This window comes from Kitasatospora sp. SolWspMP-SS2h (assembly GCF_003259315.1).
Classification (GTDB): Bacteria; Actinomycetota; Actinomycetes; order Streptomycetales; family Streptomycetaceae; genus Kitasatospora; species Kitasatospora fiedleri.
In genome coordinates, this window is record NZ_QLLT01000032.1 from 1 (window position 1) to 57,671 (window position 57,671).

Sequence of the window (57,671 nt, forward strand, 5' to 3'; positions counted from 1 at the left end):
CCCGGCGGACGGAACGACCGGCACCGGAAAAAGCGCCATCCGCCGCCGCCCCACGCCGTGAAATCCAGGACCGCCGGAGAACACCGCAGAACACCGCACACGGGCGCAGCACCACCCGGCCCGGCGGCAAGTCAACGAAATCCAGGAGCGGCGCGGACAGTGGAATCCGGGGCCGGTCCCCGAAACCCCCCACAACGCCGCACGGGACGGCACGGGGCCGGGCAGGGCGGCCAGCGGGACGGCACGGGACGGCACGGGACGGCACGGGACGGCACGGGACGGCACGGGGCCGGGAGGGAGCAGGCCCGGCGGGGCGGGACGCCGGGCAGGGCGGGACGCCGGGCAGGGCGGCCAGCGGGACGGGGCGGCCAGCGGGACGGGGCGCAGCCGGGCACCACCACCACCTGGTCCCCCAGCTCCTCCAACTCCTCCACCACCTGGTCCTCCAGCTCCTGCTCCTGGTCCTCCCGGTCGAGCGGGCGGCCTACGGCCGCGCGGGGGTGCCGGCCTGACGGCCGCACCGGCGGGCGTGCGGGGGGCCGGGGCCTGACGACCCCGCAGCGGGACGGCGGGCGTGCCGTGGCGGCGGGCGGCGGTCGACGGCAGGCGGCGGGGCGGTCGACGGCAGGCGGCGAGGGGGCCGGGGGGCGCGGGGCCTGACGGCCCGGCAGCGGGACGGTGGCCGGCCGGTACGGGCCAATGGTGGGCGGTACCGGCCCGGGACGGCAGACGGGGCCGTGGCAGCGGGCAGCGGCGGGCGGCAGCGGCCCCGGGGACGGCGGCCAGGAGCAGCTGCCCGACACCGCACCCGGCACACCGTCAACGCGGCGGCAGCTCGGCGGCGGCGGCCCCGGGCGGGAACGGCCGGCGGCCCGGGGCGGGGATGGCAGGCGGCCCGCCGGGCCAGGGGGCAGGAGAGACAGACCTTTGACAGGCGGCCTTGACCGATTGACAAGCGATCTTGACCGGTGTCAGGGCAAGTCGCCGCCCCAGCCTTCTGGATTCGTGGCCGGGGTCCGGCCGATGTCTACCGCTGCACGGTCTTCGGCTGCTCAGCGCGATTTCGGTGCCGCGGCCCGAACCGTTCGATCAAGGCCAGAAGCAGATCGACCGCGCCGCCCACCACGAGCGCCGCCAGCACCAACCGCTGCCAAAGAGGCGCGTCTCCCAGCAGCGCCCACACCGCGCCCGCCACCACGACGACAGCACGCCACCACAACGCCCGCTTCCACCAGCCGAACACCACACCCCCAAGCCCGCAAGAACCCTGACGACCGCGCACTCTACGCACCGGTCAAGATCGCCTGTCAATCGGTCAGGGTCGCCTGTCAGAGGACAGCAGGAGAACCAGATGGAACCAGATGGAGACAGATGACACGCGCAACACTCCCACCTGTGCAAACAGGCCTCCCATGACACACATGACACAGATAGACCGGGGCGAAACGGACACCCGTCCATGGCCGCCCGGCCACCTGTGTACGGCCGCCCGGCACGACAACGCACCCCGGCAGGGCCAGGAGCAGCAGACGGCGGGCGGCGGTCGACGACAGGCGGCGGCCAGGCGCAGCGGGCCCGGTACGGCGGGCGGCGGTCGGCAACCCGGCCACCCGACGACAGCCCGGCCCCGGACGGCAGGCGGGCGGCGCCGGTCGGCGACGGGGTGCGGTCGGCGGGCAGCAGCGGGCGGCGGGCGGCGAGGCGCGGGGCCGTGTCCCAGCCCTGTCCCAGCCCCACACGCGAAACACTCCCACCAGGGAAAACAGCCTGAGACCGTCCCAGCAAAACGGACATAACCGGCGTGCTGAGACACCGGTGGGACACGCCTGGCACAAGCCGGTACGAGCCGAATCAACTCCGAGACGACCACTGCCGCAGGAGAGCGCCGTCGTGGATGATGTCGGCATGACGAACCGTATCAGCGCCCTGGTCTCCATATCAGGCGCCGTCGCCAGCGTGTTCCTGCTCCTCGCGGCGATCAGGCAGTACCGATCCGGAGGATCGGCGCTCTGGCTCGCGGCCGGTGTCACGATCCTTCTCTGCGCCCTGTTCGCCGTCGTCCGGGACGTGAAACGACTCCGGGCAGAACCGACCACCTGACGGGACCACAGCAGCCGAAGGAAGGACCGCGGCGGGGTGCGGAGCCGTGCCCCAACCCCGCCCCAGCCCGCAGCCGAAAACACCACCACCAGGGGATACGGCCTGAGACCGTCCCAGCAAAACGGACATACCCGGCGTGCTGAGACACCCGTGGGACACCCCTGGGACAAGCCCTGCCCCGGCCCGGGCCGGGACAGGGACGGCAGCGGACGACAGCCGGCACCACCGCCAGCACGACGGCCAGGCGCAGCCGCACCCAACCCGGCCGAACGGCGGAAAGGCGGCGGCGGGCCGGAGCCGGACGGCGGCGGACGGCGGCGGACGGGGCGGGACGACGACCAGGCGCAGCCGCACCGGGCCGGGAACGGCGGCCAGCGCACGGCCCGGGACCGATGGTGGCCGGGCCGGCCCCGGCGGCGGAAAGCATCCCCCGCTGGCACCACCCCGCACGGCCCAGAGCCGGGGACGATGACCACCCGCACGGGCACCGGCAGCGACCCGAGCACGCACCCGCGTCACCGCACCAATCCCCGGCAAACCCGACCCGCGGACGCTACGACCACCCCGGCTTGTCGCGGGATGGCGGTCCGGCTGTTGCAGAGGCGAGGGCGTCGGCGATGGTGGCGTGGACGGTGAAGGCACCGGTGCGGCCGGTCAGGTCCAGCAGGCGCAGTACCGGGGCGCTGGGTGCGATCAGTGCGAGTGCGGCGTGGTGGTGCTGGGCTTCTTCCTGGGCGCGGGTGAGGAGGTTGAGACCGCAGCAGGCGAAGAAGGTGACGTCCGCCAGCATCAGGGCGAGCCGGTCGTAGGGGTGCCGGGCGGCGCGGGCGAGGGCGGCGCGCGCCGCGGGTTCGGTGTCCATGTCCACTTCGCCGGCGAGGTGGAGCAGCGCGGTGGTGCCCAGGCGGGCGGCATGAACGGTGAACGGCGCTGCGCCCGCGGAGGCGGGGCGGGGGGTTATGTCCGTAGGGAAGGTGTGCGGGCAGGCGGCAATCGGCTGGGCGGGCATGGGAGGTCTCCTCATCCCGCCGGAACCCGCACGCCCGAAGACGGAGGATCCACGCCGTGACGGCCGTGCCCGGGAGGGATTCCCAGAAGCGGAGGCTGCGAACGGCGGGCCGACAGCCCCGATCCGGCGGAAAGCGGCTGACACCCCCGACCCTACGCCCTGGCGTCCACCGGCATCCTCGACAACCCGGCCGGCCGAAGCCACCGGCCAACCGGTCAAAGCCACCTGCCAGAAGACAGCCGTGGCGGACACACATGGAGACAGATGCCGCGCGAAACACTCCCACCAGGGAAAACACGCCTCCCATGACACACATGACACAGATAGACCAGGGCGAAACGGACACCCGTCCACGGCCACCCGGCAACCTGTGCACGGCCACCCGACACGACAACACACCCCGGCAGGGCCAGGAACAGCAGACGGCAGCGGGCAGCGGCGGGCAGCGGCCAGGCGCAGCGGGCCCGGCTGCGGCGGGCGGCGGGCGACAGCCGGCGGGCGGCGGGTGACCTTGACCGCCTAGTTCAGGACGCCGAGGTCCCCGCAGCGGCATCATCGGCCGGTCGGCCGGCCTGTCGGTTCTGCGGAAGCGAGGCGCGAAGTCGGCCGATCGCCCGGAGGATCTCCTGGCAGTGTCCGGCCGACTTCATCCAGCTCGGCAACCGTTCCACCAGGCTCATCGAGCGGGGTGCTACAGCACGCTCGCGCAGCTTGGCGGCGATGCAGTTCTCCAGCAGGTCGAGATGGGCGGGGTTGTACGCCCAGAGCTGCCGTCCGCCGCGGCACTCGGTGGCCAGCCAGAGGGGCAGCCGGAAGTAGGGGTCGAGGGGGCCGCCGAGCACCTGGCCGGCCCGGACCTCGTCCTTGGTGTGTCCGCAGCTGCACCGCAGCCGTCGGCGGGCGTACTTCCGGCGGTCGGCCCAACAGTCCTCCTCCTGCTCCTGCCCCAGCTGCGCGAGGACGAGGGCGCAGCCCCCGCACGCCGGGCAGCGAACGAGTACCTCGCCGGTGAACTCGTGCACCGTGAAACCCGGGTCGGTGAAACGGCCCCCCATCACGTCCTCCACGTCGCCGGTTGGCTTGCGCCGCGATCATCTCACCCTGGCGACAGGGCGCGGCGGGCAGGCACCAGTGACCAGAGCGGGCAGTCAAGATCGCTTGTCAATCGGTTAAGGTCACCTGTCAAAGGTCAGGCCGACGGTCGGCGGGGCCGTGTCCCAGCCCCGTCCCAGCCCCGCACGCGAAACACTCCCACTAGGAAAAACGACCTGAGACCGTCCCAGCAAAACGGACATACCCGGCGTACTGAGACACCCCTGGGACAACGGTGGGACAACCCACGCCCGGCCGGGCCGGCACCGGACGGCGGCGGACCGGGCAGCGGCGGGACGGCAGCCGGACGCGGCCGGACGACGGCGACGTCCTGGCGGGAGGCCGGCGGGGAGGCGGCCGGACGCGGCCGGACGCGGCCGAGCGAGACGGGGCGGCGGGCCGGACGGAGCCGGCCCGAGGCACCGGGGCACCGGGGCACCGGGGCGCGGGGGCACCGGGACGGGCGGACGCGGCCGAGCGGGACAGCGGCCCGGACAGGACGGCGGACCGGATGCCGACACAGCGACGCCCTGGCGGCCGACGACAGGCGGCAGGCGGGGCGGCAGGGAGCAGCCCGGCCACCACCGGAATACCCCGGCGAACCCGACCCGCGAATTCACGACCCCACCGAAACAGCCCCAACCGGCGGCAATCCCGACCGAATCGGCAAGGAAAGGCCAGGCGGAAACCGGCGGCATTCCCGACAGGCCGTCGATTCACCGCAGCACCCCGAAACAGCCCCAACCCCCGGAGCCCCCGCCCGACCCGGCGCGGCGGCCACATCCCGTGACCGGAACCCGCACACCCCGGACTGCCACCCCAGCGCCCGACACCACCCCGCCACCCACCCGAAATGGTCCACTGAACACCGCTACCAGCCCCCGAAACCCCACCAGGTCACACACACGGCGGCGGGCCAGGCCGAGCCGGGACAGGCCGGCCCGCACCGGGACGGGCAGGACCGGGGCCGCCGGACGGGGCCGGACGGGGCCGGCCGCGGGCGGTGGGCGGCGGGCGGCGGGCGGACCAGCCGGCTGGACCGGCAGCACTCAGGCCCAGCAGCGGGCGCGGACGGCGGCGGGCGGCGGGCGGACCGGACGGGGCCGTCACCGGTCATTTCCAGGCGATCTCGGGAGACGCCCCGAGGAGCTCAGCAGTCACACGGAGTAGTCACACCGCATAAGCTGGACCAGAACCCCAGTGCCCGACACCAGGTGTTCACGACTTCGGGAGGTATCTGAGCCGTCCCGGGAGATCGGAACGGCCTGCCTTCCCGGACGCGTCCGGCGAAGGTGATCCTCAGGCGTTCTGCTGTCGGGCGAAGGGCCCGCACAGGGCTGCCCATTGCAGGAGCAGGATGGTCTTGCCGTCGGTGATGCGTCCGTCGCGGGTCATGGCGAGGGCCTCGGCAAAGGGAAGTTCGAGGACTTCGATGTCCTCGCCCTCTTCCTCGAGTCCTCCACCCGTGCCGGTCCGGTCGGCCGGAGTGTAGGGGGCGGCGAAGAAGTGGAGGCGCTCGGTGACGGAGCCCGGGCTCATGTAGGCGTCGAGCACGTGGGTGAGGGGGCCGAGTCCGATGCCGAGTTCTTCGGCGCTCTCGCGGCGGATCGCGGTGTGCGGGTCCTGCGCGTCGAGCAGCCCGGCCGCCGCCTCGATGAGCATGCCGTCGGGGTGGCCGTTCACGTAGGCCGGGTAGCGGAACTGGCGGGTGAGCAGGACGCGGCCGCGTTCGGTGTCGTAGGGCAGGACGACGGCGCCGTTGCCGCGGTCGTAGGTCTCGCGCTGCTGGGTTTCCCACCGTCCGTCGCGGCGCCGGTAGACGAAAGTGGTGCGGCGCAGGACGTGCCAGCCCTGGGAGGTGAGTTCGACGTCGCGTATCCGGACGTCGGGGTTGCGGTCGAGGTCGCGTCCGGCGAGGTGGAGACCGGTGCGTCCGCGGTGATCGGGGGTGTCGACGCCCGGGCCGCTCGTCACGCGGTCTCCTGTGGGGTGCGACGCGGGAGCTCGGTGACGTCGTGGTAGACGGGCAGGCCGCGGCGGCGGGCGGTGGCGACGTCCTGGTCGGCGCCGGCGGATTCGCCCGGCAGGCACAGCACCGCGTCGCAATGGGCGAGCAGCCGGTCGGCGGTCGGGTAGAGCACCTGGTCGGCGAGGGGGTCGGTGGGACCCGCGTCGGCGGAGCGAAGGACGGGCAGGGCGATCCACTCGCCGATCACCGGGAGGTGTCCGGCTGCGAAGATGGGCCAGGCCGCGGATTCCAGGCGGGTGAGGTTGGCGGCCATGGCCTGCGGGTCGCCGTCAGTGCCGGAACGGTAGGGGCCTGCGATGAGGATGAGCAGTGGCTTGGCGGTCATGGCGACTAAGATACATGCAAAAACGTGCAATAACAGGAAGGAACGTGAATGCTGGCTGCTGAACGACGTGAGCACCTGCTCGATCTGCTCGCCCGCACGGGAAAGGTCGTGGCCAAGGACGTCGCCGCCGAACTGGGTATTTCCGAGGACAGCGTGCGGCGCGACCTTCGCGATCTCGCCGCCGAGGGATTGTGCCAACGCGTGTACGGCGGCGCGCTGCCCGCCTCTCCCGCCGTGGTGGACTACGACGCCCGGCAGGCAGTGGCCCCGGGCGGCAAGCGGAAGGTCGCCTCGTTGGCCGCCGCACTGGTACAGCCGGGCAGCTCGGTGATCCTCGACGGCGGCACCACCGCCCTCGCCGTGGCGCGGGCTCTCCCGAAGGACCTCACCTGCACGGTGATCACCCACAGCCCGACGATCGCCACGGCACTGATCGACCACCCGCGGGCGGAGCTATTCCTCCTCGGAGGGCGCGTCTTCAAGCACTCGGCGGTCACCTGCGGCGCGGCCGCGGTCGAGGCCGCGCAGAACGTCTCCGCCGACCTGTGCCTGCTCGGCGTCACCGGCGTCCACCCCGAGGCCGGACTGACCACGGGCGACGCCGAGGAGGCGGCAATGAAGCGCGCCCTGTCAGCGCGGGCCGCGGACACCTACATCCTCGCCTCCAGCGAGAAGATCGGAACAGCCTCGCCCTACCGCGTCCTGCCATGGGAGAAGACCACCGGGCTGATCACCGACGCCGATCCCCACGGCACGGTGATCGAGCAGCTGAGGACACTCGGCGTAAAGGTCCTCACAGCCTGACGAGAGCCGGCTGAGTCAGTTCCTGCTGATGTGAGGACGATTCGGGCGTGACGAGTTCCATGAACGAGGTTCTGACGAGGTCGTACGCTGCCGCCCAGCGACTCGGCGACCGGCTTCTCCAGTGCGATGCGACCTCCGCGCACGGGCTCCCTGACGGTATCCGGGCCTACGCCCTCCTCGACGGCATCGGGGACACCCCGGACGTCCGCGCCTGGACACGGGCGGCCGCCCGGCGGCTGGCCCGTGCGGCCGCCGTGCACGCGGACGCGGAGACCGGCCCGCGTACCGAGCGGGCGCGCTACGCCGCCGACCCCGCCCGTGCCGACCGCGATCACACCCTGCCCGAAGCCGCGGCCGTCGTCGCGGTCCACGCCCCCGGTGGCCTGCTGTCCGTCGCCTGGTCCGGTGGCGCCCGCGCCTACCTCCTCCTCGACGGGCGCCTGCGTCTGCTCACCGAAGACCACAACGCCCGGCGCGCCTACGGCAGAGACCGGAACCTGATCACCGCCTGCCTCAGGGGAAGTGACGACGATCAGGAGACCGAGCAGCTCTGGGGCCATCCGGCCGTCGAGGCCCTACGCGGCCCGGCCCGGCCCGCGTGTCCGCTCCTCGCATCCGACGGCGCCTACGAACCCCTTGAGGACGCCGGCCACGACCTCGCCGACCACCTGACCGGCGAACCCCACAACGCCGCTGAACGCCTGGTCGGGAACGCCATCCGGCACGCGCACGCGCTCCCCACCGCCTACGCGGACAACGCCACCGTCCTCATCACACGACTCTGAACCCCCCAACCACCCGGCAGCAGGGCGACTTCGCGACCGCTTCGGGCGCGGCGGGTTCTACCGGAGGCCAAGCACACCGCCGTCCGGCACCCCGCCACCGGCCGGTGGACCAAGCCCAGCGACTGGATCGACGTCTTCGTCTTCGAGATCGAGGGCAACCTGCTGCTGCTCGGCTACACCCCCGCACCCCACACGCCTCAGGACGGCCAGCACGAACCGCCCAGGCAGCCGCGCCGACCCGAACCCGGCCGACCCGGGCGACGAGGGCCTGCATCGAACAGGGCCGGGATCAGAGGTCGCCGGCGAGCCGGGCCGAGACGGTGAGGAGGAACAGCCGCCCGGCCTCGGCCGCGGGCCGAAAGTCGAAGACGCCGGTGAACGGACCGGTCACCAGCAGCAGGGTGCGGTGGTCGCGCAGGCGGCGGCGCCAGTGGCGGTCCGCGCCGACCTCGCCGTCGAACCAGACCGTCGCGCCGGGGCGGTGGAGGGTCAGGCGGTAGTCGTCCAGGACCGCCGACCAGCCCGGTCGCGGTCCGGCGGCCAGGCCGAGTCCGGTGGTGCGGTCCGCCCAGCCGTCCCCGGCGAAAACCGGGCGGTCGGGGGCGGCGGGCAGGACCAGGGCCGCACGCCCGTCGGGCATCAACTCCGGCCAGGGCCGCCCGCGCAGGCCGCTGCCGCTGATCATCTCCACACCCGTGCAGTTCCCCCCGCCCGAACCGCTCACCCCACCGCCCCAGGGACAACACCACCAGACAGGAAACAGCACCGGGAAGGACGGCAACCTCCAAGCCGGCCGCCCGACTGTCAGGGTCGTCCTGACAGGCGGGTAGCGGACGGGGTCCGTGTCCGGCGGGGTTCACCAACCCGGCCCGTGCTGCCGCTCTCCCGACCTCGCCGGACCGGGGAGGAGTTGGGAAGGCATGGACTCCCTCCCCGCCCCCGGTCCGGTCACCCTCGTCCAGCACCCCGACGAGGAACAGCGCCAGGCCCTGCGCCTCGACCACCAGGACACCCCGTACGAGACGGACGAGCGCGAGCAGCGGGCGCTGGCGCGGGCCGCCGAAGCCGGACGGGCGGCCGCCCGCTGGGTGCGGGAACTGGCCGGGCGCCAGGGCGAGCACACGCACGCCCAGGCGCTGCTGAACGCCGCCGAGGCGGTGGAGGCCGCCAGCGGGACGGCGATCGTGCCAGGTGGCCAAGGCGTGCCGGGCGAGGAGGGCGGGGCGCCGGGCACCGACCACCGGCAGGCACTGCTACCCGGCGTGCTGCTCGGCCCCGTCCACCACACCCAGGACGTCGAGACACTACCCGCCCTGACCGGCACCGAACGCCTGGACCTGGTCGCGGCATGCACGCTCGCCGCCGCCATGCCCTCCACCACCCTCGGCTACTACCCACTCGAACTCGAAGCCCTGACGGGCGCTCTGGAGGCCGCTGTGCGCTCCGGACGGGGGATCCTGACCGGCCACCGGGTCCGGCAGCGCTAAAGGGCCCGCCGGAGGCTCCGGGGTGCCCTTCGCGTCGGTCGGCGACCGGGTCGGCCGGTGGCACTCACCCATCACTCACTCGCCCCGTGGACGGACGCCCGTAGCTGCTCACGGCCGTGAGGGCATGCTTTCCGGGGCCGAGTGAGTGGCGGGTGAGTAGCCGTCACCAGCGCCCGGCCGCCGGGCGGGGAGGAGGCCGGAGATGTGGCCACCAGGCAGGAGCCCGCGCTACCGCCAGTGCGGCGAGCCGGTGCGATCGGCGGCGGGGCAGCGGTGTGCCGCCGCACCCGCAAACCCACCGCCGACCCCGAGACGGGGGCAGCACCCGCCACGGCGCCGAACTGCTCTTGTATGTCCTTACCGAGCGCGAGCCGAAGCCCTCGGGCGTGGATGGCCCACCAGCAAAGCTGGTGGGCCATCCACGCCCGAGCCCAAATTTACTTACATGAGATTCCCGCTCCGCTTGTCACGCCCGACTTCGATCACTCCTCGCACCATTGCCGCGATACCGACAATTACGATAAATACGGAAATCCATACGCAGAGCTTCGGATAGTGCGCTACGGCAAACCAGACGAAGATCATAGACCCCATGATGATCGAACTCGCCGACCATTTAATTCGAGTAGTTCCCCGTATTTTTTTATTCATCTTTTCGCCTTTCTTGCCACAGCGAAGTGAGCTTTCCTGCGACGCCTCCCAAAACCCCCCAGACTGCGCATGACTCCAAGCCCCCCTTCACGGATCCCGAACTCAGATACTCACTCATAAAACCAGCGGAGCACCCGCCGACGGCACCTGCAGCAACCGGATTACCGGTGAGGGCGAAGACTGCTACAGCAGATACCGCGCCGACAGTTGCAGAGGCCAGGTTCGCGGCCAAGTCGAATGTGCCGTTAGGCTCGGCGTGGTTGACAGGGTCGCCCGCGGCGTAGGCGTAGGTGCTGGTCTCGCGACCGGAGAGGTCGGGTTGGGTGAAGCGGCCCAGGGCGGGGTCGCAGGAGCGGGCGCCCAGCTTGTAGAGGCCGGTGGGGTCGAGGTAGGCGCCGGTGTAGCGCCAGGGCCGGGCTACGCTCTCGGTGGTGGTGCGGGCGGTGCCGTAGGGGGTGTAGGTGTAGAGGTCCGACGATTCTTCCGCCGTCCACAGAAGCAGCCGCACATCGTCCGCGGCTACTTCCATGGCCCGTACGCCCGCTACATCACCGAGGTGCCAGGAATTTAGCGTTTCGGGTCAATACATCACCTAATCAAGTTCAGAAGCAGTGATTCGAGGATAATGCGCCGCGAGGGGGTCGGCTGCAGCCAACCCCCTCACTTCTTCCAGAAATGGACCAAATATAAGGATTTCACCTTTTTTGAAGTCCATTGAGAAGATTTTTAGCGCTGATTCTGCTTGCGCTCTTTACGGCGGAGGAAGAAATCGTTAGCCGCTGAAGATCGAGACCATTTGGAGAGAATCATCAACGCAACCGCCCCCACAATGGCAAGAATAATCCAGATGGTAGACATGGAGATCCTTTCATATAAGGGCGCCGATGATGTCGCCCAAATCCTTGAGCGCACTGACTGTATTAATTGCGTCGCCAGCGCCTTCATCCATGTAGTCACCGACCAGGTCGGTGGCCACATCTGATGCGCAGCCGATTCCGAAAGAAACTGCCGCACCGATACCAGTTTCGGTGACCCCGGTCGCAAGGCCTATGCCAGCTGCCATGCCGCCGCCCTTAACACAGCTAAGAGCGTAACTACCTGCCGAGGAAAGGCCGTTGGGGTCGGTGTGGTTGACGGGGTCGCCTGCGGTGTAGGCGTAGGGGTTGGTCTCGCGGCCGGAGGGGTCGGGTTGGGTGAAGCGGCCCAGGGCGGGGTCGTAGGAGCGGGCGCCCATCTTGTAGAGGCCGGTGGGGTCGAGGTAGGCGCCGGTGTAGCGCCAGGGCTGGGCGACGGTCTCGGTGGTGGTGCGGGCGGTGCCGTAGGGGGTGTAGGTGCAGGCGCCGACCTGCCCGAGATTCAGATCGCGCTCTGGTCCGGGATGCACAATTAGGTGCTGGTTGGAGCGCTACTGAACCTTCACCCACTGGAGGCAGCCCACAGAACCGGCAGTGCGCGAGGCGCCTAAATTAAACTAGGAGCCTCGCGCACTCTCGACCCGCGCCCGATCTTTAAAGATTTACGTCAAATCATTTTCTCCGATCCGATATGGAATGCGCACCCCATGATGCGAAGAGAACCACTGCGGCGACCGCGACTGTGCATAGAATCGCCTCCCATGCGGCGATGTTTGCCTGCCAGATGAAAATCATTACCATCATAATCGCCAGCATGGCAAGAAGCCAGAGAGCGAACCTTGCTGCGCCGTTTTTTACCATGCGATGGATTCCTTCCTTATCGCAGCCACACCACGGGCCAACGGGCGGCCGACTGCTCAGAAACCAGGAACGAAGGGCGCCAGCAAGCCCGCGCCCACTCCCGCTTCGAGATATCCTTCAGGGTCGAGTCCGAGCATTGCGGCTGTACCACCCGCTGCAGCGCCTCCCCACAGGCCAGCGGTAACGCTGCCGGCCAGAGCGCATCCGATTCCCGCAGTTCCGGCACATGCGGGAGCGATGATGGCCGCTGCACCGGCGACTGCGAGCACACCCGCGACACCGACGACCACGTCCTTCCACGCGAACAAGCCGTTGGGGTCGGTGTGGTTGACGGGGTCGCCCGCGGTGTAGGCGTAGGTGTTGGTCTCGCGGCCCGACGGGTCGGGTTGGGTGAAGCGGCCCAAGGCAGGGTCGTAGGAGCGGGCGCCCAGCTTGTAGATAACTGTGGGATCGAGAGGAATTCCAGCTTGACAAGGGGGAACCATAGCAAACTCCACCGCAGCGCGAAATCGACGATAAAGAGCACTGGCCGGCCGGATACTGTCGACATCCATGGTGAGAACAAATACTAAATGCAACAGCGCTTGCGTGGCGGATTATCTAAGCCCACCACGCAAGCGCCATCCCATGCACTTTAAACCATAATGCCAAAAACCAGACTCGCCATGAGCAAGACGGCCGCAGTCAATGCAGCCACTCTATACACCTTCCCAGCGTCTCTGCGTTCTGAATTCTTTATGGAAAGAATGAAAAATATTGCCATAGCCGCCCCGCACCCAATGATGAGCGCATAGGCCAGAGTCTGCATCTTATTTCCCTCCTAGCAATTTTCAGAGAACAGGCATGCCGCGCCCTCGACTGCCAAAGCGATACCGATCGCTCCACCGATGCCCGCCGAGACGCCGATGACGACCGGTGAAGTTGCGACAAGTCCTACGATTCCAGCTACCGCACCGACGGTTCCCAAGGCGAAGTTCACATATTCCAGCGGGGAATTTTCCAGGCCGTTGGGGTCGGTGTGGTTGACGGGGTCGCCCGCGGTGTAGGCGTAGGCGTTGGTCTCGCGGCCGGAGGGGTCGGGTTGGGTGAAGCGGCCCAGGGCGGGGTCGTAGTAGCGGGCGCCCAGCTTGTAGAGGCCGGTGGGGTCGAGGTAGGCGCCGGTGTAGCGCCAGGGCTGGGCGACGCTCTCGGTGGTGGTGCGGGCGGTGCCGTAGGGGGTGTAGGTGTAGGCGTCGACCTGCTGACCGGCGGAGTTGACCACGGTGGTCACCGAGCCCTGGGCGTCGGTGAGGTAGTGGTAGGTGGCGCCGGAGCGGGTCATACCGGTGAGGGTGCCCGAGGGTTCGCGGATCATGCCGGTGAGGGTGGTGCCGGACTGGATCGCCGCGACGCCCAGGGCGGTGTTGGCGAAGTCGGTGGTGCCCAGGCGGGTGCGCTCGCCGCTGTCGGTGCCGGCGTAGGCGGCGTCCAGGTGGGTGCCGCCGGTGGTGATCCCGGCCAACTGCGTGAACTCGGACCAGGTTTCGGCGCTGCGGGCACCGGCCGGGGAGGCCGCGCCGGTCTCGTTGCCGGCGCCGTCGTAGGACCAGCCCGCGGTGGAGCCGTTCGCGGTGGTGAGTTCGCTGGCGGCGTTGTAGCCGTAGGTGGCGGTCTGGCCGGTGCAGGTGCTGGCGGAGGTGGCGGTGGTGTTGGTGGTGGTGAGGTTGCCGGCGTTGTCGTAGCAGTAGAGCCAGCCGGCGGTGCGGGTGCCGGAGGTGTTGGTCTCCACCGCGCGGGTGAGGCGGCCCAGGGTGGTGTAGGCGTAGGTGGTCTTGTTGCCCGCGTTGTCGGTGCGGGTGGCGGTCTTGGTGCCGTCGCTGCCGCCCGCGCCGGTGGTGTAGGTGTAGGCGAGCTTGGAGAGGACCGTGCCGGTGCCGCTGGTGGCGGTGATCGAGGTGGGGCGGCCGTCGTTGTCGAACGTGGTGTCCTGCTTCGCGCCGCCGGGGAACGTCGTGTTCTTGCGGTGGTTGTTGCTGTCGTAGTCGTAGGTGGTCTTCGCGCCGCCGGGTTCGGTGAGCGAGGTGAGGCGGTTGGCGTCGTCGTAGCCGTAGGTGATCGTGCCCGACGGGTCGCTGTACTCGTCGACGTTCCCGGCCGCGTCGTAGCACAGCGCCGACTCGTCGCCGGTGGTCAGCTTGCGCCACGTCTCACGGCCCAGCGGGTCGTACTTGAAGTTCGAGATGCCCGCCGCGTCGTGGCGCTGCGTCAGGTTTCCGTCCGTGTCGTAGTCCAGCTCGACACGGGAGTTGGGGGTGTCGACGACGGTGGGCCGGTCGTGCTTGTCGTACTCGTAGGTGGTCTTCAGGCCGCGCCCGTCGGTCACCGAGGCCGGGCGGCCGGCGCTGTCGTAGGTGATCGTGGTCTTGCCCAGCGGGGCGGGCGGGGTGACAGTGGTCAGGTTGCCCTGGGTGTCGTAGGCAAAGGTGGTGGTATTGCCGCCCTGGTCGGTGGCCGAGCAGCGCTGCCCCTGGAAGCCGCCGCAGGTCGGGGTGGCGGGGTTGTAGGTGTAGTCGAGGTGGGCGGCACTGCCACCGGTGGTGGTGTCCTTGGCCTGGGTGAGGTTGCCGGAGTCGTCGTAGCTGTAGGTGGTCTGGTTGCCCTGGGGGTCGGTGAGGGTGGCGGGCAGCTGGGCGCCGCCGCGGGCCGCGTAGCCGCCCAGCAGGGCGGTGGCCCCCAGCGGGAGTTTGGCGGAGGTGGGGTTGTTGCCGCTCCAGCCGAAGGTCGTGGTGTTGCCCGGGGTCGTGCCCACGCCGAGGGCGTCGGTGGCGGTGGCCTGGTTGTGCGAGGCGTCCCAGGTGGTGGAGCGCGAGTGGTGCAGTGCGTCCTCGACCGAGGTGCTCTGCCCGCTGCCGTCGTGGGTGTAGATGGTGTTGTGGCCGGCCGGGTCGGTGACCGTCGTCGTGCCCGCACTCCCGTTGGAGGCCGAGTACGCGTACAGGGTCGTCAGGCCGGTACTGCCACCGGCGGTGGTGATGCGGGTGACGGAGGTGACCCGGTTTCCGCTGTCGTAGGTGAAGGCAGTCGCCCGGCCCTCGGGGGTGGTGGCCTTCACCACCCGGTGGCTGGAGTCGTAGGCGTAGACGGTCGGGTGGTTCTCGGTATCGGTGACGGTCAGCACCTGCGCGCTGTCCGGGCCGCTGAACGCGTAGGAGACGGTGCGGCCGGTGCTGTCGGTGGCCTTCCACGTGTTGGTGCCCGTGGCGGTGAGGTCGATCCAGCGGCCCGAGCGGGCGTCGGTGGCCCTGAACCCGGTGATGGAGCCGTTGGTGTCGGTGTGCTGGGCGACGTTGACCGCGTCGCCGTTGCGGTCGGTGATCGACGCCAGGCTGCCGGAGGCGTTGTAGGTCTCCTTCGTGCCGTCCTTGCGGTGCAGCAGCGTCCAGGTGCCGCCCGCGTTGTGGGTCAGCGAGACGTCGTAGCCGGTGGCCACCTGGTAGGTGCCGTCGGCGTTCGCGCCGAAGGTGACGGCCTCCCCCGACTGCCCGTAGGCGACCACGCTGGTGGCGGACGACACCAGGTAGCGGTCGAAACCGGCGAACCAACCGTGGCCCAGCGGCCCGGACGGGCTCGCGGTCGAGTTGAAGCTGCGAGTCAACTGCAGGCGCTGGCCCACCGCCGCCAGGTCCAGGTCTGTGGCGGCCAGCAGTAGGTTCCCGGTCGCCAGGTTCACCTTCGCCACCAGCGCGTCGTGCAGGCGCACCGACGTGTAGGTGTTCCACGGGATCTCGCCCTGCCCCGAGCCCGCCACCGCCTGCGAGGACAGGGCGCCCTGCGGCGAGGCGGAGCGCTGCGCCGACGCCGGAGCGCCGACGGGGTTCGAGGGCTGCGAAGCCGGCGCGGTGGTCACCCCCACCGGGACCGCCGGAACGGCCAGCGCCGCACCCGAACCCCACCCCGACGGCGCCGCCGGCGCCGCCGGCGCCGCCCAGGAAACCCCCGGCACCAACGCCCCGGCCACCGCCAGCACCACTGCCACCGCACTGGAACGAGCATGCCGAAGCGACGTGCTCCGGGCACGTGAAGAACGCATCTTCCCCCCAAGGAAGACATCCACCGACCCCGACGGCCGGCGAGCCGCACGAACGTTCCCACACACACCGACCCGGAAAGAGGCCCCCGTCTACCCACGAACTTCCCTACCAGGCACCCGAAACCGGCCAACTCCCACCGACGCCCGAAACACCACCAACCACCCACCGCCGTACCGCGATCCGATCATGACCGGCACATGCCACAGGCATGACCGGTGGTGATCCGCCGCACCCCACCCGGCGCACTTCCCCGCGCCACCCCATGCGCCCCACCTACAACGTCCGGAACACACCCACCCACATCAGGCCGCGAAACCCCCGAACCCGACAAACAGGCCCCGTCCCCACCAACATCCCAGAACGCCACCACAAGAACACAACACCACCACCGAAACGGCCAGGAGCCTGCGTTCGCGATCGCGCCCTCGACACCGCCGGCTGCGACCGGCCCGGGCCCGCGCAGCCGGCGGCAGGGAGCGGTGGGAGCGGGCCCGGGCCCGCGAAGCACCCGTACCACCTCCTGCGGCAGCACCCCGCCCGGCAGGAGGGACACGAAGAGACCGAGGAAGCGACAGCACGGCACCGGCACCGGCACTGCGCCAGAACGTGACGCCCCGGCCGCCAGGCAAGGCCACCCGCCGGGGAACTACCGGGCAGCACCGTCGAAGACGCGGACGCCGCCGTCCACCGCCCTCACGGTGACCGGCCCGAACACGACAGCCATGTAGGAGGAGGCGCCCACCGGCGCCCTGTAGTACCCACCGACCCCGATCAGCCCGATCGCCAGGGCCGCGAACACGGAGGCCGTGCGCTCATCGGCGTCGATCCTCGGCCGGGCGAGCCCGGGATGCCCGTTGGCCTGCGCCCAGTCGCAGAAGCTGCGCGAGTCACGACTCACACCAGACAGCAGACTACGGTTCGCCCAAGCCCACAGCCACGTACCGGCCCGCGGAGCGAAGGTCCCCAGAACCTGCGCCGGTGCCGTGGCGGTGCAGCCGGGCGCACTCCAGGCGATGACGCCGCTCTCCTGGTCCAGGTCCCAGCGCCTGGCCGCGCCCAGCCCCCAGGAGGCGTGAACCCGATCCATCCGATCGATCAGGCCCTGGCCCCGGAGCGAAAGCACACCCAGATCAGCCCGCGCCCCCGCCCGGCCCGCACCACCCGCCCCAACTCCCCCTTCAGGCACATCCACACCGCGCAGTCTGTCAGACGCACGCGAACAAACACAGTGACCCCACACCCCGGACCTACCCGACACGCCCGGAGAAAGGAGACGGCCCCGGCACAGGGCACGACCTGGCGGGGACCGGTGGCCACAGGCCGTCGCCCGCGAGCAGGAGCGCCCACGGCGAACGAGCACCGCCCGGGTGGCACCGGCCCGGGTGCAGGAAATCGTGGAGGAGCCGGGGGCGTCCTGACCCGTACCGCTGCCGCCACGCGCAACAGAGCGCGAATCATCCCCGGGCGGGCGCCGGTGACCAGGGCGCCGAGCCGGCGCGGGCCGCCGCCCTGGTGCACGAGCTGGTGGCCGGCGGGGAGTTCACGACGGCCGAGGTCCTGGACGCCGCACTCGACGCGGCCCTCGGCGCCGCACTGCTGGCGCCGACCGGCGCGAGCACGGCGTCCGACCCAGGCCTGATGGCCGAGCAGCGCCCGGCAGCCGTCCCGCACCCGGCCCCCGCGGTGACCTTGGCGGCAGCCGCCCTCGACTGAGCGCATGGCGCGCCGCGGGAACCGTCCCTCTCCTCGTCTGGACGCCTGCACCGACGGGCTGGGGCGCCCCGAGCCGCGAGGCGCCCCAGCGGGTGACCCTCCCCCCGAGGCCCAACCACGACGAAGGGATACCGGGCCGGACCATAAAACTGCCCGGGGCCACCACACCCCCACCCAACGACCACACCCCGCCGGCGGCACGAAAACCACCACAACCCGGCGTCAAGGAAGTAGCGGGCAGCCCGGCAAGCAACACCGGCCACCCGCACACATCCAGCCCCACACCCCCCACCATCAGGTCACCCGCCCTGACCGGTCGCCCGGCTCCGGCCGTCGTAGAGCGTCCCGGGCACCACGGACAACCGTGAACCAGAACGGGACGAGAACCGCAGCTGTCAAAGCGGCCAGGGCGGCTTGCGCAGCCGCGTCTGCGGGCACGGCACGCCGCCGAGGGCAGTGCGCGGGGCGGAGATGTCAGGTGGCCGTGCCGGGGGCGGTGTCGTGGATGGTGAGCAGGCTTTTCAGGCCGCTGACCTCGATGAGGTCGCGCAGGTGCGCGGGCGGTGCGGCCAGATGGACGGGGACGCTCGCGGGGCTGGTGGGGAGGCAGGGGGTGAGCAGGGCGTACAGGCCCGTGGAGTCGCAGAACGCCAGCCCGGACAGCTCCAGGACCACAGGCGGAACATCCGCGCCCTCGGCGGCGCGGGCGGCGCGGGCGGTGGCGTTGGTGATCGCGGTGGTCAGTGCGCGCTGCAGCCGCGGGACGGTATGGAAGTCCAGTTCGCCCTCCAGGCGCAGCACCCGCACCGGCGCCAGCGAATCGGAGAAGGTGATGCGCAGGGCTTGGGCGGGATCCGGCTCATGTCCGGCAGCAGCGTCTGAGGGCATGCGCGGGCGTCTTCCCCTGAGCTCGGGCGGGTATACGGCTTTGACCTAACGGGTGACGCCACGGGCCACCCCGGCCACCCCCGGGGGAAAAACGAGCGGCGCCATCGGGCTCCGGCGTGCCGCCGGCCGTCAATCCGCGCACCCTCCGGCCCACAACCCGCGTCTTCCGTTCACCCGGCGCCTTCGGCACTGCGGGTGCGCGCACAAACGCCGCCCCTACGGCATCGGACCTTGGCCGCGTGCTCGAAGCGCAGCCAGGTACCGCGGGGGCGGCGTCTGCGCGGAACCCGGACGAAGAGGTCAGCAGCGCCCACAGGACTGGGCTACAGGTTCCGCACCATCCGTATGACCCGCATGGAGCGGTGCATGCGCCCCGGCCGGGCAGCCACTCCCATACCGCCGGCCGGAGCGCGCAGTCGAAGCACATCGATGACCTCGCGGCACCCCGGTGAGCGGACCCTAGCCGCCAAGGGCGCCGATCCTGCGGGCGGGTGCGGGCTGGGGTTGTGTCTGTGGGGCTGTCGCGATGGACTACGGGCGGGGGGCCGGAGGGTCTCGGTGCAGGTCACAGGGTGCGGCAGGTCGCGCTGCTATGACGGTGGGCTGGGGCGCCCCGCAGCTCGGGGCGCCCCAGCGGGTGGCCCCTCCCTCCGAGGCCCAACTACGACGGAGGGGTGCCGGGCCGGACCAGAGGAAGGCCCGGGGCCACCACACCCCCACCCAACGACCACCCCCTGTAGGCGGCACGAAAACCGCCACAACCGGGCGTCAAGGAAGTAGCGGGCACCCGGGCAAACAACACCGGCCACCCGCACACACCCAGCCCAACAACCCACATCCCCGACCGGTCACCCGGCCCCGGCCGTCGCGGACCCGTCCCGGCCTCCATGGACAGTGCACGGAGCGGGGATGTCAGGAGGCCGCGCCAGGTGGCCGTGCCGGGGGCGGTGTCAGGTGGCGGGCAGGCCGTGGCAGGCGAGGGCATGCTGGATGCTGGCGGCGGTGACGAAGAAGGGCCCGGCACCGGTGATTTCCAGGACACGAAGCAGCGGAGGGGTGGGGGCGACCAGCACGAGGGGGGTGTGGTGGGGGTTGGCGCGGGCATCCAGCATCGCGTCCAGGCCGCTGGAGTCGCAGAACTCCAAGGCGGCCAGGTCCAGCACCAGCAGCCGGCACGCACCATCCAGCGCCGCAAGGACGGCCTCTATGAAGGCCGGTACGGTGTCGAAGTCGAGCTCACCGCGCACGTGCAGGACACACGCCGCGCCCACGCGCGAGAGGACCACGGACAGCGTCCCGTCTGCGCCCGAACCCACACCGGGATACGGACCGGGACCCGCCATCGGGCTCGGGCTTGAGCTCGGCGCGGGACTGGGGCCCGGCGTGGGACTGGGGCCCGGCGTGGGACTGGGGCCCGATGTGGGATTGGGGCCCGGCGTGGGACTGGGGCCCGATGTGGGACTGGGGCCCGGCGTGGGACTGGGGCCCGATGTGGGACTGGGGCCCGGCGTGGGACTGGGGCCCGATATGGGACTGGGGCCCGGCGTGGGGCTGGGCTGGGGGGTTGCGACCACGGTGTCGGCTTCTCCTGCCAGTCGAGGCGGGCCGGTGGGGTTGGCCAGCCTCCCACAACCTAACGGCAGGTACAGCGGCCCGTAGGGCCGGGCTTTCAGGCCGGTTGGCCGCCTGGGCGGGCGTGGCGTGGCGAGATGGGTGTGGGTGTGGTGTCGGGGCCTGGGGGGCTGTTTCGGGCTGCCAAGGTGCGCTCGAGGGTTTCGAGTTCGTCGAGAAAGGCGGGGCCGGGCCATAGCGTCTTGCCCAGCGCCGCGACGGTGACCGCTGCGGTCAGCAGTCGCTCTTTCGCCGAGGCGAGCCGGGCCAGCGGATTCAGGTCCCCGGCTACTGCCGCCAGTGCCGCAGCCCACACCGCGTCCGCCGGGCGGATCGCCTCCAGGAGCAGGGCGGACTCGATTCGTGCACGGCCGACACCATGGGACTCACCGTCCGCCCCTATCCGCTCGTGCAAGCCCAGCAGCAGAGTCTCCAGTGTCTCCTGGCACTGTCCGTAGGCCGGATGTTGGTGCCAGTCAGCACCCAGCACCCGGCACAGCTCGGCGTCGAACCCCTTGATTCCCGGCAGGTCTCCCCCCACGCACAGCTTCACCAGCCGCACCGCCCAGCCACCACCGGTACGGTGTCCATCCCCGATCGTCGTCATGCCCGATCCAACGCCGCCACCCGCCCAGCGGACACGAACACCACACCAACAGGCGCCAGCCACCGGGAGATCAGCGCGGTGCCCTACCCGGGGCCGGCTCGGCGCACCCGGCCAGGGTGCGGCGGCCAGGACGCGGGCCGGGGCCCGAGACCGGGCGGTGGGCTACTTCTGGAGGGGAGGCATTCCGTCGACGAGCTCACCCAGCACCCAGCCCGCGAGCGTCCACAGCAGGGCGAAGAGCACCCCCCAGGCGGCCGCCGCCACGACGAACTGCCCTGCCACGCTTCCCACGAACCGCTTCACTCACTGCCCCACTGCCTGTCCCGCACCAGTGGCAGCGACGCCGCCCGCCTCCGCACAGTTCCCCGCCGCGCGCAACCCCGCGATTCACACCTGCCCGCACCCGACGGCCCGTTCGACGATGGCGGCCAAGGCCCGGTCGAGGTCGCCGGCACGGCCCAAGCGACCGCCGTGGTGGCTCAGGTACGGGAGTGGCGGCCCCGCAGACGGCCCTTCGCCGCCGCACGCCGCACCCACCATGGCCCGAGAACCATCACCAGCAGGTTCAGAACTCCCAGCACGAAGAGGATCCCGAACACCAGCTGCTGCGAGCCCTCCCCAGGCCACAGCGCGAGGAGCCCCATCCCCGCGGTCACCACCGCCTGCCCGACAACCGAGTCGACCCGGCGACGCACATCCCTCGGTCCGACCATGCCTCCCCCTGAGCCTCGGCGAATACCGACCGGATGCCACCGCCCGCACCCACGCCACCCGGCAGGACTCCGCGAACAGATCGCACTGCCCGCCCTGTTCCACAAAAATCACCAGTACGGCCTTCGCGTCAATTCCGGTTTCTCTTAGTCGAGTTTAGGATCAAGCGAAGGCCGTACCCGCGTCCCGTGAACACTCGGACGAGTGATCAGCGAGGCCGCCTGTTCGAGCCCGCTGGATAAATCACAAGCTCAGAGATCTCCGCCAGGAGGGCTCCAGAGCCTCCCACCGGAATCAAAGTCGATCAATTCATCCGATAGTGGATGAGTTCGGTCGAGCAGGCTTGCGAGGAAATCGGCCATGCCCGATCCCAGCGCTACGAATCCTTCTTCGTGAACGTTCCACATCACTATGGGCCACTGTTCGGGATCGGGTCCTGACGTGTCCCAGAGGAACTCGTTCGCCGAGCAGTCATTGGCCCAGGCGAAGAGCCCATTCGGCGCAGGATACGGCTCGTAGGGGCGATCTCCGGGATACCACCCATACCACTGTTCCATGAGGTCGGCAACCTCCCAATTGGAAGCAATCAGGTGGTCGAATCCAGTAGGGCCGGAATTTGATTCGGAATACAATGGCGTGTAGATCGACAGGCCTCCTGCGAAGTAACCGCCGCCGTATACTTCCACCATCTTTCGATAATCGGATGGATAGGGGATTCGCGCACCCTCTGGAGCGGATTCCCAGTCAACCTGGCGAGGCGGCACCGGAGGATCGCCGAGGATTCTCGCAAGTCGTTCAAAACCGTCGTTCACGTTGTTATTCTCCATCCTGTTCATCCCCAGGTGCCCATGTTATACGGAATCCCGTTGAGCTCCTTCATGTTCGGAACGAACGTCGGCGGGATGACAAGACCGGGTGTTCCGTCCGGGTTCTGACCGGCGGCACTCATCCAGAAGCCGAGCGGTATCTTACTGTCCGGAAAGAGGTACCTGGCGTTCACCTGATAATCGACGATCTGGTTGTTCTTCAGCGCTCCTGACACCTGGGCCTCGATTGAAGCCATGCTGGACTTACCTGTGTTGGCACCCACCTGGAAGCAGGGGGCCAGGTTCTCCTGCACACCGCGCCCGCCGAACTGCCTTGCGATGTAGTGGCACCTGCCGATGTCGCTCCGGCCTCCGATCCCGGAAGGAACCTTGAAGCCCTTGCTGATGGCGTTCGCCCGTGCCTCAGCCCATCCGGAGATGTCCCCACCGGCCGGTGCCCCTCTGAACTTGCTGGGGCTCCCCACCAGGCAGGCCCTCGCTCCAGTCGACCGGGTGCCGCCCTCGATCTTCTCCATGTCGTTGTACTTGATCCAACCGAGTGACTGGCTGTTTCTAACGTCGTCGCTCTCCGCACCGGGCGGAGGACTGTTCAGGCAGGACTGGGGCTGGGAGGAGCCGGTACCGGTACCGGGGCTGGCACCCGTGCCTGGCTGCGGATTGGGGGCCTGGTCCGGGGCCAGGCTGGTGCTGTTCTGATTGGTGAACCGCTGGGCCAGGTCCCAGGCGCTGTAGACCCGGACGATGTTCTTGAGGATCTCCTGGTAGTCGGGACGCTTCCACTCCGGGCCTGGGTTCGGACGGTCGGGCACGGGGGTGGGGGCTGGCTTGGTCGCCGGAGCCGGCCTGGTCTGGGTACCGACGAAGCAGTGGTAGACGCAAGCACCGCTCTTTCCACCACCGGCAGCGGCGGCAGCGGCGGGCCCACCGGCAGCGGCGGCCGCTGCGGCCGCCGCTGCTGCGTGGGAGCTGCCGCCCGCGGTGCCGGCGCAGCGCGATCCGCAGATGTCCCAGGTGGCCGGTCGGGCGGGGGTGTAGGTGGTGGCGGCGCTGCCCGCGTGGCTGCCTGGCATGGCGTTCTCGGTCTGGTGGTTGGTGACGGCCTTGTCGACGGCGACCGCGGTGCCGCCGACGAGGATGGAGACGGCGGTTGCGGCGCCGACGGCGTCCCAGATGCTGACCGCGCCCCAGGCAATGGCGACGACGCAGAACGGGCAGTGGCCGCTTGGGTCGGTCTGGTCGAGGGGGTCGCCGCCCGCGTAGGTGTAGCGGTTGGCCTGGATGGAGGGGTTCGGGTCGAGTTGCCAGCTGTCGCGGCTGGTGAAGGCGCCGGTGGTGGGGCGGTACCAGCGGGCGTGCATGTTGACGTCGCCGGTGGCGGGGTCGGTCCAGCCGGACTGGTAGCCGAGGCTGGTGGTGGTGCCGGTCTTGGCGACGGGTTTGCCGAAGGGGTCGTAGGCGGTGGTGGAGGTGGTGGAGGTGCCGTCGACGGCGAGGGTGGCGGTGATGTCGGTGTGCTGGTCGGTGCGGATCCGCTTGGCGCCGGTGGCGTCGGCGGCGCTCATCAGCTGGCCGGCGGTGTCCCGGCTGTAGCGCCAGGTGCCGTCGGTGATGAGGTTGTTGGTGCCGCCGTCGTAGGAGTAGTTGGTGCCGCCGCGCTGGATCATGCGGTCGAGGCCGTCGTAGACGTAGGTGTTCTGGCCGTCGTCGGCGAGCCGGTCGAAGGCGTCGTATTTCTGGGTGGTGCGGACGCCGCCGGTGGTGGTGGCGGAGAGGGTGCCGCGGGCGGTCTGCTGGTAGGTGGTGGTGCCGTCGCTGACGAGGCGGTTGCGTTCGTCGTAGACGGCGGTGGCGGCGCCGTTCTTGGTGCGGTTGCCGGCCGCGTCCCAGGCGTAGGCGGTGGTGGTGGTGCCGGTGGTCCAGGAGGTCAGGCGGTCGGCCTGGTCGTAGCTGTAGCTGTCGGTGGTGGCCGGGTCGCCGGGCTTGCCGGTGACGGTCCTGCGGGTGGTGCGGTCCTCGAGGTCGTAGTCGTAGGACGTGGATGTCACCGGGGTGAAGGCGGGCGCTTCGGTGACGACCTTGTCGAGGATGAGGCGCCCGAGTTGGTCGTAGGTGTAGGAGCGGTTGGAGGTGGCGTTGAAAGCTCCGTTCGCGTCCTTGACGGCGTAGTACTGGGTGGCGAGTCGGCCGTTGCCGTCGTAGCCGTACCAGTACTGGGCGCCGGAGAGTTGGTCGTAGGACCAGGCGAGCTGGCCGTCCGGCTTGTAGCCGAAGGAGGAGGTACCGGTCTTGGCGTCCCAGCGGTCGGTGATCCGGCCGTCCTTGTCGTACTCCCAGGACTGGTTGACGCCGGCGACCCGGGCTTCGGTGAGCTGGTCGCGGTCGTTGTAGGTGAAGTCCTGCGTGTTGATGTCGATGCCACTGGCCTCGACGAGGCGGCCGGCTTTGTCGTAGCGCAGGGTGCGGGTGTCGGTGGCGGCTTCGGCGCCGGTGCCGGTCTCCTTGGTGAGCCGTCCCATCGGGTCGAAGGTGCGGGTGCGGACGATGTTGCCGGGTTCGGTGAGCTTGACCGCCTGGCCGGCCACGTCGTAGCTGGTGGTCCAGGTGCGGTCGGCGGCGGCTGGGTACGCGGTGGTGGCGGGTTCGACGGTGGACTCGGGCAGTCCCCAAGGGGTGTAGGTGTAGACGGTGGTGTTGCCGCGGCCGTCGGTGAGGCGGGTGCGGAGGCCGGCCGCGTCGTAGCCGAAGCCGGTGGTGATGTTCTGGCCGGCGGCGACGGGTTCGGTCAGCGTGGTGAGCCGGCCGCCCGCGTCGTAGGTCCGGGTGGTGGTGGCACCGGTGGCACCGGTGCTGCTGACCGGGTGGCTCTCGCGGTCGTACCCGGTGCTCCGCGTGCGCAGGGCGGTGCCGTCGGTGGCGCGGTCGGTGGCGGTGGTGGCGTTGCCGAGGGCGTCGTAGCCGTAGTCGGTGGACTGGCCCAGAGGTGCGGTGGTCTTGATGGTCCGTCCGAGGCCGTCGTAGGCGACGGTGCTGGTGCGGCCGGCCGCGTCGGTGGTGGTGAGCTGCTCGCCGAGCGCGTTGTACGTGGCGGTGGTGGTCGCTCCGCCGGGGGTGGTGGTCTTGACGAGGTTGCCCGTGTCGTCCCAGGTCTGTCGGGTGGTCAGGTTCTGCAAGGTGGGTACGCGTTCGACGACGGTCGCGGTGAGCGTGCGGCCGAGCTCGTCGTAGGTGGCCTCGGAGCGGCCGCCGACCGGGTCGGTGACGGACAGGCGCAGGCCGGTGGGGGTCCAGGTGGAGGTCCAGACGGGTGGCTTGTCGTCGACGGGCGGGGTCAGCGGTCCGCCGGTGGAGTTGGGGTCGGTGCGGCGGCGTTCGTGGCCGAGTCGGTCGTACTCGAGGAAGGTCTGGCGGCCGGCGGCGTCGCGGGACTCGGTGATCCGGGACAGCGCGTCGTAGGTGACGGCGGTGGTGGCGGTGAGCGTGCTGGTGCTGCCGGGCGGGGTGTAGCCGGGCAGGGCGGTGCCGGTGGTTCGGCCGAGCCGGTCGTAGGTCTGCGTGGTGGTCAGGCCGTGGGGGTCCTTGACGGAGGTGGTTTCGCCGAAGGTGTTGTAGCCGGTCGTGGTGGTGGGGTTGACGGTGGCGGCGGTGCCGCCGCCGCTCTCGGCTTGGACGGCGGGGAGCCGGATGCTGGTGGGGCGGCCGAGTTCGTCGTAGCCGTAGCGGGTGCTGAAGGCTGCGGGGTCGGCGCCGGGGGCGTTGCCGTTGGGGCTGGTGCTGGTGGTGGTCAGGCCGCGCTGGTCGTGGGTGTAGGTGGTGGCGGCGGTGAGCGGGGACGCGGAGGACTGGACCTCGGTGCGGGCCAGTCGACCGGCGCTGTCGTAGGTGTTGCGGGTGATGCGGTTCTCGCTCGCGCTGACGGGGGCGGTGGCGGTGGCGATCCGGTCGTCCGCGTCGTACTCGACGGTGGCGGAGCGGTTTGCACCGTCGGGGTCGGTGACGGTCTTGACGACCCGTCCGGCGATGTCGTAGGCGTTGGTCACGGTGGTACGGCCACCGCCGGTGACCTGCTTGGTCAGGCGGCCCGCGCCGTCGTACTCGTCGCGTTCCAGGACGACGGGGTGGCTGGTGCCGTCGGCCTGGGCGACCGCGGTGGCGGTGGTCGTGGCGAGCAGGTTGTCGTCGTAGTACGTGTAGGCGGTCTTGGCGCCCATCGCGTCGGTGACGGACTCCAGGCGGCCGGCGGGGTCGTAGGAGCGGGATTCGACGACGGCGTCACGGGCGGCCTGGCCGTCGCCGTTCCAGCCTTCGACGACCGTGGTGGCGAGTTGGCCACGGACCGTGTAGGTGAACCGGGTGACCTGGCCGAGGGCGTCAGTGGTGCGGATGGTACGGCCGAGCGCGTCGTAGCCGTATCCGGTGGTGCCGCCTTCGGCGTCGGTGGTCTTGGCGATGCGGCCGGCGCTGTCGTACTCGGTGCTGTCGGTGCGCGGAGGGTCGCCGCCGAGGAGATCGGTGACAGTGTTGGTGAGTACCCGGCCGTCGGCGTCGTAGGTGCTGGTGGTGCGCGCCTGGTGGGCGGCGCCGGTGACAGCGTCGTGGGCGACGGGCCCGGTGACGGAGGTGACGTGCGACAGCGCGTCGTAGGCGGTGGTGGTGGTCAGGCCCGCCGGCTGCGCGTCGGAGTACACGGTGGTGCCGCTCTGGCGGCCCATCGCGTCGTAGGTGTACGTGGTGCGCAGTCCGGAGGGTTCGGTGCGGGAGGCCAGGTCGCCGGAGCTGTAGTAGGTGAGTGTGGTGGTCAAGCCTGCGGCGGTGGTGGTGGCGGCGAGCAGGCCGGCGGGGGTGGTGCCGCCGCCGGTGGCGGGCTCGGTGCCGGTGGTGTAGGTGGAGCGCAGGGTTCGGCCGTCGGGCAGAGTGGTGGTGTCGGCCTGGCCGAGGGCGGTGTAGGTGATGGTGGTGCGGTAGCGGTTGTCGGCGGGGCCGCTGGATCGGGCGTCGCGGCTCTCGGTGGGCCGGTCGTTGCGCGGGTCCTTGGCGTCGTCCTTGTTGAGGTAGTACGCGGTGTAGGAGGTCCAGCAGGAGTTGGCGTCCCGGCAGGTGGTGGTGGAGACGGTGTTGCCGCGGGCGTCCTGGCCGGTGACGGTGGAGTGGCCGTTGGGGTCGGTGACGGTGTGGAGGAATCCGCCGGTGTCGTACGAGTAGGTGGTGGTGGCGCCGGCGGGGTCGGTGCGGGAGATCAGCCGCATGCCGCGCTGGGCGTCGTGGACGTCGGTGGAGGTGCCGCCGGCGGGGTCGGTGACGGTGACCCGGGAGGCGAGGGTGGTGGCGGTGGACTGGGAACGCGCCTGGTAGTGGGCGGCGATCCGGTCGGCGCTCAGCGGGTGCTGGTAGAAAGCGACTTCGTCGATCTGGCCGTTGAACCAGGACCAGCCGCCGTTGCCGCCGGGCCAGCTTCCGGTGTAGCCGCCGCCCAGGTAGGTGCGATTCATGTCGAGGTGGTCGACGGTACCGGTGGCGGTGGCGACCAGGGTTCCGTCGAGGTAGAGCGACACGCCGTTCGGACCGGCGGTGAGCACAGTGTGGTGCCAGGCGTTGTCGTTGACGGCGGTGCCGGAGGTCAGCGGGCCGCCGGCCATGCCGTTGAGGGCGCCGCGGAGCTTGCCGTCGGAGCCGACGTACAGGGCGGGCACCGTGTTGTTGGGCGCCTCGGCCATGGTGCGGTTCTGGTAGTTGAGCAGCACGCCGGGGGCGGCGGTGCGGAACCAGAGTTCGGCGGCGAGTTCCTTGCCGCTCTGCAGGATCGGGGTGGGCAGGTCGAGGTAGGAGTTGCTGGTGCCCTTGAAGGTGGCGGCTCGGCCGTCGCCGACGCCGAAGACGCCCTCGGTTCCGAGCTGGACGCCAGGGGCGTAGTTGCCCTTGCCGTCGATGGCGGCGACCTCGCTGGCAGCGGTGGTGCCGGCGCTCTCGTCCATCCGCCAGTAGCCGGCGGGGGCGTCAGCGACGACGGAGCCGCGGTAGCCGAGGCCCTGGCCGGCGACCTGGGAGCTGCGGGCGCGGTAGTGGGCCAGGACGTCGCCTGCGGACAGCGGGTGACGGTAGACGGCGGCCTCGTCGAGGGCGCCGGTGAGCCGCCCGGTGTCGCCGGGGGCGGCGGGGGCGCCCTTGGCGAAGCCCGCGCCGAGGTAGGTGTGGGTGTTGGCCTGGTGGTTGACGGCTCCGGTCGCGGTGGCCACGGGGGTGCTGTCGAGGTAGGGGGTCTGGGTGGTGCCCGCGGCGGACAGGACGGCGTGGTGCCAGGTGTTGTCGGTGACGGTGCCGGAACTCGCCATGGTGGCGGCGGGGCCGCCGAAGCGGCCGTGCAGCTTGTTGTCGGTACCGATGTACAGCAGCGGGGTGTAGCTGCCACCGACGCCCGCGGGGTCGTCGAGAGCGCGTTCCTGGTCGCCGATGAGGACGCCGGGCTTGTCGGTGGCGAACCAGAGTTCGACGGCGAGGTCGCCGGTGCCGCGCAGTGTGTCGTCGGGGACTTCGAGCTGGGACTTGGCGCCGCCGTCGAAGCGGGCGGCGGTGTCGTCGGTCGGGGCGAACACGCCCGGGGCGCGCTTGGAGACGCCGTCGCCGTAGGAGCCGCCGGTGCCGGTGCCGGCCTCGCTGGCCGCGGTGGCACCGTCGCGCTCGCCCAGGCGCCAGTAGGCGGCCGGGCCGGAGGCCTTGACGACGTTGTTGTAGAGGAACGATCCGCCGGTGAAAGTGGGGGCGGAGACCTTCCATTCGGAGCCGGCGGCGTCCTTGATGCTGCTGACGCGGTCGGTGGACTGGTCGTAGCCGATCTGGGTGCTGGTGCGGCCGGAGGGCAGCACGGTCTTGGTGAGTTGGGCGGTGCCGGCGCGCAGGGCCCGGTGCTCGGCGGCTATCTGGTCGGTGACGGGGTAGTCGTAGAGCGCGACGTCGTCGATCTGGCCGTTGAACCAGGACCAGCCGCCGTTGCCACCGGGCCAGTTGCCGGTGTAGCCGCCGCCCAGGTAGGTGCGGGTCATGTCGAGGTGGTCGATGGCGGCGTCGATGGTGCCGACGCGGTTGCCGTCGAGGTAGAGGGCGGTGCTGGACTGCGCGCCGGACAGCACGACGTGGTGCCAGGCGTTGTCCTTGACGGAGCCGGTAGAGGTGATCGGGTCGCCGGTCGTGTTGAACTTGCCGCGCAGTTTGCCGTCGGAGCCGACGTACAGGGCGGGCACGAGATTGTTCGGCGCCTCGGCCATGGTGCGGTTCTGGTAGGTGAGGATCACGCCGGGGGCGGCGGTGCGGAACCAGAGTTCGACGGAGCGGTAGGTGGAGCCGCTGATCGACTTGGCGGGCAGTTCGACGTACGAGGTGCTGCCGTTGAAGGTCGCGGCGGTGTCGGTGGAGCCGGTGAGGGCGCCGGTCGCGCCCCAGGTGACGTCGGTGGACTGGGCGGGTGCGCGGTCGGGGGTGCGGGCGGTGTTGTCGGCGGTGCCTTCGCTGCCGCCCAGGCGCCAGTATCCGATCGGTCCGGCGTCCTGGACGGCCGCTTGGTACTGGGATCCGGTGCCGTACTCGTAGAGGGTGCATCCGGTGGTGGCGTTGGCGGCGGTGCCGGGCGGGCAGACCTTGGTGAGGCGGTCACCGCTGTAGATGTACGTCCAACTGCCGCTCGCGCCGGATACGGCCACGCCGGTGATGTGGCTGCCGGTCCAGGTGAAGTCGAGGTAGCGGCCGGAGAGGGCGTCGGTGGCGCGGCTGAGCTTCCCGCCGGTGTAGGTGAGGTTCTGGGTGTGGCCGGCGCTGTCGGTGACCTTGGTGAGGCGGCCGGCGGTGTCGAAGGTGTGGACGGTGCCGGCGCGGTCGGTGAGCGTCCAGCCGCCGCCGTCGGCCTTGCGCAGGTCAGCGGCCATGCCTCCGCCGGCGATGTACGCCTGCTTGGCGCCGTCCCAGGCGAAGCGGGCGCGGGCGCCGTTGGAGGCGGTGAGGACGACGTTTCCGGGTAGGGTGAGCCAGCCGCTGGACTCGACCTGGACGCGCATGTCCCAGCGGCTGGTCCAGCCGGCTCCGAACGCGCCGTCGGTGCGCGGGTCGAGGGAGTTGTAGCTGCGGGTCACGGACAGTTCCGGGCCCACGGTGGGCAGGGCGGCGTCGGTGGCCGCGGTGGTGTAGTTGCCGACGGCGGCGTTGAAGTCACGGCCGGAGTCGGCGGCGGTGGCGTACTGCGCGGGCTGCGGCAGCAAGGTGCGCAGGTAGGAGGGTTGGGACTTGGCACTGCTGGTGGCACCGTCACCGGCCTCGGCGTACCAGGCGTACTGCTCGTTCCAGGAGAGCCAGCCCTCGGGAACGACGAAGTTGCCCGAGTGCACCCAGGTGGACTGCTTGCAGTCGACCCGGGCGTCCTGGCCCACGACCCGGCACACCTCGAAGCGGTAGTCCAAGGCGGCCAGGGGGGAGCGGTCGGGGTCGGTGCCCTCGGCGCTCAGCGTGGGCTGGAGTTGGCGCACCACGGACTGTGAGGGCGGTGCCAGGCGGTTGAGCACCGGCGGGATGTTGATGGAGGAGAACATCATCGCGGGCGAGGTGATGCCGTCGGCGGAGAAGCTCTTCGTGCCGTAGTCGTCCATCGTCCAGACGATCTTGTACGTGCCCTGTGGCAGCGGCCTGATCCTGGCCTCGAACATGTTCCCGGCATTGGTCGGGGTGTCCGCGGAGACCGGGGTCCAGGCGACGTTGGTGCCGTAGCTGGTGATGTTGTTGTTCCACTGGTCGAACAACAGGTACGACATCTTGTAGTTGCCGCCGGGCGTCCAGGTCTCCTGGCCGCGGTTCCACGCCCGGACCCGGAAGATGCCCTCCTGGGTGGCCGTCACCGGCTGGACCCAGTCGAAGAGCTCGTAGTCTGCGCCGTACTTCGACCAGGTGACGTCCAGGCTCGGTGCGGCGGCGCCGGAGTTGTCGCTGCCGAACCGCTTCCAGCCGCCGGAGTCGTTGTCGTCGGCCTTCAGTGCGAGTCCGTAGTTGGCCTGCCAGCCGTGGGTCCAGCGGTTGACGAGGTTCTTGCCCTCCTCGCCGAGGTCGATCGGCTCCCAGGCCGGGGCGCAGGACCACGCGCTGCTGTCACTGGCCCGCCAGCCGTGGGCGAAGTTCGCCGAGGTCAGCGCGGCACCGATGGACGGGCCGGGCCAGCTGCGCACCGATCCCTGCGACCAGTTGGAGGTGACCGGGTGGACCGTCACCGGCTTGGCTTTGCAGGAGGACGACCAGGAGTTGTAAACGGACAGCTTGACGCCCAGCACGGAGGCGTTGCGCAGGGTGTTCTCGACACCGCTGAACTTGAGGAAGGAGGCGGCCTTGTTGCCACCGCCGTTGTAGGTGCCGACCTTCAGCTCGGTGTCACCCGAGTAGTCGGCGGTGTAGCCGGACATCACGTAGGTGCCCTCGACGGGGCGCACCGAGGTCACCGACGGGTCGACCTTGACCGGGAAGACCCGGTCGGGGGCGTGCAGCCACTGCTCGTCCAGCTTGACCTTCAGGGCGGTGCCCGCGCCGTCGGGTATCAGCTCGTACGTCACGCCGGAGGAGACCACGCCCTGGCCGCCGGAGTTCGGGGCCTGGTCGGAGTCCTCCATCCAGCCGGCCGGCATCCGCCCGCGCACGGCGCCCTGGCCGTCCTTGAGGATCAGCGCGCCGTCCTCGATCGAGGCGCTGACGCCCTTGAGGCGCAGCGGGAACACCCACTCGGTGGGGGCGCTCGCGTCCTGAAGCAGCAGCACCTCCTTGAAGGAATCACTGCCGGCCCGGAACTCGACGTCCGCCTTCGGAAACACCGAACGGTAGGTGACGCTCTCGCCCTCGACGCTGCCCGCAGAGGCGGCGGCGCCGCGCAGCGCGTAGCCGACCGCGAGTCCGTCGCCGAGGTCCAGCGAGACCAGCGGGTCCCGGTCCGCGGCGGCCGCGAACGAGAGTTCACGCTCACCGGACTTCGTGGTCCAGCCGTCCTGGCCGGCAACCGACCGGCCCATCGCCGAACCGATGCGCGGCTCCAGCGCGGCATCGATGGCCTGCCAGCTGCCGTCCTTGCGGCGGAAGTTGACCGGGGCGGTGTAGTACCGGGTGGTGTAGGTGCCGTCCTTGTTCAGGTACACCCGCTGCTGGGCGTCGCGTTCGCCGACGACCTCGGTACTGCTCTTCTGGTCGAACCCCACCACCGGAACGGCCGAGACCTCCGGCCCGGTCGTCAGCTCGGTCTTCGGCACCGGCAGCGCGGGGGCGGCGACGTCGAGCGGGTCCTTGCCCGGCTCGGACGCCGCGTCCTCGGCCAGTTCTCCCTCGGCAGGCGCGTGCCCGGCCCGGCCGCCATCGGTGATCGTCTCGGTCTGGCGCGAGGTCGCGGCGTGCGACCCATCGATCGCGGCCTGGTGCTGCGAGGGCCGCTCGCCGGGATCCGCCTGGGATTTGGGGGCAGGCGCCCACTGTTCCAGCGCCGTGGCGCCGTCCGCTATCCCGAGCACGGCCAGGACCATGCAGAGCAGCAGCACCACGCTACGGCGAATCGTCAGCACTCGAACTCCCAGGAAATCCTCATGAACAGCAGCTAGGTATATCCGGAAGGCGAGACATTCCGCCACCCTCGCCATGAAGCACAAAACCTCACCAATGGGCGATCCAGCAGCAGAAATAAACAAGACCAGCCAACGACCTCTATAGCCATGATTGCGGACAAAATATCCACCCACCCTCAGCGGAGAAAAATGCAATATCCGTCACCAAAAATTCTGACGGCCCATCAATTTACCTTTCATTGCAATGAAATGACTGACAGTTGGCTCTGCGCCTAACGTCATGCGCTCTCCCGGGCTGGCCGCGCCCGGCCTGCGCTGCGTAGCCATACCGTTATCGGCGAAGGGGCTTGCCCGCCTGGTGACGATCCCTCGGACAGGCAGGCCAACCGCCGGCCCCAGCGCTCCACAGCACCTTGGCGAGCCCGCGAACGCAGCGCACCCGGGGTGCACGCGGGAGTCCAGACCCGGCAGCACACGGTGCCCATCAGCTCCGGGCAGGAGCGATAACCCCGCCGACTGCAGACGGTCCCGTCCGTCCCGGACGAACGGGACCGGTGGCCGTCTGCCTGCTGCGGCGGTGTCGCGGTCTCGGCGGGCTCGGTGGCGCTGAGGGGCGGCGCAAATGCGCGGTGGGCCTGGTCCGGCAGCCGTGCTGCCGGACCAGGCCCACCTCCGTCTACTGACCGCCCGTCAGCGATGGCCGCGGCTGCTGCTCGGGAGGGAGTCCCGCCGCCGGGTCGAGGGCGCTGGCCGCGGAACGTCTCCCCGGACAGCAACGCCTGCCGGTCCTCCTCGAACGCCGCCGTCGGCCCGCCGTCGCTGCGGGAGGCGGGTGGGAAGACGCAGTTGGCCCCACCTGACGAGGCGCACCTCGCCACCGTGCCGAGCCCGGGCGCGTGTCCGCCGCTGCGGGCCCGTTGTCACGGCATGCCGAAGACCGCTGCCGCCTCCGTGTCGAACGCCCGCCGACCCGGCCCAGACGGCCGATACCCCGCCTACCGCGGGCACATCTGCCAGCCCTACACCGGCCACGAGGACTTTCCCCACGCCGAGGACCTGGTGGACGACCCCGACTTCCGGCTCACCTTCAAGCGCAATCCCTGGTGCTGGTCACCTGAGCCCGGCTTTCACCGCACCCGCACCCCGCACATCTCGCAGCGCCTGACTGGCCTGACGAACGGCAAGTTCGTCGGACCGTCGGGCCTGAACATGCGGCAGGCCGTCCGGCTCCGCGCGGGCTGGGGTACCTGCGACGGCGGCGGCCCGGATCCGGCGCGGGGGAAGGAGCAGACCTGGCGGGTCATGGTCGCCGTCGACTACCGGTGGGGTGGCGACCTGGAGCCGGTCGCCTACCTCGGCCAGCTCATCGGCATCCTGGTCGACGGCGGCGGCCAGCAGCGCATCGGGGATGACGACGCCCTGCTGCGCGGGGGGTTCCGCGACAGCACCCGCACTTTCCTCCCCCACCCGATCATTGGCGACGAGTGGAATGCCGTCCTGCTGCGGGTCTGCGAGAGGCGGGCCGACTTGGAGCGGGACGGCGCCTGGGTCCGCGCCCAGGTCCCCGTCCCGGTGCCGCGACGGCGCGGAGAACCGGAGCGGTGGGAGTACCGGGTCGACCTGTGGAACAACCTAGTCGGCGTCGCCGCCCATCCCGGCGGCATGCGGATCGTCAGCGAGGTCTACGAGCTCACCCAGCCCGCCCCCGAGCAGGCCGTGGTGTGGATGACACCGTTCGGCACGCCCTGCGCTGGGGCCAGGTCGACGCTGACGACCGGCTGCGCCCGCCGGCCGACGGCGAAGACGAGGACCGCTGAAGTCCGGGTTCAACGGGCCGGGCCCGGGGCCGATCTCCCGGGTCCGGCCTGGTCACCGCTGGAGCGGGCAGGTGTCCCAGTCCGCGAGCACCGCGCGAAGCCGCTCCGAGGTCTGCTCGGACCCGCCCTTGCGCTGGGCGGTGTGCCGCAGGTGGTCCTCGGCCCCCTGAAGCAGCCCGGAGCGCGGGTTCCTGAGCACGCACCGGCCTTGTGGGTGCCCTCGCGGACATGGCTCCGTGTCGGCAACGCCCCCAGGACATCCCGAACTACGTGAGACACTGCGACGAGCCGGGGATCGCCTTCAACACCCTCTACTCGGCTCCCTGAACACGAACGGCGCACCATGGCACTCGGCGTAATAGCCCTCGCCGGAATCATCCTCCTACTCGTCCTGACCGTCTCGGCCGCCTGCGCCTACTTCGCATCGGGCTCCCTCGCCGCCAGGGCTCTCAAAGGCCTCGCGGTCGGCAGTGGCCTGGTGCTCGTCCCGATGATCGTGATCCTGGTGATCCCGATCTTCGCCCTTGCCTGATCGGCGGTGGCGGCTGTTGAGCCGAACCGGGATGGCAGGGAGGACCAGGTCCCCATCGATACCGAGTGGAGCGGTGCGGTGGCCGGTGCCCGCGGCGAGGCCCGCGGCGGCGCGCGGGCATCCGTCCGGCGTGGTGCGCATGTCCATGGCGGTCAGGGCCAATACCGGATGCTCATGGCCCAGAGCGCAGGCCGCGCGCACGTCCGGGCCATCCACCGCCGGGGTGCAGCCTGGGGCGCGGCCGCAGACTGGGCGGGCCAGGACCGTACCGGCGCTGTCGTGGAACAGGTAGCCACCAGGACTGGTGACGGGGCGGTTCGACAGCGAAGTTACGCTGGGCGCCGTCACCGTTCAGCGCTCCGAGGAGATGACGTGCCGCCCTACTACGCCAGTGACCCGGAGCCGCGGGCGCGCCGCCGCCTGCGGGTGGTCCTGGGCGCGGTGGCGGGGGTGGTGCTGCTGGGGCTGGTGCCCGTGGTGCGGCACAGCACGGAGGCGGTGGTCGGCGTGGGCGGCACGCAGGGGCCGCGGCTGACGGTGGCGACCTGGAACATGTGCGGGGAGGCCGTCTGGGGTTGCGGCAAGTACGGCGGTGGCGAGCAGAAGGTCGAGGCGCTGCGCTCGCTGGCGAAGGAGCACGGGGCACGGGCGATGCTGCTGGAGGAGGCCTGCCGGGGCGATCTGGAGCGGTCCCGGGACGCGCTCGGCGCCGATTGGCGGCTCGTCTTCCAGCCGTACGAGCAGGTGGACGACCCGAGCGGCGCGGGCGGCGCGGTGCCGGTGGATTGCGGTGGCGGTCGGGGCGTGGCCGGCATCGGCATCCTGGCGGCGGCCCCGCTCACGGACGTCATCCCGGTCGCCGCGCCCCAGCCCGAGCGCGGCCTGCGCCGCGGCATCCTGTGCGCCACTGTCACCGCCCCGACAACCCCCGCTTCCCAGAGCCCGACCACCTCGTCCGGCGGCGGTCTTCGGTTGTGCGTCGCGCACCTTTCGCTGCCGCCCGCCGACCGGTCCGATCGCGGTGCGGACCTTCGGGACGACCAGTTGGCGGCGCTGCTCGCCGCCGGGACGGCCCGGGTGCCGGGCGCGGCCGGTTCGGTGTTCGGCGGCGACTTCAACTCCTCGCCGCCGGGATCGGAGCCACGGGATGCCTGGATCTGGCCCGCCGCCTACTTCGACACCGTCCGGGAGTGCGCCCAGGAGGAGCCGGGCCAGCGCTCCGGTTTCGCTGCCACGCACGAGAACGGGCTGAAGCTGGACTACCTGTTCACCGCGCTGCCCCGGCACGGCTGCGAGCGGGTGGACACCGGTTCCTCCGACCACGAGGCGGAGCTGATCAGCGTCGCCGTCACGTCCTGACCGTCCGTCAGCCGCCGTAGCGCTGCAGGAGCACGGGGTTGCGGGCGAGCGCGCCGGCCACCACGAAGGTGACCCGGCCGGGCGGCGAGGTCCGGCCGTCGGGGTAGGCCGCCCGGGCCTCGACGGTGTGGCCGCCGCCGCGCCACTCCCAGGCGGGCTGCCAGCTCCACAGGCCGTCCTCGACGGGGACGGTGCCCAGCGCGTGCTCCCCGATGGCGAGTTCGACCCGCTCGGCGCCGAACGCGTGGCCGGTCAGCCGCACGGTGGGACCGGGCACGTAGCTGTTGTCCACCGGTTCGGTGACCACCGGCGCGGGCGGCGGGGGCGACGCCTCGGTGACGGTGAGGGTGTGCGCGGTGCGGGCGCTCTGCTCCCCGTCGGCGTCGACTCCGAACACCTTGAGGGTGTACTCGCCCGCCTCCCAGGGGTGGATGAAGCGGCGCTCCCAGCGGCCGTCGGCGTCGGTCGGCGCGGAGCCCATGTACGCGCCGTTCAGCCAGATGCTGACCCGGGCGGCGCCGGGGGCGCTGCCGCCGAGCGCGACGGCGTGGCCCGGGACGGGGACGCCAGGCGCTGGGAAGTGGACGCGCGGTCGGGGGAAGCGCTCGGTGGCGGCGAGCAGTGCGTCGATCGCGGAGCTGTCGCGGTCGGGCTGCTCGCCGCCGGTGCGGACGTGGCCGAAGCGCGGGGCGACGCCCGCGACGAGCAGGTTGAGCAGGCCCATGACGGCCGGCAGGGTGCGGGCGGTGACGGCGGCGTGGCCGGTGATCAGCGGGGAGTCGTTGACCAGCAGGTTGAAGTTGGGGTAGTCGCGGAACAGCCCGAGGAAGGGCGCGACCTGCTGCTCGTGCTGCTCGTCCTGGGGCGAGGTGAGCAGGTAGACGTTGGTGTGGCGGTGGGGGGTGGTGGTGATCAGGTCGGGCATCAGCGCGTCGAGTACGGCGACCTTCTCGGGCGTCGGCTGCCCCATCATCGGGGTGGCCGCGCTGGTCCGTTCGTGCAGGACGGTGCCGATCCGGAACTGCGGGACGAGGCAGAGCGCGTTGCCGTACCCGTGCCGCAGCGCGAACTGGAGGGCGGCGGTGCCGCCCTTGGACCCGCCGAACATGGTGACCTGCCCGGGCGCGAGGTCGAGGGCGTGGACGAAGCGGGCGATCAGCGCGGCCACCGACCGTTCGACGCCGAAGTCCATGCCCTTGCACAGGTAGTAGGTGTTGCCGCCGTCGAACAGGTCGCGGATCCACAGGATGTTGGCGCGGACCTGGTCGAGGACGCCGTTGGCGAAGCCGTACTCGTCCGGGGCGGAGAAGTTGGCGAACACCACGACCAGGTGGCGGGTGCCGTTGCGGGCGTGGCTGAAGCGGTACTCGACGGGGAACGGTCCGCTGTCGTCCCGGCCCTCGGCGAAGGGGCGGCTGGGGCGGGGCTGGTCAGACACGGTGGGGTTCCGTTCCTCGGCGCATGGTCTGCAGGTCGCGGAGCCGGCCGTCGGCCTCTTCGGGGCCGGCCGGTGCGGTCAGGTGGGCGGGCAGCGGCCAGGGGAGGCCCTCGAAGGTGTCCGCGCGCGGGGCTGGTGCCGCCCGACGCTGGGTTGGGAGGGTGGAGAGGGGGGACGGGTCGAGGTCGCCTCCGACGGTGAGCATCCGGTCGGCAAGCCGGGCGGAGGCGTGGCCGTCGTCGAGATCGCAGAATGCCTGCTGGAAGCGGCGGTAGCGCTCCGCGTAGCGCTGCCGGATCCGGTCGGCGTCCCGGATCGAGGAGATCAGCTCCGGGGAGTCGAAGACCAGCGGCCCGGGGGCGCTGTCCTGGAAGTCGAAGTAGAAGCCGCGCAGGGTGTCGCGGTAGTGCTCCAGGTCGTAGGTGAAGAACAGCAGCGGGCGGCCGGTGTTGGCGAAGTCGAACATCAGGGAGGAGTAGTCGGTGATCATCACGTCGGTGATCAGCGACAGGTCGGCCATGTCCGGGTAGTCGGAGACGTCGAAGACGAAGCCGTCGCCGGCGCCCGGCACCGGGTCCACCACGTTGGGGTGGCGGCGCACCAGCAGGACGTGGTCGTGGCCGAGCCGGGCCCGGGCGTCGTCCAGGTCGATCCGGAAGTCGAACTTGTACCGGCCGGGGGCGTAGTACTGGTCGTCGCGCCAGGTCGGGGCGTACAGCACGACCCGCTTGCCGTCGGGGACGCCGATCCGGCGGCGGACATCGGCGGCGAATTGTCCGGTGTCCGGGCGGCGCAGCACGTCGTTGCGCGGGTAGCCGGACTCGACGATCTCACCGGGGAAGCCGAAGGCGCGGCGCAGGATCGGGGTGGAGAAGCTGTTGGGGGAGACCAGCAGGTCCCAGTTCTCCACCTCGACGGCCAGGCGCTCCAGGTAGCGCTTGTCGGCGAAGTGCACGGCCTCGATGTCGTGGCCGATCTTCTTCAGCGGGGTGCCGTGCCAGGTCTGGACGACGGTCTGGCCGGGGCGCTTGCGGAACCAGTCGGGCAGGTGGTTGTTGGCCACGACGTAGCGGCTGGTGGCGAGGGCCTCGTACCACTCGGGCGACCACATGCGCACCGCGCGGGCGGTGTCGGGGACGTCGACCTGGTCGTCCTTGACCACCCACAGGTGCTCCAACGGCACGCCCCGGCGCACCAGTTCCTCGTGGACGGCGCGCGGGCTGTCGGAGTACTGGGTGCCCTTGAAGGCGTCGAACAGCACGGCGGGGCGGACGGGCTGCTGGCGGGCGGCGGGGTAGGCCTTGGTGCGCAGCAGTTTCTGCCGGTAGGGGCCGCGGGCGTGGTCGGGCATCGCCGAGTGGACCAGCAGCGACAGCCGGTCGTAGGCCTCGGACTGCAGCTCGTAGCGGCGCTGCTCGGCCTCCCGGGCCAGCGGCAGGCCGGCGATCGCGTCCTGCTCGATCTTCAGCATCAGGTCGGGCAGCAGTTCGCCGGGCGCGGTGCGGGAGGGGTCCTGGCGGCGCAGGAACAGGTCCCAGCGGCCGGCCGCGAGCGGAACGGTGCCCGCCAGGGTGCGCAGCCCCGCGGGGTCGAAGCGGGCCCGGAAGTGCTCACCGCGCCACTCCAGCGCCACGGCCCGCTCGGCGCCCTGGGCGCGCGAGCGCAGGACCAGGTGGGCGGTGCGGCGCTGGTCGAGCGGCATCACGTTCAGGGCGGCGTGCCGACCGACGACCTCCAGCGCGCCGTCGTCCAGCCACTCGTAGCGGGTGACCAGCGGGAGGGCGGCGCGTTCGAACAGGACGAGGTAGCCGGCGCCGTTGCGGTGCACGACGAGCTCGCGGTCGCCCTCCGGGGTCTGCAGGCTTTCGGGGAGGCGGTGGTGGCCGTCAGGGGTGTCCTCGGCCATCACCGGGTACATCGTCATCTTGCGCCCGGCGACGTGGAAGGTGGTCTTCCAGCCGTTGGCTCCGAGGTCCCAGGACTTCGGTGCCTGCCCGTCGGTGCCCTCGCCGCGGTGCGAGGGCATCAGGGAGCGCAGCGGGACGCGGGCGGTGAAGGTGCACCAGCCCTCGCCGCCGGGGGTGAAGCGGACGGGGGCCTGGACGCGGCCGGCGCCGCCCAGGCTGACCAGCCGCAGCTGGCCGCTCGCGGGGACGGTGGGGCCCAGGTGGACGCCGCGCAGTTCCAGGTGCTCGCCGGTGATGCGGTGTCCGGTGATCCGGCAGCGGACGATCTCCACCCGCAGCTTGAGCCGGTTGTTCACGAACAGCGGCAGCACCCGGGTGTTCTTGTCGACGTACCGGTAGGGCGGGTTGGCGGCGCTGCCGACGGAGCCCCGGTCCAGGCCGCGGTAGCGCAGCAGGCCGCGACTCAGCACGCCCGCGGCCACGTCCCAGGTGCCCTCGACCCACTGGCCCTTGTGCTGGAGCCGGTTGGTGTCGAAGCCCGCGGTGAAGCCGGACCAGTCGTAGCAGTACCGGCTCTGCCCGGAGTGCTCGGTGGCTTGCGGCGCGTAGACGGTGCGGGCCGGCACCAGCAGCATCCGGTCCTGCTTCTTGTTGCGCAGGGCCAGGGCCTTGATCGACATGTGGCGCTTGTGGACGTTCAGGAAGCGGATGTAGGCGCTGCCGGAGAACTCCAGCCGCTCGCCCTCCCAGCGGACCGCCTCGATGGAGCCGTGCAGGGAGAGTTCCTTGCCGAGGCGGTAGGCCTTGCGGTCGATGCCGAGGCTGCGGTCGCCCAGGGTCGGGTACTGCAGGTACCGGTGGAGGCGGCGCTGGACGGGTATCGGCCCGCCCCGGCGCTCGAACTCGACGACGTCCAGCAGCTCCTGGAGCTTGCGCCGGCGCACCAGCAGCCACTTCACCCGGGCCTCGGCGGGCAGTTCCCCGATCAGGTCCTCGCCGGCCTCGTCCAGGAACTCGTTGGCCCAGGTGACGAAGGACTCCCGGTACTCCTCGTCGCCGTCCGGGAGCGCCTTCAGGTGGAGCATCAGGTCGGAGGTGAGGCAGGCGAGGTCGTACTTGCGCTTGGACTCGGCGAACGTCCGGGACCGGTGGCCGCCCAGGAAGCGGCTGACGCTGAGGACGGCGTCGACCCGGTCGCGCAGGTTGCCGACCTCGTGGTACCGCTGGGTGATGGAGGGGGCGGCGGCCCCGTCGCGGCGGCGCCAGTAGTAGACGACGTCGGTGATGGTGTCGACCTTGACGGCCCGGAAGTGGGCGAACATGTTGACCCAGGAGTCCTCGTACAGGACGCCCTCGGGGAACTCGATGAAGTAGTAGTCCCAGAAGCTGCGGCGGAACAGCTTGTTCCATACCGTGCGGTCGTAGATCAGCTTGTCGAACTTCGTGATGTGGGTGCCCCGCCGGTTGGCGGCCATCGGGGCCTTGTGCAGCGGGGACTGCCACTTCTTCGTGGAGTTCATCATCTCCACGTTGCCGGAGACGAAGTCCGAGCCGGACTCCTCCAGGGTGCGCAGCAGCGTCTCGTAGGCGTGCTCGGGCACCACGTCGTCGCCGTCGGCGAAGACGAGGAACTCGCCGTCCGGGTGGAGCGCGCGCAGGCCGGTGTTGCGGGCGTGGCCCGGGCCGTGCGCGTCCTGCCGGATCAGCCGGAAGCGCGGGTCCCGGGCGCACACCGCCCGGGCGATGTCGGTGGAGGCGTCGGTCGAGCCGTCGTCGACCAGGATCACCTCGAAGTCGCGGAACGACTGCCGGGCGATGGACTCCAGACATTCGGCGAGGTACGCCTCGACGTCCTGGAAGGGCACGACGACGCTCAGCCTCGGGCGGTGGGCAAGCACGTGGATCTGTCTTTCTGTTCAGCCGGCGGAGGAGGCCGGGACGGGCTCGTCCGCGCGCAGGGCCTGCCAGAGCAGGCGGGCGCGGGGCTCGTCGGCGGCCACCCGGTTGTGGTCGATCCGGTCGGCGACGACCGGGAGCATCACGGTCTTCATCCGCTCGGGCTGGAGGCCCTTCATGCTCTGCGCGAAGTCGAGCAGGCCGTTGAGCGACCCCAGCGAGGTGTCGGTGGTGAGCGCCTTGGTGGCCGCGTCCGCCACGCCGTAGGCCTTGGTCGGGCTGGAGAGGGTGCCCTTGCGCTGGAGCTGGGACAGGACGGAGAGCAGGAACTTCTGCTGCAGGCCGATCCGGCCGAGGTCGCTGCCGTCGCCGATGCCGTGCCGGGTGCGGACGAAGGCGAGCGCCTGCGTGCCGTCCAGCACGTGGGTGCCGGCGGGCAGGTGCAGGCCGCTGTACTCGTCGTCGATCGGGGCGTCGGTGGTGACCTCCACCCCGCCCATCGCGTCCACCAGGTCCTTGAACCCGGCGAAGTCGATCTCCACGTAGTGGTTCATCCGCAGGCCCGTCATGGACTCGACGGTCTTCACCACGCAGGACGGGCCCGCCGTGGTGTAGATCGAGTTGAACATCACGCGGGGCGCGCCGGCCACCTGCTTGCCATCGGTGGCGGTGCACGCCGGACGGGCGACCATGGTGTCGCGGGGGATGCTCACCACGGTGGCGTTGGCGCGGCCCTCGGGTATGTGGACCACCATCGCGGTGTCGGAGCGCGCGGTGCCGCCGACGTCGCCGCCCGCCAAGTCGCCGTTGTCGCCGCTGCGGGAGTCCGAGCCGAGCACCAGGATGTCCTGCGCGCCGGTCGGCAGCACGGCCGGCCGGTCCCCACCCAGCGCCTTGTCGATGTCGACCGTGTCGAGGTTGCCCTCCAGGTGACGGTAGCCCAGGTACGCGGCCCCGCCCGCGGCCAGCGCGAGCGCCAGCACCGTGCCACCGGTGATCAGCAGGATCCGGCGGGCCCGCCGCCGGGGCTTCGCCGGGGTGTCCAGGGCTGCGGACGGCGTCCTGCCGGTCGACATCTCATCGGTCTTCGCCATACCTGTGCGTCCTCCTGGTCGTGACGCACGGCTGTACTGGTATGTGCGCGGAGTAAATGTTCTCACGCGATTTTCACCCAAACTTGACCGGTTGCATCACATTCACATATCGAACCTTTGCGCAACCATTTAATCACTCACTGTAGGTGCCCGATTAAAACCCGTTCGCCCACATCTTCGACATTGTGTCCAATCTCCGCCAATACTTGCCTATTTGACTTTTCCGGCATACCTCCCAGGGGGGGCTGGTTTTCCAAGGGACCTCAACAGCCCTTCCCTGCATCCGGGGTGAACGCACTGCAACGACGGGCTGGAAACCTGGCAAGTGATGTGCACCACCTTCGACAACACGGGCACAGCGCCAGCGAAAGTTTCCATGGCTCCAGAAGCGCCGAGAGGAACGGCACTTTCTGGGGCACCCGCGCGCCGCTACCGGCACGCTCGGGCCCACTGAATGACCAGGCGGCAACCGCCCGCCGGCCCGCAAGCCCGTGGACTTCGCCCCCGCCTGACACGCTTGGAGAAGGGATACCTGGTGGAGTTCATCCCCTGCCGCAGGCAGGCTGCGCGAAGGCTTGGCACCTCACCGCGGCGGATTCCGGCGTCGCCGCCACCTCCCCCGAGGCCCGGTGCCCGACCGCCCCCTCCAGGCACCGGGCAGCTCGCCGTCCGGTACGGACGCGAGTACCTGCAGGACGTCGGCCGCCCAACTCCGCATGCGCCGGCGACCGTCCGCAATGCGGTGCCCACGCTGGCCGTGGTGGTCGCCGCCCCGTGCAGGCAGGCCGGAACGCGGGCTCACGCCTGCGACGGCAGGCTGCGCACGAGCAGGGCAACCGCTTCAGCGGCGGTGTCGACGGACGTCTCGGTGTACGGGTCCCGGGTGCGGAACAGGAAGGAGCCGTCGTGGCGCGGCTTTACCGATCCGCCCACCCGCCGGTAGGGCCATCGGGCAGTGGCCGAGAACCAGAGCGCGTAGTGGCTGGTGACCGGCATCAAGCAACGCAGCCGAGGCTCGGCGAAGGCCGCCTCGAACAGGGCGGGCGAGCGCCATCAGCACACCGCCGCGCACCGGGGCGGTCGATCCTTTTCTCCAGGGCGTGCCTTCGCTGTCTTCGACAGCAAAGGCAGAGGGGTTGTCGCCACGGCTCCGACCCCTTGTCCGCCCGGCCTGACCTGGGGAAACGCCAGCTTGGGGCGGGCGGGGCGCAGAGGTGCCGGCGGAGGTGCCGGTGGAGGCGGCCGCGGGTGCCTCCACGCGGCCGGGTAGGGCGCCGGACGGCGGCTCGGCGGCGGCCTGGCCGTCGCCGTCGGAGCGGGACAAGGCGGCGTGGGAGGAGGTCGTGGGCACGACGCCACCTTCCGGTGAGGAGCGCGGCCGGGGCGGGCACGGTGGCCGGCCCCGGGCCCGAGCGGGTGCCCGGACGCGGCCGACCCTGCACCCCGACCCCTTGTCCTCCGTCTGGCCCCGCGGGTTGTCCCACCCCTTGACCAGCACATTGTCCCGCCCGATTCGTCCCGGTCAGGGGCCTTATCCTCCCGGTTTGTCCGTGGCCCGGATCACGGCCCAGGGGCCCGGTCAGAGGTCGTGGACGTGGGCCCGGAGGATGCTGTGGGCGGCGAGCTCCGGGGTGTCGTGCAGGGCGGCCTGCTGGGTCTTCGGATCACCGAGGAAGTGGTTCTCGTAGACGGCGACCCGGCCGTCGCCACCGTCCAGGCCACGCTCGACCCAGCCCACCGGGTAGCCCTCGCCGAGCACCACCAGCACGTCCGGCTGCACCGTCCACCCGGCCAGCTCCCAGGCGTAGCCGAAGACCGCGGGGTCGAGGGGGATATGCAGGTCCATGCTGCGGGGCAGGCCGCGCCGCAGCGGATCGCGCGGCACCCGCACCGTCCCGGCGGCGGGCTCGGCCGCGCGCGGGCCGAGCCACCCGCCGGTGCTCGGCCGCGGCCGATCCGCATCCGGGGTGCGGGCGGCGGTGGCCGGCGGCACCCGTCGGGTACTGCGGAGCGCGTCCAGGGCCTCGCTCCACCCGGGATGGACGCGGGGCCGGCCGCGGTCGCCGATCAGCGGCTCCGTGCGGCCGTCGGCGAGGTGCAGCACCGCGATCCAGCCGCCCGGGCCCCACGGCCCGTCGCCGAGCAGCGCCGCCCAGCCGACCCGGACGCCGTGGTGGTGGAACTGGTGAACACCGGCGGCCTCCCGGGCCGACCAGGACGTGGTGCTCCAGCCCGGGCCGAAGGTCAGCGCGAGGTCGTCGGTCCGGTCGGGCGCACCGAAGCGGCGCACCGGATCGGAGGCGGCGCGCAGCACCGCATCGGGCTGCAGGCCGGTGTCGTCGGGGTGCGCAACGACGACGGCGCGAGCCGGGCGGGCCGGGGCGGGGCGGGCCGGGGCGGTCACCGGCTCGGCGGCGGGCGGGGTTTCGTTGCCGCCACGAAACGCGGGCGCCGCGGGCCCGTCCGGGTTCGGCGGGGTTTCGTTGCCGCCACGGAACGCGTCGCCGCGCGGCTCGGGGAGGGCAGGTTGTCCCCCGTCGGCGGGTCCGGGTTTCGTTGCACCGGCTGCCCGGGTGGCCCGGTGGGTGAGCTCCGCCGCCGCGGCGAGGAGCGCTTGCAGCGCGGCCGCCGTCCGGTCGGGGTCCTCGCCCTGGTCGAGGACGTCGGCGAGCGCCACGGTGGCGGCGGTGACCGCCTCGGCGCCCTCCAGCAGCTCCGCCCGGCGGCCCGGCCGCACCCCGGCCAGGACGGCGGGGGCGGCGGCCTGAGGTGTTCGCGGCTCGGCCTTGGCGCGGCGGCGGTGCGCGGCGGAACGGCACGTCGAGCTGCAGAAGCGGCCCGGCCGCCCGGTAGCCGCCGGCCGCAGCGGCCTGCCGCACGCCTCGCAGATCCCCGCAGGCCGCAGCGGCACATCGACAAGGGTCGGCTGGTCCACGCTCATAACCGCTGACCCTACGGGTTTCGTTGCACCGCGTCCCCTCCCGGGCCCGATCCCATCAGGACACCCCGAAGTCGGGCAGTGCCCCTCACAGCGTGCCACCGGGTTTCGTTGCAGCGACGAAAACACAGCCCAAGATGGCCCGCGCCGCGCGCCAGAGTTCCGTTGCAGCAACGGAACCCGCGCCACCGCGAAGTGCAGCGTCCCGAGCGGGCATGAGCAATCCTCTGCGTAGGCGGCACCGCGCATGCGCAACGCCCCGCCCGCCATCTTGCGCATGCGCAACGCCCGGCCCGACCCGGCTGCGCGCCCGCCGCTGCCGGCCGGGGCCCGACCAAGGCCTGCGGCGCCCATACTGCGATCCCGATCGCACCGCCCCCCACCTGCGGTGACGGATGCGTGTCGCACTTCCCGCACGGCGGATCCCCTCGCCTTGCGTGTGCCACTGCGCCACGCAACGCAGTCACGCAGTCACGCAGTCGGACAGCCGGCTGTGCAGGTGCGGACTGCGCAGGCCGTCGCAGTCCGCGGTGCACCGACTGCGTGGGCCGTCGCAGTCGCAGTACCGGGTGCAGCAACGACCGTTCGTTCGGTTCGGGTGCAGCACCCGGTGCCCTCCCGGCCGAAGTGCAGCACCCGGCCGCCCGCACCCTGGCGCGTAACCCGGACGGCCGCACCGCGGTTCACCGGGCATGACCTCCGCCACGACCGTCTCCTCCCCGTCCCCCGGCCGGGTGAGCGGCGCCCTGCGGCGCGGACTCGGCCCGGGTGCCGGCCGGGCGCTGGCAGCCGGCGTTCGGCAGCCCCGCACGCCGCCGCCTTGGTCGCCCGCCGCCGTCGACGCCGACCTGCGCGCCGCCCTGGACGCCTTCGAGCAGCAAACCGTCGACTGGTGCGAGGCCTTCGAGGACTTCGACGAGGACGTCCTGGCCGAGGCCGCCGCCGAGGCCCGCGTCTTCCGGCGCGACTCGGGCGCCGCCGTCCACCAGCTGGTGGCGGACCTGGTCGGGCAACTCGCCGACTGGGACCGCGCGCTCGACCGGCTCGGCAAGACACTCACCGCCGCCGCCCGGGCCCGGCCGCTGCCCGACTGGGCCGCCACCGCCGCCCGCACCGAAGAAGCCCGGCGCCGCCGCGCCCGCCAGACACTGCTGGAGGCCATCGCCCTCCACCACCACCGCGGCCCCGCTCCCGACCCCCGCACCCGCCACCCCTGGTGAGCACTACCTCCGGCCGGGCATCGTCGCGCTCGACGTCGCGCCGGCCCAACGTGGGTTGGCACTACCAGTAGGGCCAGACCGCTATCACGGGTGGTAGCGCTTTGGTCCTGGCCAGCAGGGCCGTAACTGGAGGACCGACGATCCCGTGGTGAAGCACGGGCTTGGCCCCACCAGCGGGGCCAAACTGCTATCACGGGTGGTAGTGCTTTGGCCCTGCAGTCAGAGCTAAAGCAAACGGCCCGGACCAGGGCCCGAGCCGCTCCTGCTCGTCGCCGGCTACGCACCGATACCGAGGTTGGCGAGCTGACCTTCATAGCGCTGCCGCAGTCGCTCGCCGAACCGCTCGGGGTCGAGTGACTCGATCCGGGGCACCGCGGCCAGGCCGGCCCGCATCTTGCCGCCGGTCAGCAGCGGGTGGATCTGGTAGACGCCGGGCTCCAAGAGCCAGGCCAGGCCCTTGTCGGCGAGCTGCTTCACCGAGCGGTTGACGCTTGGTGCGCTCAGGCCGAGCAGGGTGCCCATCTCGGCCTGGGATAGGCCGGCGCACCCGGTCTCCGGGTCCTGGTAGGCGAGCAGCGTATACATAAGCCGGAAGCTATTCGCGGTCAACTCGACCAGGCTGAGAACGGCCAGCGCCTCACGGCTGATGGCCACATACTCCGCGGTCGGAATCGGCGGGACGTACCGAGTGGTCGTCATCTGGAGTCCTCGGTCAGGGGCGCGCAACGCCCACCAGCTGCTGATACGTTGAGCATCCAATGTCAGGGTAGGCCCGCTCCGGTGCAACGGAGCGGGCCTACCCCGTCTCAGGCGCTCCGGACGGCCCGGACCTTCTTCTCGGCCGCCGGCATCTCGTTCTTCCCCGCCTTCGAGCCCAGCGCGACGACATTCGCCGCCTTGGCCACCGCCCGCTGGTCCTCACGGCGCTCCTTGCGCCACGCCGCCCCGTACTCCGGCCCCGGCATCAGGAACTCGGGCACCTCCGCCACCCAGATGTCCTGAGCCAGCTCCTGGTCGGCGCTGGACCCGGCGAAGGTCAGGAACGGGTTGAGCTGGTAGACCGAGCGGCGCGCGGTCCGCAGCCAGCCGATCTCGTTGAAGTACAGCAGCGACTCGCCGACGTAGGTCCGCAAGACGCCCGAGGCCGCGCTGATGTCGCGGTGGGTGGTCTTCACCATGCCCAGCGGCGCCCGGCGCGGGGCCTTCCCGCTCATCTGCTGGAAGCCCACCAGGGTGCACCAGGTCCGCATCCAGGTCTGCGGAATGTCCATCTGGGCGAGGGTGAGCATCATCAGCGGGGCGTCGGTCGTGTAGCCCTTGGTGGTGTCGGACTCCGCGAAGGTGCGGCCCGAGATCTTCTGCACCGAGTAGACGACGTTCCCCTGGCCGTCGAGCCGGGTGACCAGTTGCTCCCTGTGGCCCAGCTTGGGCTTGTCAGCCATCGGCGCTCTCCAGGTTCCTTGATCCAATGTCATTCGGGCACTATCACGGGTGATAGTGCTTTGGCCCTACCCTCAGGGCCAAACCGCCTCGGCGAGTCGCCCGGCTGCAGCTGACGCTAGATCCGACGGCCTGTGGATAACGTTCGCCGGTTTGGCCCTGGCCAGCAGGGCCAAACCGGCGGGCTTTTGGCCCTGCTGGCCAGGGCCAAACAATGGTTGATACAGACCACACGTTTTCGCAGGTCAGACCCGGTATTTCGGCCGCTGCAGCGGAAGTCGATCTCTCATACTCCCGCCGCAGCGGGAGAACCGGCGCTCGGAGGGTGCACCTCCGACCGGGGTCTCCCCTGGCAGGCGGCCGCCAGGCCGCTGACCTGCTGCTTTTCTGCGGTTATGGCCTCCGGCGGGCTGCTGATCCGGGCCGCTGCCGCTGCCCGGGCCGGGCTCGGTTTGACCCTGCCGGCAAGGCCGTCGGCTGGCCTCACCGCACCGATCACGAAATCGCGGCTGCCGCCGCGACCGGGCCCTGGGGGCCCTTTCCGCGCTCACCGGCCACCAGGCGGGCACCCGTGCCGGGCAGGCGCGGTGGTGACGGCTTGGAGTTCGATCCGCAGGTCCGATTGAGGAGGCCGAGGCGCAGTTGCCCGTCGTCCTGGTGCTGCTCGCGATCTCGTCCAGGTGGGTGGTGATCTGGGCCGGTGCTCGGTGGTTGGCAGGTCGGCGAACCCGAGGCAGGTCGGGTCCGGCAGGCACCCCGGCCCGACACGGACATCAGCCACCAGGTCGAGGGCAACTGGACAGGCCTGGGCCGCCTCGCGGCCCGGCCGGTGCGCTGTCGGCGCGCAGCGTCGATGGCGCAGTCCAGGCGGCAGCAGGATGGTCCAGCGCATCCGGGCGCTGGCCACGGGTGCGGGGGCGGAGCACGCCGCGCCCGACCCGGGTGGACCGACGGGCCGCGGCGGCGGCCTGGTTGCCGCCCGTACCCGGCCGGGAGGGCAGGTGCCGCCACCGGCCTAGGTGGGGAGAGCGAGGGGCGGGCCTCGCAGGTAGCGCTGCCCGGGAGTGGAAGGTGATGACCCGGCGCAGCTGGAGGTCGGCGACGGCGCGCAGCACCGCGATCTGCAGCGCCAGGCGCAGGAGCTCCTCGTTCGAGCGCTGGGAGCGTAGGTCGGCGACGACGGGCAGGTTGAGGAGTTCGCGCAGGTCCTCGTCCGTGACGACCGGGATCAGGACCCGGTAGTCGGCGAGGTAGCCGTGCTCGATGTCCTGGCCGAGAGTCTAGGTGAAGACGGTCTCGCCATAGATGCTGGTGTCCGTCATGGAGCACAGCGCGGGCAACTGCTCCGCGCCTTGGCTGTCGGTGTCGGCGGTAAGGCCGGCGCCGCCGACGACGGTGATTTTCTTGCAGCCGTCGCGGCGGCACAGCACCGCCAGCGCGTGCTCGAAAGACTCCCGGTCACCGGGCCGGCCGCACCGGATCAGGCCGGTGCGCGGCTCGTGCAAGGCGGCCAACTGGGGCGCGGCCGCGGCCTGGTGGTCAGGCAGAGTGCGCATTCCCGCTCTGGCGGACCGGGTCAGCCCTGCGGCATTATTTCGAACACGGAAGGGGAGTCCGGATCTCGGAGGGGGAACGGTGGGAGTGTTCGTCCGCTCGAAGAGCATAGAGGACCTGGCGTCGCTGCTGGGCTGGCTGACCGAGCAGCCGGAGTTCCGCGGGCGGTGCGAGGTGGTCCGCGGCCGTCCCGGCCCGGGTGAGATGGGAGCGGGCGTGGAGGCCCTGCACATCTTGCTCGACGGCACCGGACCGGCGCTGGTGACCGGGATCTGGGGCTGGCTGGCGGGGCGCCGGCGTAGCCGCACGACCATCGAAGTCACCACGGCCGACCACCGGCGGGTGACGGTCAGCTCCGACAATCCCGACGAGGCGAGGCGCCAGCTCAGTGCGCTGCTCGAGGAAACCGGGCCGCGATGACCGCGGGAGGTCGGCCGCGCAGCGCGGCCGTCATCATCGGGACCGCCTCCTACCAGCAGGCCGACCTCGCCGACCTGCCCTCGGTGCGGGCGAACGTACGAGCCCTGCACGCGATGCTGACCGGTGGCCACGGCGCCGCGCTGCGCGCCGAAGAAGTCGTCGTGGTCGAGGACCCGGCCGACTCGCTCTCGATGCTGAGGTCCATTGAGGAGGGCGCTGGCACCGCCGAGGACCTGCTCCTGGTGTACTACGCAGGGCATGGACTGCGACCGTCGGACGGGAGACTGGACGATCTCTACCTCACAGTGCCCAGCTCGCAGGAGGACTACCCCGAGGTCACAGCGCTGCCGTTTGAGCTCCTGCGGCAGGCGTTGTACAACAGCCGCGCGCGCAAGCGCGTCCTGATCCTGGACTGCTGCTTCAGCGGACTGGCCGTGCGGACCCGGATGGGCGCGCCGTCACCGGACCTGGGCATCGAGGGCACGTACGTGATGGCCTCGGCCCACCCGAACCAGGCCGCCCTGGCACCGCCGGGAGCCACCTATACCGCCTTCACCGGAACGCTGCTGTCCGTCCTCGGCGAAGGGATCCCGGGCGCCGGCGACCCGCTGACCCTGGGCGAGGTGTTCCCCGAGGTCAGGAGACGGCTGGCCGCGGCCAGACGGCCGCTACCGCGCCAGCTCAATACCGAGATGGGCAACGCCATCGCCCTGACCGTCAACCGCGCGGCCCCGCCGTCCTCGGCATCACCCTCCCCGACGCCAACACCGTGGGACGGCGACAAAGAGACCGGAGCCGGCGAGGACAAATTCGTCCAGCGCGGGTCCGTACTGGCCCTGTGGCGGACCTGGACGCTGCTCTGCACCGGCTTCGCCTTCGGCGTCCCCGCCTACGTGCAGGCCGCCCGGGTCGCGCACCCGTCCCCGCTGCTCACGTTCCAAGTCACCTTTGCATACGGCCTCCTGGCATTGATGGCCGTGCTGCGCCACAAGATCGAGGTGTACGTCGGCCCCGACGGCGTGCGGATCGGCAGCGCGACGCGCACCGTCGCCGCGTACGCGTGGACATCGGTGGCGCACGTCCAGATCCGCACCCGCCGGCCCGGCGGCCGCAGGCGCGATCTGTGGCTGACCCTCGAACCCGGCGCGCACGGCCCGGGACGCAATCCGCTCCGCCGCTACAACCGGCGGGCCGGAGACGGCCACCAGGTACGGCTCACCCCGCTGTTCGGATTCAGCGGGCCGATGATCGCCCAGCTCGACGCCGCGCTGCGCACGGCGGCGGGCAACCGCTGGCTCCCGCCTGCGGGCCGACCGGTGGCCGGCAGACGGCCCGCCCACTACACCCGCCCCGCCGCACCCATCGCCGTCCTCGGGATCGCGGGACTGCTCGTGCTGCCCCTCGGGCTCGTGGGCTGCCTGGTGGCGGCCGGGACGTGGGGCGCGCTGCCCCCGGCACTGCTGCTGTCCCTCGGCAGTGCCCTCCCGGTGACCAGCCTCGTCAAGAAGGCCGTCCCCGCCGACCTGCGCATCGACGCGACCGGCGTGCGCGTGGGCGACGGCCGCAGGGCCGACGCACGGTTCTGGCCCTGGAGCTGTGTCCAATCCGTCGGGTGCGAGCGATCCCACGACTGGGAGAACCGCCCCGGCCACCTGGTGATCCGCACCACGGAGTCGTCCGACAACCCGCCTGCGCTCCGACTGCCACTGCGCCGCCTCTGGGGCCCGGCCGACCGGATCGACGAAGCCCTCGAGCGCTTCGCCGGGCACCGCTGGAGCCCGGACCTCCACTGCGACGACGGCGTACTGCAGGACGACGCCGAGGCGCTGGTGCTGCAAGGGAGGCACAACGGCACCCGGACCATCGCCATTCTGGCCGGCATCGACCTGCTCGTCCTCACCGCCGGCCGGTGGCTCGGCGGCCTCGCGCACGGGGCAGCTGCCGTTTTCCTCACGCTGTGCGTGCTACAGGCCGAGGCGACGATCGGCTTCCTCCTCCTGCAGGGGCCGTGCCTGGACCGGTTCACCCTGCGGATGGACACCGACGGTATCACGGTCACCGGCCGCGGCCGACGAAGGCCTGCCATCGGCTGGTCCCTCGTGCGCAGCGTCCAGGTAGGCAAGGACCGTGTCGTCCTGTGGCCCTCGAGGGAAGGCGCGCTCAGCAGCGCGTTCCAGCGGATGGCGGGCCTCGGCGGCGGCTTCAACCTGTGCCGCTTCACCGGATACGGAGAGTACATCGACGTCCACCCCCGGCGGCTGGAGCGGGCGGTGGCTCGCTTCGCCGGCCACCGCATCACCTTGGTGGGCTCGTCCGGCCGGATGCCGTGGGCTGGCCAGGACGAGTGACCCGGCCGGGAACGGCGGCCAAGGCGGCCCGAGGCCGGCATGGCGGGCCGCCCCCGGCCGCGGAAAGCAGCCCCGGACGGCACCGGATGCGGCCAAGGGCCGGGGCGCCGGGCACCCGCACGGCCCCGGCAGCGGCCGGGGCACGCACCGCCGAAGCAACCGCCGCCCAAGGCCGGCGGGATGACGGTGGGGACGGTCCGGTGGACCGCCCCCTTGGTGGGCTAGCGGTCGTCGGTGCAGTGGTGGTCGGCCTCGACGTAGTCGCCGTCGGCGAGCTGGGTCTCCAGCGACCAGCCGCAGGTGCAGTCGGCCCGGCCGTCCCAGCCGATCTCGGGCCCTTCGTCCTGGTCGCAGTCGTGGTCGGCGTCGACGCCGGTACCGTCCTCGAAGTGGGGGTCGCCTCCGTCGCCGCACGCGCGGCACGTCCACTCGGCGCTCCAGGTGACCGTGCCCTGGTCCGGGCCGTGGTCCTGCCGTTCGGCCCGGACCGCCACCAGGGCGTCCAGCAGCGCGGTCTGCTGGGCCGTCAGCTTCCCGCCGGCGCGGGCCTTGTCCTGCTTGCGCAGCCAGGCGCCGGGCCGGAACGTCGGGTCCGTCTCGCCGCCGGTGCGGTTGGCGGGGCCGTCCAGGGTTCCGCCGGCGGCGAGGTAGGCGAGCAAGCGCCGGTAGGAGCGGTTCCAGTCCGGGTCGATGCGCCACATCGCGTCCAGCGCGGTCAGCCTGGCGTCCTGGGCGGCCGTCAGCTTCGTGTTCTTGCGCTGGCGGCCCATCCAGGCCCCGACGGCGTGGCCGTCGAGCTTCTCGGCGGCCGGGACGGCGAGGTGCCCGTGCGTCTGGGCCCAGGCGCGGGCGTGGGCGTAGCCGCGCTCCCAGGAGCGGGCGTGCTTGTCCCAGACCATGCCGAGCCGGTCGAGCTCGTGGATGCGCACCGGGGCGAGCAGGCCCGCGCCGCGCAGGTAGCGCTGCCGGTCGAGCCAGGAGATCAGCGCGCCGTCGCGGGTCTTGTCGGTGGGGTCGAGGTGGCGGTGCCCGGTGCGGAAGGCGGCGGCCGTCTCGAACATGCGCTGCCACTCGGTGGCGCGGGGGTTGAAGGCGCGCAGCTTCACCGTCTGGAGGATCCGGGCGGCGTGGCGGCGGGCGTTGATCCGTATCCAGTCCACCGGCGACTCCTCCGGGGTCGGCTGGTCGGCATCGGCGGCCTCGCCGGACTCCTCGCCCTCCTCGGAGGTGGTGAGGCCCTGGTCCTTGTCCCCGGCCCGGCGGGTGCGCAGTTCGGTGATCCGGCCGACCACGCGGGCGTCGTGGGCGGCCAGGGCGCGCAGGACGCGCCAGATGGTGCGGAACGAGCTGGCCTCGATCTCGTCGTCGGCCCCGGCCTTCACGGCCTCGCCCGCGTCCTGGATCTCGGCCGGGTCGGCGGCGGCGGTGTCGTCGCCGACCTCGGGGGTGGGCAGGTAGACGGGGATGATGACCCAGGACACCTTGCCCTGCCGGTAGGCCTGGCGCAGGGCCCGGCCGACGGCCTGGACGACGTCGATGACGCTCGACTTCGGGTCCGCGAAGACGATCGCATCCACACTTCTCACGTCGATGCCCTCGTTCAGAAGCCGGGAGTTGCAGATGATGCAGCACTCCTCGCCCTCCTCCCCGAGCCGCTCCCCGGTGGAGGCCGAGAACGTCGCGAACGCCGCCCGGCGGTCCTTGAGCCGGTCGGAGCCGGCCACCGCAAGGGCGGTCACCCGTTCCGGCCGGTCCGCAGTGGGGAGCAGCTCGGCGGTGGCGTTCATGGTCGTGGCGAACTCGCGGGCGGCCTGCACGCGGGAGTGGAAGGTGATGACCCGGCGCAGCTGGAGGTCGGCGACGGCGCGCAGCACCGCGATCTGCAACGCGAGGCGCAGGAGTTCCTCGTTGGAGCGCTGGGAGCGCAGGTCGGCGACGGCGGGCAGGTTGAGGAGTTCGCGCAGGTCCTCGTCGGTGACGACGGGGACCAGGACGCGGTAGTCGGCGAGGTAGCCGTGCTCGATGCCCTGCCCCAGCGTCCAGGTGAAGACTGTGGGGCCGTAGACGGCTGGGTCGTCCATGGAGCACAGTGCGGGCAGCTGCTCGCCACCCTGGCCGTCGGCGTCGGCGGTGAGGTCGGCCAGGCCCGGCTTCGCGCGGGTGTCGTCGGCGATCTTCGGGGTCGCGGTGAAGTACAGCCGACGCAGCGCGGGCACGTCGGTGTCCTTGTGGATCGCCGCCCACGCCTTCCCCTCGGAGCCTGCCGTCCGGTGGGCCTCGTCGACGACCACGACGTCCCAGACCGGGAGGCCGAACTCCTTGTGCGCCTTCACGATCCGCTCCAGCGAGGCGTAGGTCGCGTAGACAGTGACCGGCTCCCCGGCCTTCGCGCTGGCGACCAGGTGCGCGATCCGGGCGGCCTGCGTGGTCACCTGCGCCTCGACGCGCCCGCCCGCCTCCGCACTCTCCAGCGCCTCCGCCCGCGAACACGCCGCCACCGCCAGGCCCCGGCGCCCGCCCTTCAACGACCACGCGGTCGCGGTCTGCTCCAGCAACTCGATCGTCGGCACCAACACCAGCACCCGGCCCCTCGCCGCCAGGCGCCGCGCGCACCCGGCGGCGATCAGGGTCTTGCCGGAGCCGGTCGCGGCCACGACGGTGGCGCGGCCGCCCATCTTCACGGCCTTCACCGCGGCCGCGACGGCGTCCTTCTGGAACCAGTGCAGCGGCAGCGGGTTCACCACCGCGGCGGCCGGCTCGGCCTGGGCGGGCAGCGAAGCCGGGCCGCGCAGAGCGGCCGGGACGTCCTCGACGGCGGCGGTGACGGCGGTGGTGGTCGTGGTGTCCACGGCGCGGGGTTCTCCTTCGGATGCTGAGACGGCTGGGCGGGGCGGGTGGGTGGTGTGGCAGGGTCCGGGGCGGGCGGCCTCTCCCCGGGGCCAGGTCATGGTGGGGGAGAGGCCGCATGTGACTGAGCGCTTCAGTTGGCCAGTTGAGCTGCCTCTTCAGCGGGTCCCTTTCGCGACGCGGCTCAGGACCGCGCGAAGGCGCTCCCGCCCAGCTGCCATGCTGGCGTCCCATATGCCTGCGGCGTTGCCGGACGCCGATAGGGTCTGGAGCCGCTGTTCGTCCGCTTGGAACGCGGCACCCGCGATGTTCTGGTCCAGCATGCCCATCGCGGTGAGCGCCGCGTGGCCGCACGACACTGCGTGGTCAGCGCTGCCGGAGCCGTTGGCCAACAGGACGTAGCGCAGGACCAGGCACGCGAAGAACGTGTAGGTGCCGACGACGTCGGTGATGCCGTCCTCGGTGGACTGCAGCTCGGGAAACCGGTCCAGCAGGTGTGCCCGCTCGGCGGCGTCGGACAGCAGTCGGTCGGTCTGCCAGAGGCCGGCCACGGAGTCCGTGTAGAGCTCTACGTCTGTTTCCCGGCCCGTCTCACCTGTCCGTAGAGCAATGAACAGCGGGGCCATCCGCTCGGCGCAAGCCGCGACATAGAGGCGGACCGGCTCGTCTCCCCCGGTCTGGAGTTCTTCCACGACGTTCTGTTCCACCAGCGTCTTCACACGCCGTCCTTTCTGCGGATCATTTGCTCAACTGGCCAGTTCAAGCACTCACCGGCCAACTGGAGCGCTCAGTCACACCGCACCGGGTTCTCCGCTACTGCTCGGGGACCCAGCCGCGGACTTCCAGGTAGGCGATGTCGGCGTCCTCGACGGCGCGGCCGGTCTCCACCAGCCAGGCCTTCATGGCCTCGGTGACGTCGCCGTGGTGGTCGGCGACGCGCTGGGACCACTCGGCGGCGTCGAACCCGCCGGACGAGCTGGAGCCGTAGGTGCGCTCCTCGGTGCCGTCGGAGCGGGGGATGAACCCTCGGCGCACCCCGCCGGAGTCCTGCTCGGAACCGGCCGAGTAGACGTACTGGTCGGCCTTCATCCGGACGGTGAACGCGAGACGGCCGCCAGCCTGGCCGGTCTCGTGGACGACCGGGGCGAGGTGCGCGGCACCGGACTTGATGGCCTGCTTCCCGGCCCGGCCGGCCATGCTGCCGCCCGGGGTGCCGATGGTGTCCTTGCCCCGCACCCGCGCCTTCTGGCCGCCCTTGGTGGTGCGCCGCTTCGTGTTCGCCCCGGCGATCCCCGACAGGGCCTCCTCGTCCCGCTGGCCGCCACGCACCGCGCGGACCAGCTGGCGCAGCGCGCCCACCATGGAGGCGCCCTTGCCCTTGGTGAAGAACTGCGAGACCAGCGAGGCGTCGCGGCCGAGCATCTTCGCGACCTGGCGCTTGGTGTAGCCCTGGTCGATGAGCTGCTGGGTGAGGCGGGCGGCCTCGTTGGGCTGGTTCGGGTCGGCGGGGCTCAACTCTGCTCAGCTCCCTTCTCGGTGGCCACGAGTTCGGCGCGGCCCTGGCCGCGCAGCTTGAGGTACTGCTCCTGGGAGGCCGGGTGCGGGACGGGCCCGGTGAGGTGGCCCTTGAGCAGGTAGTCACCGGGCTCGCCCCGGTAGGGCCACATCTGGCGCTCGGTCAGGGCGATGCCGTCGGTGCCGAAGTACACGACCGTGCCGGGCCTGGCGTGCAGGGCACCGGCGTGGCCGATGACCTCCTTGCCCTGGCGGTACTTCATGTCCAGCAGCGCCGCCCGCGCCCCCGACCACACGTACGCCGCCCACTCCGGGTGCGCGTACGGGTCGCGGGAGAAGCCGGCCTGCCGCTGCCAGGTC

General features: G+C 71.2%; 40 protein-coding genes (1 of these 40 running past the window's edge). 11 read left to right on the top strand and 29 right to left on the bottom strand.

Features of this window, described 5'->3' with window-relative positions; all coding sequences use genetic code 11:
- Positions 1 to 1,027 precede the first annotated feature (1,027 nt).
- On the bottom strand, positions 1,028 to 1,246 hold the full coding sequence (locus tag K353_RS33980) for a hypothetical protein (protein WP_146616595.1): 219 nt from the start codon (positions 1,244 to 1,246) through the stop codon (positions 1,028 to 1,030).
- Positions 1,247 to 1,890: 644 nt separating this feature from the next.
- Here K353_RS33980 and K353_RS29130 point away from each other — a divergent pair.
- Positions 1,891 to 2,100, top strand: a complete 210-nt coding sequence (locus K353_RS29130) for a hypothetical protein (RefSeq protein WP_233533899.1) — start codon at positions 1,891 to 1,893, stop codon at positions 2,098 to 2,100.
- 553 nt (positions 2,101 to 2,653) lie between these two features.
- On the opposite strand, the gene K353_RS29135 is transcribed toward K353_RS29130, so the two are convergent.
- The 4 genes from K353_RS29135 to K353_RS29150 form a co-directional block, all read right to left on the bottom strand.
- The gene (locus K353_RS29135) at positions 2,654 to 3,109 is read right to left on the bottom strand and encodes an STAS domain-containing protein (protein WP_158585506.1); all 456 of its coding nucleotides are present in this window, start codon (positions 3,107 to 3,109) and stop codon (positions 2,654 to 2,656) included.
- 524 nt (positions 3,110 to 3,633) lie between these two features.
- Positions 3,634 to 4,164, bottom strand: coding sequence for a hypothetical protein (locus K353_RS29140; RefSeq protein ID WP_111556542.1), 531 nt, complete (start codon positions 4,162 to 4,164; stop codon positions 3,634 to 3,636).
- A gap of 1,336 nt (positions 4,165 to 5,500) precedes the next feature.
- Positions 5,501 to 6,175, bottom strand: a complete 675-nt coding sequence (locus K353_RS29145; protein WP_111556501.1) for an NUDIX domain-containing protein — start codon at positions 6,173 to 6,175, stop codon at positions 5,501 to 5,503.
- Positions 6,172 to 6,555 carry a DUF4406 domain-containing protein gene (locus K353_RS29150; protein WP_199528284.1) on the bottom strand — a complete coding sequence of 128 codons (384 nt, stop codon included), beginning with the start codon at positions 6,553 to 6,555 and terminating at the stop codon, positions 6,172 to 6,174. The genes K353_RS29145 and K353_RS29150 overlap by 4 nt, the downstream gene beginning before the upstream one ends.
- A gap of 48 nt (positions 6,556 to 6,603) precedes the next feature.
- Between K353_RS29150 and K353_RS29155 the strand changes: the two genes are divergently transcribed.
- Together K353_RS29155 and K353_RS29160 are read left to right on the top strand one after the other, a co-directional pair.
- Positions 6,604 to 7,359, top strand: coding sequence for a DeoR/GlpR family DNA-binding transcription regulator (locus K353_RS29155; RefSeq protein ID WP_111556502.1), 756 nt, complete (start codon positions 6,604 to 6,606; stop codon positions 7,357 to 7,359).
- A 47-nt stretch (positions 7,360 to 7,406) separates the two neighbouring features.
- On the top strand, positions 7,407 to 8,144 hold the full coding sequence (locus K353_RS29160; RefSeq protein ID WP_233533900.1) for a hypothetical protein: 738 nt from the start codon (positions 7,407 to 7,409) through the stop codon (positions 8,142 to 8,144).
- 289 nt (positions 8,145 to 8,433) lie between these two features.
- Here the strand turns inward: K353_RS29160 and K353_RS29165 are convergent, their stop codons facing one another.
- A complete protein-coding gene (locus tag K353_RS29165; RefSeq protein WP_111556545.1) occupies positions 8,434 to 8,829 on the bottom strand; it encodes a hypothetical protein in 396 nt (131 codons plus the stop codon).
- A gap of 235 nt (positions 8,830 to 9,064) precedes the next feature.
- On the opposite strand from K353_RS29165, the gene K353_RS29170 reads away from it, so the two are divergent.
- The gene (locus K353_RS29170) at positions 9,065 to 9,631 is read left to right on the top strand and encodes a hypothetical protein (RefSeq protein ID WP_111556503.1); all 567 of its coding nucleotides are present in this window, start codon (positions 9,065 to 9,067) and stop codon (positions 9,629 to 9,631) included.
- Between the two features lie 643 nt (positions 9,632 to 10,274).
- On the opposite strand, the gene K353_RS29175 is transcribed toward K353_RS29170, so the two are convergent.
- The 5 genes from K353_RS29175 to K353_RS37325 all read right to left on the bottom strand — a co-directional run bounded on the left by K353_RS29175 (position 10,275) and on the right by K353_RS37325 (position 17,427).
- A complete protein-coding gene (locus K353_RS29175) occupies positions 10,275 to 10,811 on the bottom strand; it encodes an RHS repeat-associated core domain-containing protein (RefSeq protein ID WP_111556504.1) in 537 nt (178 codons plus the stop codon).
- Between the two features lie 339 nt (positions 10,812 to 11,150).
- Positions 11,151 to 11,666 (bottom strand): RHS repeat-associated core domain-containing protein, encoded by a 516-nt coding sequence (locus tag K353_RS37320; RefSeq protein WP_370447677.1) that lies wholly within the window; start codon positions 11,664 to 11,666, stop codon positions 11,151 to 11,153.
- A 387-nt stretch (positions 11,667 to 12,053) separates the two neighbouring features.
- Positions 12,054 to 12,551 carry an RHS repeat-associated core domain-containing protein gene (locus K353_RS36985; protein ID WP_111556505.1) on the bottom strand — a complete coding sequence of 166 codons (498 nt, stop codon included), beginning with the start codon at positions 12,549 to 12,551 and terminating at the stop codon, positions 12,054 to 12,056.
- Positions 12,552 to 12,817: 266 nt separating this feature from the next.
- Complete coding sequence (locus K353_RS36990; protein ID WP_305000340.1) at positions 12,818 to 15,883, bottom strand: RHS repeat-associated core domain-containing protein; 3,066 nt, start codon at positions 15,881 to 15,883, stop codon at positions 12,818 to 12,820.
- Positions 15,884 to 16,713: 830 nt separating this feature from the next.
- Complete coding sequence (locus K353_RS37325; protein ID WP_370447678.1) at positions 16,714 to 17,427, bottom strand: DUF6882 domain-containing protein; 714 nt, start codon at positions 17,425 to 17,427, stop codon at positions 16,714 to 16,716.
- A 152-nt stretch (positions 17,428 to 17,579) separates the two neighbouring features.
- Here K353_RS37325 and K353_RS29200 point away from each other — a divergent pair, with 152 nt between their 5' ends.
- Positions 17,580 to 17,780, top strand: a complete 201-nt coding sequence (locus K353_RS29200; protein WP_111556507.1) for a hypothetical protein — start codon at positions 17,580 to 17,582, stop codon at positions 17,778 to 17,780.
- A gap of 474 nt (positions 17,781 to 18,254) precedes the next feature.
- On the opposite strand, the gene K353_RS29205 is transcribed toward K353_RS29200, so the two are convergent.
- The 6 genes from K353_RS29205 to K353_RS36995 form a co-directional block, all read right to left on the bottom strand.
- Positions 18,255 to 18,668 carry an STAS domain-containing protein gene (locus K353_RS29205; RefSeq protein WP_111556508.1) on the bottom strand — a complete coding sequence of 138 codons (414 nt, stop codon included), beginning with the start codon at positions 18,666 to 18,668 and terminating at the stop codon, positions 18,255 to 18,257.
- Between the two features lie 950 nt (positions 18,669 to 19,618).
- Positions 19,619 to 19,954, bottom strand: a complete 336-nt coding sequence (locus K353_RS33985; protein ID WP_158585507.1) for an STAS domain-containing protein — start codon at positions 19,952 to 19,954, stop codon at positions 19,619 to 19,621.
- Positions 19,955 to 20,337: 383 nt separating this feature from the next.
- Entirely contained in the window at positions 20,338 to 20,886 is a 549-nt protein-coding gene (locus K353_RS29215) for a hypothetical protein (protein ID WP_146616597.1), read from the bottom strand.
- A 162-nt stretch (positions 20,887 to 21,048) separates the two neighbouring features.
- Positions 21,049 to 21,177: a hypothetical protein gene (locus K353_RS36650; protein ID WP_255410776.1), complete on the bottom strand. Its 129-nt coding sequence runs from the start codon at positions 21,175 to 21,177 to the stop codon at positions 21,049 to 21,051.
- Positions 21,178 to 21,848: 671 nt separating this feature from the next.
- The gene (locus K353_RS29225; protein ID WP_158585508.1) at positions 21,849 to 22,424 is read right to left on the bottom strand and encodes an SMI1/KNR4 family protein; all 576 of its coding nucleotides are present in this window, start codon (positions 22,422 to 22,424) and stop codon (positions 21,849 to 21,851) included.
- Between the two features lie 5 nt (positions 22,425 to 22,429).
- Positions 22,430 to 32,986 carry a LamG-like jellyroll fold domain-containing protein gene (locus tag K353_RS36995; RefSeq protein WP_158585509.1) on the bottom strand — a complete coding sequence of 3,519 codons (10,557 nt, stop codon included), beginning with the start codon at positions 32,984 to 32,986 and terminating at the stop codon, positions 22,430 to 22,432.
- Between the two features lie 927 nt (positions 32,987 to 33,913).
- On the opposite strand from K353_RS36995, the gene K353_RS29235 reads away from it, so the two are divergent.
- From K353_RS29235 to K353_RS29245, 3 genes are all read left to right on the top strand, one after another.
- Positions 33,914 to 35,077: a hypothetical protein gene (locus tag K353_RS29235; protein WP_111556514.1), complete on the top strand. Its 1,164-nt coding sequence runs from the start codon at positions 33,914 to 33,916 to the stop codon at positions 35,075 to 35,077.
- Between the two features lie 69 nt (positions 35,078 to 35,146).
- On the top strand, positions 35,147 to 35,335 hold the full coding sequence (locus K353_RS29240; protein ID WP_111556515.1) for a hypothetical protein: 189 nt from the start codon (positions 35,147 to 35,149) through the stop codon (positions 35,333 to 35,335).
- A gap of 372 nt (positions 35,336 to 35,707) precedes the next feature.
- Complete coding sequence (locus tag K353_RS29245; RefSeq protein ID WP_111556516.1) at positions 35,708 to 36,694, top strand: endonuclease/exonuclease/phosphatase family protein; 987 nt, start codon at positions 35,708 to 35,710, stop codon at positions 36,692 to 36,694.
- Positions 36,695 to 36,701: 7 nt separating this feature from the next.
- Here the strand turns inward: K353_RS29245 and K353_RS29250 are convergent, their stop codons facing one another.
- The 5 genes from K353_RS29250 to K353_RS29270 all read right to left on the bottom strand — a co-directional run bounded on the left by K353_RS29250 (position 36,702) and on the right by K353_RS29270 (position 45,970).
- Complete coding sequence (locus tag K353_RS29250) at positions 36,702 to 38,132, bottom strand: hypothetical protein (RefSeq protein ID WP_111556517.1); 1,431 nt, start codon at positions 38,130 to 38,132, stop codon at positions 36,702 to 36,704.
- Entirely contained in the window at positions 38,125 to 41,904 is a 3,780-nt protein-coding gene (locus K353_RS29255) for a bifunctional glycosyltransferase family 2 protein/CDP-glycerol:glycerophosphate glycerophosphotransferase (protein WP_233533902.1), read from the bottom strand. The genes K353_RS29250 and K353_RS29255 overlap by 8 nt, the downstream gene beginning before the upstream one ends.
- Positions 41,905 to 41,955: 51 nt before the next feature.
- Positions 41,956 to 43,029, bottom strand: coding sequence for an LCP family protein (locus tag K353_RS29260; RefSeq protein WP_111556519.1), 1,074 nt, complete (start codon positions 43,027 to 43,029; stop codon positions 41,956 to 41,958).
- 798 nt (positions 43,030 to 43,827) lie between these two features.
- Positions 43,828 to 44,067: a DUF6193 family natural product biosynthesis protein gene (locus K353_RS29265; protein WP_255410778.1), complete on the bottom strand. Its 240-nt coding sequence runs from the start codon at positions 44,065 to 44,067 to the stop codon at positions 43,828 to 43,830.
- 541 nt (positions 44,068 to 44,608) lie between these two features.
- Positions 44,609 to 45,970, bottom strand: a complete 1,362-nt coding sequence (locus K353_RS29270) for a hypothetical protein (RefSeq protein WP_146616598.1) — start codon at positions 45,968 to 45,970, stop codon at positions 44,609 to 44,611.
- A gap of 689 nt (positions 45,971 to 46,659) precedes the next feature.
- Between K353_RS29270 and K353_RS29275 the strand changes: the two genes are divergently transcribed.
- The gene (locus K353_RS29275) at positions 46,660 to 47,187 is read left to right on the top strand and encodes a hypothetical protein (RefSeq protein ID WP_111556522.1); all 528 of its coding nucleotides are present in this window, start codon (positions 46,660 to 46,662) and stop codon (positions 47,185 to 47,187) included.
- Positions 47,188 to 47,463: 276 nt separating this feature from the next.
- On the opposite strand, the gene K353_RS29280 is transcribed toward K353_RS29275, so the two are convergent.
- The 3 genes from K353_RS29280 to K353_RS29290 all read right to left on the bottom strand — a co-directional run bounded on the left by K353_RS29280 (position 47,464) and on the right by K353_RS29290 (position 50,183).
- A complete protein-coding gene (locus K353_RS29280; RefSeq protein WP_233533903.1) occupies positions 47,464 to 47,886 on the bottom strand; it encodes a helix-turn-helix domain-containing protein in 423 nt (140 codons plus the stop codon).
- 107 nt (positions 47,887 to 47,993) lie between these two features.
- Positions 47,994 to 48,629, bottom strand: coding sequence for a hypothetical protein (locus K353_RS29285; RefSeq protein WP_111556523.1), 636 nt, complete (start codon positions 48,627 to 48,629; stop codon positions 47,994 to 47,996).
- A 1,278-nt stretch (positions 48,630 to 49,907) separates the two neighbouring features.
- Entirely contained in the window at positions 49,908 to 50,183 is a 276-nt protein-coding gene (locus K353_RS29290; RefSeq protein WP_111556524.1) for a hypothetical protein, read from the bottom strand.
- 79 nt (positions 50,184 to 50,262) lie between these two features.
- Between K353_RS29290 and K353_RS29295 the strand changes: the two genes are divergently transcribed.
- On the top strand, positions 50,263 to 50,601 hold the full coding sequence (locus K353_RS29295) for a hypothetical protein (RefSeq protein WP_146616599.1): 339 nt from the start codon (positions 50,263 to 50,265) through the stop codon (positions 50,599 to 50,601).
- Positions 50,598 to 52,949 (top strand): caspase family protein, encoded by a 2,352-nt coding sequence (locus K353_RS29300; RefSeq protein WP_111556526.1) that lies wholly within the window; start codon positions 50,598 to 50,600, stop codon positions 52,947 to 52,949. Before K353_RS29295 ends, K353_RS29300 begins: the two co-directional genes overlap by 4 nt.
- A gap of 221 nt (positions 52,950 to 53,170) precedes the next feature.
- Here K353_RS29300 and K353_RS29305 read toward each other — a convergent pair whose 3' ends face one another.
- From K353_RS29305 to K353_RS29320, 4 genes are all read right to left on the bottom strand, one after another.
- Positions 53,171 to 55,798, bottom strand: a complete 2,628-nt coding sequence (locus tag K353_RS29305) for a DEAD/DEAH box helicase (RefSeq protein ID WP_158585510.1) — start codon at positions 55,796 to 55,798, stop codon at positions 53,171 to 53,173.
- 156 nt (positions 55,799 to 55,954) lie between these two features.
- Positions 55,955 to 56,515 (bottom strand): hypothetical protein, encoded by a 561-nt coding sequence (locus tag K353_RS29310; RefSeq protein WP_233533904.1) that lies wholly within the window; start codon positions 56,513 to 56,515, stop codon positions 55,955 to 55,957.
- A 94-nt stretch (positions 56,516 to 56,609) separates the two neighbouring features.
- Positions 56,610 to 57,311, bottom strand: coding sequence for a helix-turn-helix domain containing protein (locus K353_RS29315; protein ID WP_111556528.1), 702 nt, complete (start codon positions 57,309 to 57,311; stop codon positions 56,610 to 56,612).
- A protein-coding gene (locus tag K353_RS29320) for a hypothetical protein (RefSeq protein WP_111556529.1) crosses the window boundary here: on the bottom strand, positions 57,308 to 57,671 show its end. Its footprint extends 1,814 nt past the window's final position; 364 of the gene's 2,178 nt are visible here — the last part of the coding sequence; its start codon lies off the right edge, out of view — the gene reads right to left on this strand; it ends in the stop codon at positions 57,308 to 57,310. Before K353_RS29320 ends, K353_RS29315 begins: the two co-directional genes overlap by 4 nt.

Bases quoted from the DNA above. Each gene is read 5' to 3' on its own strand.
- K353_RS29135 (WP_158585506.1), bottom strand. From the start codon at position 3,109: ATGCCCGCCCAGCCGATTGCCGCCTGCCCGCACACCTTCCCTACGGAC.
- K353_RS29140 (WP_111556542.1), bottom strand. From the start codon at position 4,164: ATGGGGGGCCGTTTCACCGACCCGGGTTTCACGGTGCACGAGTTCACC.
- K353_RS29150 (WP_199528284.1), bottom strand. From the start codon at position 6,555: ATGACCGCCAAGCCACTGCTCATCCTCATCGCAGGCCCCTACCGTTCC.
- K353_RS29155 (WP_111556502.1), top strand. From the start codon at position 6,604: ATGCTGGCTGCTGAACGACGTGAGCACCTGCTCGATCTGCTCGCCCGC.
- K353_RS29165 (WP_111556545.1), bottom strand. From the start codon at position 8,829: ATGATCAGCGGCAGCGGCCTGCGCGGGCGGCCCTGGCCGGAGTTGATG.
- K353_RS29170 (WP_111556503.1), top strand. From the start codon at position 9,065: ATGGACTCCCTCCCCGCCCCCGGTCCGGTCACCCTCGTCCAGCACCCC.
- K353_RS29175 (WP_111556504.1), bottom strand. From the start codon at position 10,811: ATGGAAGTAGCCGCGGACGATGTGCGGCTGCTTCTGTGGACGGCGGAA.
- K353_RS36985 (WP_111556505.1), bottom strand. From the start codon at position 12,551: ATGGATGTCGACAGTATCCGGCCGGCCAGTGCTCTTTATCGTCGATTT.
- K353_RS29205 (WP_111556508.1), bottom strand. From the start codon at position 18,668: ATGCCCTCAGACGCTGCTGCCGGACATGAGCCGGATCCCGCCCAAGCC.
- K353_RS29215 (WP_146616597.1), bottom strand. From the start codon at position 20,886: ATGACGACGATCGGGGATGGACACCGTACCGGTGGTGGCTGGGCGGTG.
- K353_RS29225 (WP_158585508.1), bottom strand. From the start codon at position 22,424: ATGGAGAATAACAACGTGAACGACGGTTTTGAACGACTTGCGAGAATC.
- K353_RS29235 (WP_111556514.1), top strand. From the start codon at position 33,914: ATGCCGAAGACCGCTGCCGCCTCCGTGTCGAACGCCCGCCGACCCGGC.
- K353_RS29240 (WP_111556515.1), top strand. From the start codon at position 35,147: ATGGCACTCGGCGTAATAGCCCTCGCCGGAATCATCCTCCTACTCGTC.
- K353_RS29260 (WP_111556519.1), bottom strand. From the start codon at position 43,029: ATGGCGAAGACCGATGAGATGTCGACCGGCAGGACGCCGTCCGCAGCC.
- K353_RS29270 (WP_146616598.1), bottom strand. From the start codon at position 45,970: ATGAGCGTGGACCAGCCGACCCTTGTCGATGTGCCGCTGCGGCCTGCG.
- K353_RS29275 (WP_111556522.1), top strand. From the start codon at position 46,660: ATGACCTCCGCCACGACCGTCTCCTCCCCGTCCCCCGGCCGGGTGAGC.
- K353_RS29280 (WP_233533903.1), bottom strand. From the start codon at position 47,886: ATGACGACCACTCGGTACGTCCCGCCGATTCCGACCGCGGAGTATGTG.
- K353_RS29285 (WP_111556523.1), bottom strand. From the start codon at position 48,629: ATGGCTGACAAGCCCAAGCTGGGCCACAGGGAGCAACTGGTCACCCGG.
- K353_RS29290 (WP_111556524.1), bottom strand. From the start codon at position 50,183: ATGCGCACTCTGCCTGACCACCAGGCCGCGGCCGCGCCCCAGTTGGCC.
- K353_RS29300 (WP_111556526.1), top strand. From the start codon at position 50,598: ATGACCGCGGGAGGTCGGCCGCGCAGCGCGGCCGTCATCATCGGGACC.